General features: G+C 67.7%; 55 protein-coding genes, 1 tRNA gene and 1 pseudogene (1 of these 57 cut by a window edge). 21 read left to right on the plus strand and 36 right to left on the minus strand.

Translation table 11 applies throughout. The features are described from left to right. Both fliG and fliF read right to left on the minus strand, forming a co-directional pair. Window positions 1-493, minus strand: a pseudogene (gene fliG / locus Q0672_RS06870) (flagellar motor switch protein FliG); the annotation flags it as partial. Next, window positions 477-2,177: a flagellar basal-body MS-ring/collar protein FliF gene (gene fliF / locus Q0672_RS06875; RefSeq protein WP_298621035.1), complete on the minus strand. Its 1,701-nt coding sequence runs from the start codon at window positions 2,175-2,177 to the stop codon at window positions 477-479. The pseudogene fliG and the gene fliF, both read right to left, overlap by 17 nt. A gap of 154 nt (window positions 2,178-2,331) precedes the next feature. On the opposite strand from fliF, the gene Q0672_RS06880 reads away from it, so the two are divergent. From Q0672_RS06880 to fliE, 3 genes are all read left to right on the plus strand, one after another. Then, entirely contained in the window at window positions 2,332-3,435 is a 1,104-nt protein-coding gene (locus Q0672_RS06880) for an ATP-binding protein (RefSeq protein WP_298621037.1), read from the plus strand. Window positions 3,436-3,478: 43 nt separating this feature from the next. Then, window positions 3,479-4,879, plus strand: a complete 1,401-nt coding sequence (locus Q0672_RS06885) for a sigma-54 dependent transcriptional regulator (protein ID WP_153162438.1) — start codon at window positions 3,479-3,481, stop codon at window positions 4,877-4,879. A gap of 64 nt (window positions 4,880-4,943) precedes the next feature. After that, window positions 4,944-5,264: a flagellar hook-basal body complex protein FliE gene (fliE, locus tag Q0672_RS06890; RefSeq protein ID WP_153162437.1), complete on the plus strand. Its 321-nt coding sequence runs from the start codon at window positions 4,944-4,946 to the stop codon at window positions 5,262-5,264. A gap of 70 nt (window positions 5,265-5,334) precedes the next feature. Here the strand turns inward: fliE and Q0672_RS06895 are convergent, their stop codons facing one another. The 3 genes from Q0672_RS06895 to rpiA all read right to left on the minus strand — a co-directional run bounded on the left by Q0672_RS06895 (window position 5,335) and on the right by rpiA (window position 7,680). After that, a complete protein-coding gene (locus Q0672_RS06895) occupies window positions 5,335-6,099 on the minus strand; it encodes a flagellar brake protein (protein WP_298621040.1) in 765 nt (254 codons plus the stop codon). Window positions 6,100-6,260: 161 nt separating this feature from the next. Beyond that, window positions 6,261-6,959: a phosphate signaling complex protein PhoU gene (gene phoU, locus Q0672_RS06900; RefSeq protein ID WP_153162435.1), complete on the minus strand. Its 699-nt coding sequence runs from the start codon at window positions 6,957-6,959 to the stop codon at window positions 6,261-6,263. Window positions 6,960-7,017: 58 nt separating this feature from the next. Next, window positions 7,018-7,680 carry a ribose-5-phosphate isomerase RpiA gene (gene rpiA, locus Q0672_RS06905; RefSeq protein WP_298621042.1) on the minus strand — a complete coding sequence of 221 codons (663 nt, stop codon included), beginning with the start codon at window positions 7,678-7,680 and terminating at the stop codon, window positions 7,018-7,020. 203 nt (window positions 7,681-7,883) lie between these two features. On the opposite strand from rpiA, the gene Q0672_RS06910 reads away from it, so the two are divergent. Further along, window positions 7,884-8,312 carry a YidB family protein gene (locus Q0672_RS06910; RefSeq protein WP_298621044.1) on the plus strand — a complete coding sequence of 143 codons (429 nt, stop codon included), beginning with the start codon at window positions 7,884-7,886 and terminating at the stop codon, window positions 8,310-8,312. An 81-nt stretch (window positions 8,313-8,393) separates the two neighbouring features. Here the strand turns inward: Q0672_RS06910 and Q0672_RS06915 are convergent, their stop codons facing one another. The 11 genes from Q0672_RS06915 to Q0672_RS06965 form a co-directional block, all read right to left on the minus strand. Further along, a complete protein-coding gene (locus Q0672_RS06915; protein ID WP_298621046.1) occupies window positions 8,394-9,230 on the minus strand; it encodes a hypothetical protein in 837 nt (278 codons plus the stop codon). A gap of 74 nt (window positions 9,231-9,304) precedes the next feature. After that, a complete protein-coding gene (locus Q0672_RS06920; protein WP_298621048.1) occupies window positions 9,305-9,913 on the minus strand; it encodes a tetratricopeptide repeat protein in 609 nt (202 codons plus the stop codon). 399 nt (window positions 9,914-10,312) lie between these two features. Continuing rightward, window positions 10,313-11,131 carry a nitrogen fixation protein NifM gene (gene nifM, locus Q0672_RS06925; protein ID WP_298621050.1) on the minus strand — a complete coding sequence of 273 codons (819 nt, stop codon included), beginning with the start codon at window positions 11,129-11,131 and terminating at the stop codon, window positions 10,313-10,315. A 3-nt stretch (window positions 11,132-11,134) separates the two neighbouring features. Continuing rightward, window positions 11,135-11,611: a nitrogen fixation protein NifZ gene (locus Q0672_RS06930; RefSeq protein ID WP_298621052.1), complete on the minus strand. Its 477-nt coding sequence runs from the start codon at window positions 11,609-11,611 to the stop codon at window positions 11,135-11,137. A 24-nt stretch (window positions 11,612-11,635) separates the two neighbouring features. Beyond that, a complete protein-coding gene (nifW, locus tag Q0672_RS06935; protein ID WP_284187893.1) occupies window positions 11,636-11,977 on the minus strand; it encodes a nitrogenase-stabilizing/protective protein NifW in 342 nt (113 codons plus the stop codon). 10 nt (window positions 11,978-11,987) lie between these two features. After that, a complete protein-coding gene (locus Q0672_RS06940) occupies window positions 11,988-12,530 on the minus strand; it encodes a hypothetical protein (RefSeq protein WP_298621055.1) in 543 nt (180 codons plus the stop codon). A gap of 7 nt (window positions 12,531-12,537) precedes the next feature. Further along, window positions 12,538-13,317 (minus strand): serine O-acetyltransferase, encoded by a 780-nt coding sequence (cysE, locus tag Q0672_RS06945; protein WP_298621057.1) that lies wholly within the window; start codon window positions 13,315-13,317, stop codon window positions 12,538-12,540. Beyond that, complete coding sequence (gene nifV / locus Q0672_RS06950; protein WP_298621059.1) at window positions 13,310-14,446, minus strand: homocitrate synthase; 1,137 nt, start codon at window positions 14,444-14,446, stop codon at window positions 13,310-13,312. The genes cysE and nifV overlap by 8 nt, the downstream gene beginning before the upstream one ends. A gap of 125 nt (window positions 14,447-14,571) precedes the next feature. Continuing rightward, on the minus strand, window positions 14,572-16,602 hold the full coding sequence (locus Q0672_RS06955; protein WP_298621061.1) for an HD domain-containing phosphohydrolase: 2,031 nt from the start codon (window positions 16,600-16,602) through the stop codon (window positions 14,572-14,574). A 141-nt stretch (window positions 16,603-16,743) separates the two neighbouring features. Then, window positions 16,744-17,346, minus strand: coding sequence for a hypothetical protein (locus tag Q0672_RS06960; protein ID WP_298621063.1), 603 nt, complete (start codon window positions 17,344-17,346; stop codon window positions 16,744-16,746). A 129-nt stretch (window positions 17,347-17,475) separates the two neighbouring features. Next, window positions 17,476-17,895, minus strand: coding sequence for a CBS domain-containing protein (locus Q0672_RS06965; RefSeq protein WP_153162424.1), 420 nt, complete (start codon window positions 17,893-17,895; stop codon window positions 17,476-17,478). A gap of 270 nt (window positions 17,896-18,165) precedes the next feature. On the opposite strand from Q0672_RS06965, the gene Q0672_RS06970 reads away from it, so the two are divergent. Next, entirely contained in the window at window positions 18,166-18,528 is a 363-nt protein-coding gene (locus Q0672_RS06970; RefSeq protein ID WP_298621067.1) for a Crp/Fnr family transcriptional regulator, read from the plus strand. A gap of 9 nt (window positions 18,529-18,537) precedes the next feature. Here the strand turns inward: Q0672_RS06970 and Q0672_RS06975 are convergent, their stop codons facing one another. Continuing rightward, window positions 18,538-18,786 (minus strand): hypothetical protein, encoded by a 249-nt coding sequence (locus tag Q0672_RS06975; RefSeq protein WP_298621069.1) that lies wholly within the window; start codon window positions 18,784-18,786, stop codon window positions 18,538-18,540. Between the two features lie 180 nt (window positions 18,787-18,966). Between Q0672_RS06975 and Q0672_RS06980 the strand changes: the two genes are divergently transcribed. From Q0672_RS06980 to aroQ, 3 genes are read left to right on the plus strand one after another with little or no spacing between them, the layout of a single operon-like run. Next, window positions 18,967-19,722: a TerC family protein gene (locus Q0672_RS06980; protein WP_298621072.1), complete on the plus strand. Its 756-nt coding sequence runs from the start codon at window positions 18,967-18,969 to the stop codon at window positions 19,720-19,722. Beyond that, window positions 19,719-20,147, plus strand: a complete 429-nt coding sequence (locus tag Q0672_RS06985; protein WP_298621075.1) for a universal stress protein — start codon at window positions 19,719-19,721, stop codon at window positions 20,145-20,147. Before Q0672_RS06980 ends, Q0672_RS06985 begins: the two co-directional genes overlap by 4 nt. Before the next feature lie 46 nt (window positions 20,148-20,193). Continuing rightward, window positions 20,194-20,631: a type II 3-dehydroquinate dehydratase gene (aroQ, locus tag Q0672_RS06990; RefSeq protein WP_153162420.1), complete on the plus strand. Its 438-nt coding sequence runs from the start codon at window positions 20,194-20,196 to the stop codon at window positions 20,629-20,631. 6 nt (window positions 20,632-20,637) lie between these two features. Here aroQ and Q0672_RS06995 read toward each other — a convergent pair whose 3' ends face one another. After that, the gene (locus tag Q0672_RS06995) at window positions 20,638-21,555 is read right to left on the minus strand and encodes a LysR substrate-binding domain-containing protein (RefSeq protein WP_298621078.1); all 918 of its coding nucleotides are present in this window, start codon (window positions 21,553-21,555) and stop codon (window positions 20,638-20,640) included. A gap of 151 nt (window positions 21,556-21,706) precedes the next feature. Between Q0672_RS06995 and Q0672_RS07000 the strand changes: the two genes are divergently transcribed. Both Q0672_RS07000 and Q0672_RS07005 read left to right on the plus strand, forming a co-directional pair. After that, entirely contained in the window at window positions 21,707-22,912 is a 1,206-nt protein-coding gene (locus Q0672_RS07000) for a YbfB/YjiJ family MFS transporter (protein WP_298621081.1), read from the plus strand. 119 nt (window positions 22,913-23,031) lie between these two features. Beyond that, window positions 23,032-24,660 carry a L,D-transpeptidase family protein gene (locus Q0672_RS07005; protein WP_298621084.1) on the plus strand — a complete coding sequence of 543 codons (1,629 nt, stop codon included), beginning with the start codon at window positions 23,032-23,034 and terminating at the stop codon, window positions 24,658-24,660. A gap of 58 nt (window positions 24,661-24,718) precedes the next feature. On the opposite strand, the gene Q0672_RS07010 is transcribed toward Q0672_RS07005, so the two are convergent. From Q0672_RS07010 to Q0672_RS07035, 6 genes are all read right to left on the minus strand, one after another. Further along, the gene (locus Q0672_RS07010) at window positions 24,719-25,477 is read right to left on the minus strand and encodes a hypothetical protein (protein ID WP_298621087.1); all 759 of its coding nucleotides are present in this window, start codon (window positions 25,475-25,477) and stop codon (window positions 24,719-24,721) included. Continuing rightward, window positions 25,477-26,502 carry a hypothetical protein gene (locus tag Q0672_RS07015; protein ID WP_298621089.1) on the minus strand — a complete coding sequence of 342 codons (1,026 nt, stop codon included), beginning with the start codon at window positions 26,500-26,502 and terminating at the stop codon, window positions 25,477-25,479. Before Q0672_RS07015 ends, Q0672_RS07010 begins: the two co-directional genes overlap by 1 nt. A 107-nt stretch (window positions 26,503-26,609) precedes the next feature. Then, a complete protein-coding gene (locus Q0672_RS07020) occupies window positions 26,610-27,179 on the minus strand; it encodes a YceI family protein (protein WP_298621091.1) in 570 nt (189 codons plus the stop codon). 37 nt (window positions 27,180-27,216) lie between these two features. Next, the gene (locus Q0672_RS07025) at window positions 27,217-27,789 is read right to left on the minus strand and encodes a YceI family protein (RefSeq protein WP_298621093.1); all 573 of its coding nucleotides are present in this window, start codon (window positions 27,787-27,789) and stop codon (window positions 27,217-27,219) included. A 27-nt stretch (window positions 27,790-27,816) separates the two neighbouring features. Next, window positions 27,817-28,356: a cytochrome b gene (locus tag Q0672_RS07030; protein ID WP_298621096.1), complete on the minus strand. Its 540-nt coding sequence runs from the start codon at window positions 28,354-28,356 to the stop codon at window positions 27,817-27,819. A gap of 5 nt (window positions 28,357-28,361) precedes the next feature. Beyond that, a complete protein-coding gene (locus Q0672_RS07035; RefSeq protein WP_298621098.1) occupies window positions 28,362-29,174 on the minus strand; it encodes a class III extradiol ring-cleavage dioxygenase in 813 nt (270 codons plus the stop codon). 118 nt (window positions 29,175-29,292) lie between these two features. Between Q0672_RS07035 and Q0672_RS07040 the strand changes: the two genes are divergently transcribed. The 7 genes from Q0672_RS07040 (at window position 29,293) to Q0672_RS07070 (ending at window position 38,906) form a co-directional block, all read left to right on the plus strand. Next, the gene (locus tag Q0672_RS07040) at window positions 29,293-30,195 is read left to right on the plus strand and encodes a LysR family transcriptional regulator (protein WP_298621101.1); all 903 of its coding nucleotides are present in this window, start codon (window positions 29,293-29,295) and stop codon (window positions 30,193-30,195) included. 173 nt (window positions 30,196-30,368) lie between these two features. Continuing rightward, window positions 30,369-30,749 carry a hypothetical protein gene (locus tag Q0672_RS07045; protein ID WP_298621104.1) on the plus strand — a complete coding sequence of 127 codons (381 nt, stop codon included), beginning with the start codon at window positions 30,369-30,371 and terminating at the stop codon, window positions 30,747-30,749. Between the two features lie 15 nt (window positions 30,750-30,764). After that, window positions 30,765-32,915: a cytochrome c gene (locus Q0672_RS07050; protein WP_298621106.1), complete on the plus strand. Its 2,151-nt coding sequence runs from the start codon at window positions 30,765-30,767 to the stop codon at window positions 32,913-32,915. Between the two features lie 11 nt (window positions 32,916-32,926). Further along, on the plus strand, window positions 32,927-33,802 hold the full coding sequence (locus Q0672_RS07055; RefSeq protein WP_298621108.1) for a hypothetical protein: 876 nt from the start codon (window positions 32,927-32,929) through the stop codon (window positions 33,800-33,802). 30 nt (window positions 33,803-33,832) lie between these two features. Continuing rightward, window positions 33,833-35,872 (plus strand): hypothetical protein, encoded by a 2,040-nt coding sequence (locus Q0672_RS07060; protein ID WP_298621111.1) that lies wholly within the window; start codon window positions 33,833-33,835, stop codon window positions 35,870-35,872. Between the two features lie 18 nt (window positions 35,873-35,890). After that, window positions 35,891-37,408: a cytochrome c gene (locus Q0672_RS07065; RefSeq protein WP_298621114.1), complete on the plus strand. Its 1,518-nt coding sequence runs from the start codon at window positions 35,891-35,893 to the stop codon at window positions 37,406-37,408. Window positions 37,409-37,421: 13 nt separating this feature from the next. Further along, the gene (locus Q0672_RS07070) at window positions 37,422-38,906 is read left to right on the plus strand and encodes a c-type cytochrome (protein ID WP_298621116.1); all 1,485 of its coding nucleotides are present in this window, start codon (window positions 37,422-37,424) and stop codon (window positions 38,904-38,906) included. Window positions 38,907-38,909: 3 nt separating this feature from the next. Here Q0672_RS07070 and Q0672_RS07075 read toward each other — a convergent pair whose 3' ends face one another. Continuing rightward, window positions 38,910-39,254, minus strand: a complete 345-nt coding sequence (locus Q0672_RS07075) for a diacylglycerol kinase (RefSeq protein ID WP_298621118.1) — start codon at window positions 39,252-39,254, stop codon at window positions 38,910-38,912. A 399-nt stretch (window positions 39,255-39,653) separates the two neighbouring features. Between Q0672_RS07075 and Q0672_RS07080 the strand changes: the two genes are divergently transcribed. Continuing rightward, entirely contained in the window at window positions 39,654-40,697 is a 1,044-nt protein-coding gene (locus Q0672_RS07080; RefSeq protein WP_298621120.1) for a polysaccharide deacetylase family protein, read from the plus strand. A gap of 177 nt (window positions 40,698-40,874) precedes the next feature. Continuing rightward, entirely contained in the window at window positions 40,875-42,176 is a 1,302-nt protein-coding gene (locus tag Q0672_RS07085) for a sodium:proton antiporter (RefSeq protein WP_298621122.1), read from the plus strand. A gap of 6 nt (window positions 42,177-42,182) precedes the next feature. Here Q0672_RS07085 and mgtA read toward each other — a convergent pair whose 3' ends face one another. The 7 genes from mgtA to rpsU form a co-directional block, all read right to left on the minus strand. After that, window positions 42,183-44,948, minus strand: a complete 2,766-nt coding sequence (gene mgtA / locus Q0672_RS07090) for a magnesium-translocating P-type ATPase (protein ID WP_298621124.1) — start codon at window positions 44,946-44,948, stop codon at window positions 42,183-42,185. A gap of 80 nt (window positions 44,949-45,028) precedes the next feature. Further along, window positions 45,029-45,802 (minus strand): methylmalonyl-CoA decarboxylase, encoded by a 774-nt coding sequence (scpB, locus tag Q0672_RS07095; RefSeq protein ID WP_298621126.1) that lies wholly within the window; start codon window positions 45,800-45,802, stop codon window positions 45,029-45,031. 127 nt (window positions 45,803-45,929) lie between these two features. Further along, a tRNA-Ile gene (locus Q0672_RS07100) sits at window positions 45,930-46,006 on the minus strand. A gap of 39 nt (window positions 46,007-46,045) precedes the next feature. After that, window positions 46,046-48,004: an RNA polymerase sigma factor RpoD gene (gene rpoD / locus Q0672_RS07105; protein WP_153162400.1), complete on the minus strand. Its 1,959-nt coding sequence runs from the start codon at window positions 48,002-48,004 to the stop codon at window positions 46,046-46,048. A gap of 75 nt (window positions 48,005-48,079) precedes the next feature. Continuing rightward, a complete protein-coding gene (dnaG, locus tag Q0672_RS07110; RefSeq protein WP_298621129.1) occupies window positions 48,080-49,978 on the minus strand; it encodes a DNA primase in 1,899 nt (632 codons plus the stop codon). A gap of 53 nt (window positions 49,979-50,031) precedes the next feature. Further along, complete coding sequence (locus Q0672_RS07115; RefSeq protein WP_298621130.1) at window positions 50,032-50,478, minus strand: GatB/YqeY domain-containing protein; 447 nt, start codon at window positions 50,476-50,478, stop codon at window positions 50,032-50,034. Between the two features lie 144 nt (window positions 50,479-50,622). After that, entirely contained in the window at window positions 50,623-50,835 is a 213-nt protein-coding gene (rpsU, locus tag Q0672_RS07120; protein ID WP_079432811.1) for a 30S ribosomal protein S21, read from the minus strand. A 142-nt stretch (window positions 50,836-50,977) separates the two neighbouring features. Between rpsU and tsaD the strand changes: the two genes are divergently transcribed. Continuing rightward, entirely contained in the window at window positions 50,978-52,021 is a 1,044-nt protein-coding gene (gene tsaD / locus Q0672_RS07125; RefSeq protein WP_298621133.1) for a tRNA (adenosine(37)-N6)-threonylcarbamoyltransferase complex transferase subunit TsaD, read from the plus strand. Between the two features lie 24 nt (window positions 52,022-52,045). On the opposite strand, the gene plsY is transcribed toward tsaD, so the two are convergent. Continuing rightward, a complete protein-coding gene (gene plsY / locus Q0672_RS07130; RefSeq protein ID WP_298621135.1) occupies window positions 52,046-52,657 on the minus strand; it encodes a glycerol-3-phosphate 1-O-acyltransferase PlsY in 612 nt (203 codons plus the stop codon). Between the two features lie 64 nt (window positions 52,658-52,721). Between plsY and Q0672_RS07135 the strand changes: the two genes are divergently transcribed. Next, window positions 52,722-53,117: a dihydroneopterin aldolase gene (locus Q0672_RS07135; RefSeq protein ID WP_153162395.1), complete on the plus strand. Its 396-nt coding sequence runs from the start codon at window positions 52,722-52,724 to the stop codon at window positions 53,115-53,117. A gap of 29 nt (window positions 53,118-53,146) precedes the next feature. Here the strand turns inward: Q0672_RS07135 and Q0672_RS07140 are convergent, their stop codons facing one another. From Q0672_RS07140 to Q0672_RS07150, 3 genes are all read right to left on the minus strand, one after another. Further along, window positions 53,147-53,527: an H-NS histone family protein gene (locus Q0672_RS07140; protein WP_298621137.1), complete on the minus strand. Its 381-nt coding sequence runs from the start codon at window positions 53,525-53,527 to the stop codon at window positions 53,147-53,149. A 158-nt stretch (window positions 53,528-53,685) separates the two neighbouring features. Continuing rightward, window positions 53,686-54,177, minus strand: a complete 492-nt coding sequence (gene ybaK / locus Q0672_RS07145; RefSeq protein ID WP_298621140.1) for a Cys-tRNA(Pro) deacylase — start codon at window positions 54,175-54,177, stop codon at window positions 53,686-53,688. A 67-nt stretch (window positions 54,178-54,244) separates the two neighbouring features. After that, window positions 54,245-54,718 carry the 3' portion of a methylated-DNA--[protein]-cysteine S-methyltransferase gene (locus tag Q0672_RS07150; RefSeq protein ID WP_367179945.1) on the minus strand. 66 nt of this gene lie beyond the right edge of the window, so only the last 474 of its 540 coding nucleotides appear in the window; its start codon lies beyond the right edge, outside the window — the gene reads right to left on this strand; the stop codon is at window positions 54,245-54,247.

The following is a 54,718-nucleotide window of genomic DNA, read 5'->3' on the forward strand; positions in this document are numbered from 1 at the left end:
CGTCGAGGGTGGCGATGCGCAGCAGCACGTCGTTGCGCAGGCGGTCGGTGAAGTGCTTGAGGATCTCGCCGGCCTGGTCGAACTCAAGGTGGACCAGGATCGTCGCGATGATCTGCGGGTGTTCGTTCTTGATGAGATCGGCGGCGGTGGCGGCGTCCATCCACTTCAGGCTTTCGATGCCGGCGGTGTCGGAGCCCTGCAGTACGCGGCCGATCAGGTGGTTGGCGCGCTCGTCGCCGAGGGCCTTGGTGAGCATGGCCTTGATGTGCTCGTGGTCGGCTTCGATGGGCGAGCCCTTGTCGGAGTAGATGATCAGCTCGTCGAGGATGCCCTCGACCCGCTCCCGCGGCTGGGCCGTCATGGCGGCCATCGACGCGCCGAGCTTCTGGACTTCCTTCGGGCCGAGCAGCTTCAGCACTTCGGCGGCCTCGTCGGCGCCGAGCGTCAGCAGGAGCAGGGCGCTCTTTTCCAGCCCTTCATCGTTGCTGCTCATTGTTTCCCATCCATTCCTTGATCAGGTTGGCAACCATCCGCGGGTTGTCTTTGGCCAGGGCCAGGGCCTTGGCGAGCTTTTCCTCATAGGCGAGGCGGGCGGCGGCTTCGGGCGACAGGGCCACTTCGGCACCTTCCTCTTCACCTTCCTCGCCCTCTTCGCCTTCCTCGCCGGCGGCAGCGGCCTCGGCGGCGGCTTCTTCTTCCTTGGTTTCCGGTTGCGGCATGACCTGCTTCAGGAGCGGGCGGATCACGCCGAAGGCCACGAAAGCGATCACCCCGGCGATGACCAGATACTTGATGAGCTCCTTGAACAGCGCGACGTTGTCCGGGTCCTTCCAGATCGGCGTCTCGAGCTGATCCTTGTCCGAGACCACGAAGGGGCTGCTGGCCACGCTGATGGTGTCGCCGCGGTCCTTGCTGTAGCCCACCGCGTCGCGCACCAGATCCTCGACGCGCTTGCGCTCTTCGTCGGTGAGCGGAACCGGCTTGGCGACGCCGTTCTTGTCCTTCTCTTCCTTCTGGTTGAGGGCCACCGCCACCGACAGCCGGCGGATCTGGCCCAGCGCCTTGCGGGTGTGCTGGATGGTCTTGTCCACCTCGTAGTTGATGGTGGCGCTCTTGGTGGTGCTGAGGGGCGGCTGCTGGTTGGGGCCGGCGGCACCGCCGACCGGCGGGGTGGTGAGCGGCGCGGTGGCCGGCACCGGCGGCTGGTTGGTGAGCGCGCCCGGCACGCCCTGGGCGGCCTGCTCCCGGGTGGTGCTCTCGTTGCTCTGCTGGCTGCGGATGGCCTGCTCGGGCGACGGGTTGGGGCGGTACGTTTCCGCGGTCTGCTCGGTGACGTTGAAGTCCACGTCGGCCGACACCTGGGCGCGGAAGTTGCCCTTGCCGAACAGCGGCGTGAGGATGGCGTTGATACGCTCGATGTAGCCCTCTTCCAGCTCGCGGGTGTATTTGATCTGGGTGGCGTCGAGGTTGGTGCGCAGCGGGTCCGGCTTCTTGGTGAGGAGGGTGCCGTCCTGGTCGATCACGCTCACGTTTTCGTTGGTGAGCTGGGGCACGCTGGACGCGATGAGGTGCACGATGCCGGCGATCTGGCCCGGGTCGAGGGCGCGGCCGGTGTGCAGGTTCACCATCACCGAGGCGGTGGGCTTCTGCTCGTCACGCAGGAAGGCGGTCTGCTTGGGGATGGCCAGATGCACCCGGGCGCCGGCCACGCTGGCGATGGCCGAGATGGTGCGCGACAGCTCGCCTTCGAGGGCGCGCTGGTAATTGACCTGTTCGTGGAACTGCGACAGCCCGAGCTTCTGGTTCTCCATCAGTTCGAAGCCCACCAGCCCGCCCTTGGGGATGCCCTGGGCGGCGAGGCGCAGGCGCAGGTCGTGCACGTTGGCGGCGGGGACGAGGATCGCGTTGCCGTTGTCGGAGAACTTGTAGGGGATGTTCTGCTGCTGGAGGCTGGCCACGACGGCGCCCCCGTCCTTCTCGGCGAGATTGGAGAACAGCACGGCGTAGTCCGGCTGCCGGCTCCACAGGAGCACGCCGACGACCAGCGCAATGGCGAAGGCCAAGGCGGCGCCCGCGGCGAGCTTCTGGCGCTGCGACAGATTGCGGATGTTCTCCAGCACCTGAGTGAACGGTGAGGCGGGCGGCGGTGGAGCGACGGCGGCGTCTTCTGCTGCCATGGAAACATTCCCCTCTTACGGATGCTCGCATTCTCGGCGAGGCGCAATCCGTTCAAGGGCAGGATTAGCAGCAGTTTTTGCCGCCTATTTGCCGGCTTGTCTTGCCGCCGGCGGGCCTAAGCTGCGAACCGGTGAATTTCGCCCCGTGCCCTTCATGAACCTGCCCGCCACCGAAGACCGTCTCGACGCCCGCCAGCTGGCCGAAGCCTTTCGCCAGTTCAGCGAGGCGTCGGAGGCCCTGACCGGTGCCTACGCCGGCCTGCAGACGCAGGTCGGCCAGCTGACCGAACGTCTCAGCGTGCTGATGGGCGCGCTGCCGGCGGGCGTCGTCGTGCTCGACCGGGACGGCCGCGTGGTACAGGCCAACCGGGCCGTCGAGGCGATGTTCGAGGCGCCGCTGGCCGGCGTCGATTGGGCGGCGTTTTCTGCCGCCCGCCTGGCGCCCACCGAAACCCCGGGCGAATGGCAGCTTGGCGCCGGCACCGAAACCCGTCGCCTGACCCGCGACGACGCAGCCCTGGAATCCGGCGAGGGCCACATCGTGCTCCTCACCGACGTGACCGACGCCCACCGGATGCGTCTCGCCGCCGAACGCAACGAGCGTCTCGCCGCCATGGGCGAGATGGTCGCCGGGCTGGCCCACCAGCTGCGCACGCCGCTGTCGGCCGCGCTGCTCTACACCGCCAACCTCGTGCAGCAGGAAATGGGCCCGGCCGACCGGGAGCGCATCGGCAACCGGGCGATGGAGCGCCTGCGCCATCTCGAAAAACTCATCCGCGACATGCTGCTGTTTGCCCGTGGCGAAACCCTCGGCCGCGAGCCCTTCGGCATCTGCGATCTGGTGGCCGAACTCACCCACACCCTCGAACCCCTGGCCCGCGCCAAGGGGCTGACCCTCGAATCCGCCTGCGCCTGCGGCGACACCCAGGTGGTGGGCGACCGCAAGGCCATCGCCGGGGCCCTCACCAACCTGCTCGAGAACGCCGTCCAGGCGCTGGACGCCGGCGGCGTGATCCGCTTTCAGGCCCGGCTGGACGGCGCCATGGCCCGCTTCACGGTGGCCGACAACGGCCGCGGAATTGATCCGGCACTACAGTCGCGGCTCTTCGAGCCGTTCTTTACCACCCGGCCCGACGGAACAGGATTGGGCCTGGCGATTGCGCGGGGCGTTGCCCGGGCCCACGGGGGAGACATCGGCATCGATTCCGAACCCGGTCGTGGAACGGTTTTTTCACTGACCCTCGCCATGGGCGGCTGACGCCCGGCTCGCCCAGTTGCACCCAGTTTTAGAGAGACGTCCCATGCCTGAAGCCCTCAACATCCTGGTAGTCGAAGACGATGCGCCCCTGCGCGACGCCGTGTGCCTGACCCTCGAGGTCGCCGGCCACGCGGTGACCGGCGTGGGCGACGGCCCGGCGGCCCTGTCCGAGGTGGAAAGACAGGCGTTCAACCTGGTCCTGTCCGACCTGAAGATGCAGCCGATGGACGGCCTGCAGCTGCTGGCCGAGCTGCGCCAGCGCCTGCCCCAGCTGCCGGTGCTGCTCATGACCGCCTTTGGCGACGTCGAGAAGGCCGTCGACGCCATGCGCGGCGGCGCCTGCGACTTCCTGATGAAGCCCTTCGAGCCCAAGGTGCTGCTCGAACACGTCGAGCGCTACGCGGTCACCCGGCGCGACGACGACATGATTGCCGCCGACCCCCACACCCGCAAGCTGCTGGCCCTGGCCGACAAGGTGGCTGAGACCGACGCCACGGTGCTCCTCAACGGCGAATCCGGCACCGGCAAGGAAGTCTTTGCCCGCTACCTGCACGAACACTCCTCCCGCCGCAGCGGCCCCTTCGTGGCCATCAACTGCGCGGCGATCCCCGATAGCTTGCTCGAAGCCACGCTCTTCGGCCACGAGAAGGGCGCCTTCACCGGCGCCACCAGCAGCCAGGCCGGCAAGTTCGAACAGGCCGAAGGCGGCACGCTGCTGCTGGACGAAATCTCCGAGATGCCCCTGGGCCTGCAGGCCAAGCTGCTGCGCGTGCTGCAGGAGCGCGAGGTGGAGCGGGTGGGCGGCAAGAAGGCGATTCCGCTCGACATCCGCGTGCTGGCCACCACCAACCGCGACATGAGCAAGGAAGTGGCCGCCGGCCGTTTCCGCGAGGATCTGTTCTACCGCCTCAACGTGTTCCCGCTGGCGATCCCGTCGCTGCGCGAGCGGCCCGGCGACATCGTGCCCCTGGCCCGGCATTTCGCGCTGCTCCATGGCGTGCGTCTCAAGCGCGTGGGGCGCCTGTCGCCCGAGGCCGAGGAGGTGCTGCTCACCTATCACTGGCCGGGCAACGTGCGCGAGCTGGAAAACACCGTCCAGCGGGCGCTGATCCTCAGCAGCGGTCAGGCCGTGTCGGGCGAGACCATCCGCCTGTGCCTGCCCCACTGGAACGGCGAACCGGTGCGGATGGTGGTGCCGCCGCCGGCGACGATGCCGGCACCGTTTGCCGTGGATCCGGCAATTTCTGCCGTCGATGCCGCTGCCGAAGCCCGCGAGGCCGCCCGCCCGGCCAACATGAAGGATCTGGAGCGCGAGCACATCCTGCAGGTGCTGAAAGAGGTCGGTGGGTCGCGAAAGCGAGCCGTGGCGCAGCTTGGCATCTCCGAGCGCACCCTCCGCTACAAGCTCCAGCAGTACCGGGAAGAGGGGCTTTTCAGCGGCTGACGCGCACCTTGTGCTCTGTGGCACGTCACTTGCTCTGCTATAGTCGAGTCAAAGGAGCAGGATCATGGATACCCGCGGAATCGATCAGATGTTGTCGGAGCTTCGCGCCACCTCGCAGGTGGCGTCGGGCAAGTCCGCCCAATCGGCCCAGGCTGCCGGCGAGACCGATTTCGGTCAGGTGCTTCAAACCGCCATCGACCAGGTGAGTTCCGCCCAGATGCAGGCCCAGGAAATGTCCAAGGGCTTCTCGGCGGGCGATCCGAACGTCAATCTCCAGGACGTGATGGTCAATCTGCAAAAGGCCAACCTGTCATTCCAGCAGATGGTGCAGGTGCGCAACAAGCTCGTCACCGCCTATCAGGACATCATGAACATGTCGGTGTGACGACCTCTCAGGGTTTAAAGGACAAAAGCCGGCGAAAGCCGGCTTTTGTCCTTGTGCGTGACCGCGGGACTCAGCGGATGCGTTCGCGGGCGTTGCGTTCCCGCTCGGCCTTGAGGATGTAGCGCTGGATCGTCGAGGCCATGCTGGCGGGGAGGTCGGTGAACTCGCAGCCGGCGCGGAGCATGGTGCTGCCGTCGCGGTTGGTGATGCGGAAGATGTTGCGCACCCGCAGCGAGGTGACGATCGGGCCCGTCTCGGGGAGCATCAGGCGGCAGTCGTTCAGGATGGTTTCCGGCTCCAGGGTCGGCTCGTTGGGCGGCAGGAGGATCGCCAGCCCGCCGCTGCTGATGTCGAGCACGGTGGCCTCCATCGACACCATGCGCTTCTCGCCGCCGCTGCTCACGGGGATCAGGCAGCTGAGGCTGTGGGGGTTGCTGGCGATCAGCCGGTAGTACTCGCGGCGTTGCAGGCGCAGCAGCACCTCGGGGAGGGCGATGCGGAAGGCGGTGTGGCCTTCGTGGTTGATGCGCACGGGCCTGGTCGCAGCAAACTGGATCTTGATCTTGTCGAGCTGGGTGACGCAGATCAGCTGCTCGGTGCCATCCACGCGGTTGTTGATCACGTCGCTGCTGGCGGCGTCGAGGATCAGCGTGTCGTTGTCAGGATTGACGTCCAGGATGGCGGTGAGGAAGGAGTCGGCGCTGGCGTCGATGAAGGCGCTGATCATCGCGCGCTTCTGCACGAGGCTGCGCAGGTTGTAGAGGATGTCGGTCTTTCCGCGGAGCAGGTAGCGGGAGTGTTCGTCGGCCTGCAGGAGTTCGAACTTGAGCGGCATGATGGCAGTGGCGTTCGGAGATCGGCTGAAACACCGATTCTAACAGTCGGGTGGATGACCCCGACGGTGGAGCAAGTCGCATGCCCGATGAAATCTGCGATACAAAATGAATCGGGGGACGGAAAACCGTCCCCCGACTGACTGACCGACGGCCAGATGGATCAGCGCGTGGCTTCCCGCTCGATTTCCTCGAGGCTGGTGTGGCGCACGTCGCGGCCCTTGACCATGTACACCACGTACTCGGCGATGTTCTTGGCGTGGTCGCCGATGCGCTCGACCGACTTGGCGACGAACATCAGCTCGATGGCCTGGGAGATCGTGCGCGGGTCTTCCATCATGTAGGTGATGAGCTGGCGCATGATGCCCTTGAACTCGGCATCCACCTCCTTGTCGTGACGCACCACCTGGGCGGCAGCCACGGTGTCGAGGCGGGCGTAGGCATCCAGCGCGGTGCGCAGCATGTCCACCACCGCGTCGGCGATGTGGCCGAGGCGGATCTGCGGCATGAAGGGCGAACCGTTGCTGTGCAGCTGCTTGGCCGTCTTGGCGATCTTCTTCGCCTCGTCGCCGATCCGTTCCAGATCGGTGATGGTTTTCTGGACGGTGCTCACCATGCGCAGGTCGACTGCGGTGGGCTGGCGCTTGGCAATGACCTGATTGCAGGCTTCGTCCAGCTCGATCTCGAGCAGATTGACCCGGTTATCGTTTTCGATGACCTGATCGATCAGCAGCGGATCGCCGTCGGAAAGCCCTTCCATCGCCTTCACGATCTGCAACTCGACCATCCCGCCCATCTGGAGAACCCGGTTGCGGATTCCTTCCAGTTCGGAATCGAACTTCTTGGAGGTGTGCTCGTTCATTGAAAATCCTAAGGCTGGTAAGCGCAGCAGATTAACAGCGGTTCATGACGTTTTTGTTTCAGGTGCGTTCGTAGGTGACGACCCCGCCGGCCGTGGCGAGTAGCAGCACATCGGCGCCGCGACGGGCGAACAAGCCGTTGGTGACAACGCCCACGATACCGTCAACGGTGGTCTCGAAGGCAGCCGGATCGGCGATCTGCAGGCCATGCACGTCGATGATGATGTTGCCGTTGTCGGTGACGAAGCCTTCGCGCAGCACCGGACGGCCGCCCAGCGCCGCGAGCTGGCGGGCGACCTGGGCGCGGGCCATCGGGATCACCTCGACGGGCAGCGGAAAGCGGCCGAGGCATTCGACCTGTTTGGTGGCGTCGCAGATGCAGATGAACTTGTCGGCCACCGCCGCGACGATCTTCTCGCGGGTGAGCGCGCCGCCACCGCCCTTGATCATCGCGAGGGACGCGTCGATCTCGTCGGCGCCGTCAACGTACACCGGCATCCGGTCCACGTCGTTCAGATCGAACAGGCGGATGCCGTGCCCGGCAAGGCGCTTGGCCGAGGCTTCGGACGAGGCCACGGCGCCGACGATGCGGTCTTTCATCGTGGCCAGGCCATCGATGAAGAAGTTGGCCGTGGAGCCGGTGCCGACGCCGACGATGCTGCCTTCGACGATGTAATCGAGGGCACGCAGCGCCGCCTGTTGCTTGAGTTCGTCCTGAGTCATGGTGTGAGCTGCTTGAAAGCCAAAACCCGGATTTTACCCGTACCGGTGCGTGGTTTGCGGTTTGTCACGCTTGCATCTCCATTCCACAAAGCCTTACACCCGGGGGGCAGGGAGCGCGTAAAGTGTTACGCCGCTGCCACAATTTCCCGCTGCGGCGGATCGGCAGGGTTTCCCGAAATAACACTTAAAGAAGGAGCTTCACGATGGGTTTGCTCGATCAACTGGCAGGTCAGGTTCTGGGGTCGCTGGCTGGCGGCGGCCAGCAAGGCGGTGGTGGTCAGGCTGCCCTGCTGCAACTGGTGATGAGTCTGCTCCAGAACAACGGCCAGGGTGGCCTTGGCGGCCTGCTGGCGCGGCTCGGCCAGGCTGGCCTGGGTGAGCAGGCGGCGTCGTGGGTCGGCACTGGCCAGAATCTTCCGGTTAGCGCAGATCAGATCGGTCAGGTCTTCCGCGGCGGTGAGCTGGGCGATCTGGCGGCCCAGCTCGGCATCCCGACCGAGCAGGTGGCAGGCCACATCGCCAACGTGTTGCCCCAGGTGGTCGATCAACTGACCCCGAACGGCCAGGTGCCCGAGGGCGACGTGGACCTCGGTCAGGCGCTGTCCGGCCTGATGGCCATGCTGGGCAAGTGATCGCCTGATGGCAAGAAAGCCCTGCCGGCCTGGCAGGGCTTTCTTTACTGGAATGGCGCTCCGTCTGGTGCCGGGTTCAGGTTAATTCACCTTCAACTGACCGCCCCGGCCGAGGCCACCCTTGACGTCCTGCGCCTTGTAGTTGCGCAGGGCGACGACCATCTTGTTGTAGGCGTCGGTGAAGGCGGCGACGGTGGCCTTGCCCTCCGGGGTCTGGGAGAAACCACCCAGGCCGGCAGCGGCGCCAGGGCCGAAGCCGCCGAGGGCTGCGCCGAAGTTGGTGGCGGTGGCGTTGCCTTCGGAGATGGCCAGCTGCACGCCCGAGCGGATGTCGAAGATGGTCATGGTGACCACCGAGACCTTGCTCTCGAGGCCGGCGGCGAGGAGCGCGCCACCCGCACCCAGGCGACCGCCCAGGGCGCCGGCCATGCGGCCGGTGGAGGAGTTGTCGATGATGATCGACGGTTCCATGTAGTAGTCGGCGGCGACGCGCTGGCCCTTCTGCTGCTTGGAGCCGGCCCGGAACTCGCCCGAGTTGCGCTGCTTGTCGGTGATCGCCGACAGCTTGCTTTCGGTGCGGGCGTTGCCGATCGAGGTGATCACGAAGCAGTTGGACTGCTGCACCGCCAGGCGGATCAGCGGTTCGATGGTGGTGACCTTGGTGGCGGCGCCGAAGCTGGCAAACCATTCCTTGCCGCGGCCGTCATCCACCGCCAGCGTACCCAGCGGGGCGGGGCAGCGCTCCAGGTTGGCGTTGGCGCCGGCGCTGGTGCCGCCGCCGGCCGCACCGCTCACCGCGGTGGCATCGGACGAGCCGGTGCTGATGGAGCCTCCGGCCAGCGGGTTGTTGGCGCAGCCACCAAGGGCCAGGGATGCGGCAATGACGCCAGCAAGGGAAGTCAGTTTAGTGTTCAGCATCGGCACTCATCCTTTGGAAGTAAGTCGTGGGGTGTTTTGGCGCGATCCCAGGGGCTGACGCCCCGGCGTGCTCTTCAGTAGCGTGGCCCGTAATAAGGCCGGTACTCGTACCAGCCGCCGTTTCGCCATTGCCACTCGTATTGGTAGCGGTCCATCCAGTAGCTGTTCCAGATCGCCTTTTGCGAATCGACCCAGCGTCGATATGCCACCTCATTCTGCTTTGCCTTGGTGGCTTGAGCCAACAGGGTCTTGGCTTCCTTGTCACCGCGACCGGCGGCGATGGAGAGCCATTTTTCGGCTTCGGATGGGTCGGAACCCATTTCCTCGAGGCCCATCAGGTAGAGGCGTCCGACGGCGGTCTGGGCCTTGAGGTAACCCCGCTCGGCAGCGTCGCGCATCCATTTGAGGGCCTGGTAGCTGTCCTGGCGCACGCCGTCGCCCCGGAAGTAGCGCAGGCCCAGGTCGTAGGCGGCGCGGGGGTCTTTCTCGGCCAGCGCGATTAGCTTGGCGGCCTGCTGTTCGGCGGCGGAGTCGCCCGGGGCGTTGGGGTTGAAGGTGACGGCGTCGCGCGGGCGTTCTTCGCAGCCACGGTCGTCGCAGATACGGACGGTCGAGGACGGCGTCTGCGCCAGCACGGCGGACGACAGCAGTATCAGCAGCAGGCAGACGGCGTGTTTCTTCATCTCGGCGCTCCTACGAATCCATCGGGAAAGATCACTCCGCAATTGCTGGTGGCTCGCCGCGCCCGCCTTGATGGCTGGGCTGCGCGGCAGGCCGGGGTGACGCAGATGCCCCGATGCAGCGAGAAACCAAGCGTGCCATCCAAGGATAGACGCCAATCCGCAAAACGGCGTGATCCGCGAACGGCGATGACTGCTGGATGGCGTGGCAAGGGGGCAGAAACCTGCGTCAAGCTGACGGATTATCCCGCTGACCTTGGCCCTGTACAACCGGGTTTTGCTGTCGGGATGGAAGGATTTGGCAATGGGATTTCGATGGCGGGTGCATTTTCCCGCGCCATGCCTGCGCCGCCGGCTGGAGCCGGCGGGCAGCGTGCCCTGGCGTCGATATCGCGACGGCGCTCAGCGCGGTGCGCCGAGGCGCTTGATCCAATCCCGCTGGGCTGTCTGGCGGCGTTTGTCGGCGAGGCGTTCGATGATGCGGTCGCGGACTTCCTCGAAGGGCGGGATGCCGAAGGGCAGGACTTCCTCACACAGGATGATGTGCAGGCCGATGGGCGATTCGAGCACGGCGCTGATCTCGCCGGTCTCCAGCGCGAAGGCGGCGGGTTCGAGTTCCGGGAAGAGCTGGCCGCGCTTCACGGTGCCGAGCTTGCCGCCTTCCATCGCGGTGGGGCACTGGGAGTGGCGCAGGGCGACCTTGCCGAAGGCGTCGGCGTCTTTCACCGTGTGGCGCAGGGTTTCGAGGCGGGCGGTGGCGTCGGCCTTGTCCTTGCGGCTGTCGAAGGTGATGAGGATGTGGCGCAGGCGGCGGGCTTCGGGGCGGTCGAAGGCTTCGGGGTGCATGCGGTAGAAGATCTCGGCGTCCACCTCGGTGACGTCGGGCACGGCGGCGGCGATGCGTTCCAGCACGGCCTCGATGCGCAGGTCGCGGGAGACGGCTTCTTCGAGGCCGGCCTCGTCGAGCCCGCTGCGGGCGAGATCCTGGGCCATGGCGTCGGGGTCGCTGTAGCGCTGGCGGATTTCGCCCAGGCGGGCGGCGAGGGTGGCGGCGGGCACCACCACCTGGGCGGCTTCGTCACTTTCGAGGATGCGCTGCTCGATGCCGTACTGGCGGCTGAGCACCTCGGTCACGCGGCTCATCTGGGCATCGTCCAGCTCGCCCGGTGCGGTCTGGAAGAGTTCCCAGGCGAGCTTGAGCTGAAGGTAGGCGTCGTGCATGGTTCAGCCCTCGTCGTCCTCGGCGGTGTTGCGGCCGGCGCCCTCCAGGATGCTCTCGGGGATCTGCAGCACCCGGCCCGGCAGGTCGTCGAAGTGGATGTGGTAGGCCACGCCGCCCGGGGCGTCGCGGATGACCTTCATCACCTCGCCGATGGCGCCCACGGTGACGAGCACCTCGCCGCCCACCGCGAGCTGGCGGGTAGCCTGCACCTTGTCGCGGAACTCGAAGCGCGAGGGCGTCCAGGCCTCTTCGGCGCCGATGAGTTCTTCCTCGCGGCAGCCGACGATCTTCCCTTCGTCCAGGAAGTTCACCGAGTAGATGACCTGATCCTGCAAGAACGTGCCCACGTCCACCACGTAGCCGATGCTGCCGCGGCGCACCAGCGGGGCGCCGGGGTCGAGGCCCGGGTAGGTGCCGTCGTTGCGCACGTTGCGCGTGAGGCGCACGGCTTCGCCGTATTCCCAGCGGGCGTTCATCATGGTGCTTCCTCCCGGCGGGCTTCGTTACTGGACGAAGACCTTGTCAATGGACACGAAGGATTCCATGCCGCCGTCGGGCTTGGATACCGTCTGGAACACCGCGAAGACCTTCTCGGTGAGGGAATTGGAGACGACGAAATCCTGGTAGGCGCGCTCCAGCCACAGGCGGTAGATGCCGCGCTGCTTGTCCTCCTCGGGCGGCATGTTGGGCACCTGGCGGGCCAGGTAGTCGTGGAAGCGCTGCAGGATGTGCAGGCGGTTCACATGGACCACCGAAGCCTCGTAGGGCACCTCGAAGTAGTCGAGAAAGTCTTCGGCGGAAACCAGTTCTTCCATGGCTTCGGCGAGGGTCAGCGTGTCTTCCATGGCAGCCTCCTCAGGCTAGGGCAAGGTCATCGGTTGAGGGTGTTTCTTCGTCGGTGGCCGGCGATTCGTAGATGGCCACCACTTCCAGCAGGCGGGCGGTGCCGAGCTGGTCGCGGCTGTCGAGGGACGACAGTTTTTGCAGGCGCCGGCGCGAATCGTCGATCCGCCCCAGGCGCAGCAGCACCACACTGGCGGCCTTCAGGGCCAGCAGGTAGAAGCGCAGCAGCCCGAAGGATTTGGCCGCGGCGTGGGCCAGCCAGGCTTCGTCGAGCTTTTCCCAGTTGTCGGGCAGGTCGAGGTGATGGCCGGAGAGCTGCATCGCCCGCTCGGCCACCTGCAGGGCGTCGTCGAGCCGGTGCTGGTAGAAGTAGTAGCGATACAGGCCGACCAGCACCGTGAGGTTCTCGGGCGCCAGCAGGTGGGCGCGGAGCAGGGCGGTTTCGGCCGACGGGTCGCCGTACTCGGCGGAGGCCTGGGCGAGCAGTTGCTCGGCCGCGGCCGGCATCGGCACGTCGAAGTACAGTTCGCAGTCGGAGAAGTCGAGCAGGTCCATGGGGGCCTCAGTGGATTTCGGGGTTTTCGCAGCACAGGTCGCCGGCGGAGCAGACGGCGCACTGGCCGCTGTGGTCGGCGGGCGGGGCGTCGTGCCGGAGCGTGGCCAGTTCGCGCTCCAGCTGGTCGATGCGCTCGACGAGGCAGGAGATGGATTTGGCGACCGGATCGGGCAGCACGTTGTGATCGAGGTTGATGCCGTCCTCAAGGCGGCCACCGGCGGCGCGGGTATTGACGATGCGGCCGGGCACGCCGACCACCGTCCGGTCGGCCGGCACGTCCCGCACCACCACCGAGTTGGCACCCACGCGCACGCGCTCGCCGATGGTGATGGGGCCGAGGATCTTGGCGCCGGCGCCCACCACCACGCCGCTCGACAGCGTCGGGTGGCGCTTGCCGCGGTTCCACGAGGTGCCGCCGAGGGTGACGCCGTGATAGAGGGTCACGTCGTCGCCCACCTCGGCGGTCTCGCCGATCACCACGCAGGCGCCGTGGTCGATGAAGAAGCGCCGGCCGATGGTGGCGCCGGGGTGGATGTCCACGTTGGTGACGAGCCGCCCGATGAAGGACAGGAAGCGCGCCGGGTAGCGCCAGCCGGCCTGCCACAGGCGATTGGAGATGCGGTGGGCGAGGATGGCGTGGACGCCCGGGTAGGTGGTCAGCACCTCGATGGTGGAGCGGGCCGCCGGATCACGCTGGAACACGCAGGCGAGGTCTTCCTTCAGCAAGGTCCACAGGGCGGGCTGCGCGGCGAGGGTAGGCGGGGTCATGGTGATCGATTCAGACATGGCGGTGGCTCCGGGCCGAGGCGAGCAGGGCGTGCAGGTCGGCCGCGTCGGGCGAATGCTTGTGGGCGGCGACGAAGAGCCGGATGTGACCGAGGAGGGCGCTGGCTTCGGCGTCGCCGAGGCTGATCCCCAGCCCGGCATAGACCACCTGCACCGCCCGCGGGCCGGAGTGCTTGCCGAGCACGATGCGGTGGCTGCGGCCCACGTCCACCGGGTCGAAGCCCTGGTAGTTGTCCGGGTGCTTGAGCAGGCCGTCGATGTGGATGCCGGCCTCGTGGGTGAAGGCGCCGGGGCCGACCACGCTCTTCTGCCAGGGCACGTCGCGGCCCGAGGCGTGGGCGACGCTGCTCGACAGGGCCAGGAAGCCCTTCAGGTCGATGTCGGTGCGGATGTCGTGGAGCTTCTCGAGGCCCACCACGACTTCTTCCAGCGGGGCGTTGCCGGCCCGCTCGCCAAGGCCGTTGACGGTGGTGTTCGCGTGGGTGGCGCCGGCCTTGCACGCGGCCAGGGTGTTGGCGGTGGCGAGGCCCAGGTCGTCGTGGGCGTGCATCTCGATCTCGAGGCCGGTGCGCGCCCGCAGGTGGGCGATGCGCTCGAAGGTGCCGAAGGGTTCGAGCACGCCCAGGGTGTCGGCAAAGCGCAGGCGGCGGGCGCCGGCGCGTTCGGCGGTCTCGGCCAGCCGGGCGAGGAAATCCGGATCGGCGCGGGAGGCGTCCTCGCAGCCGATGCCCACGTCGAGCCCCAGGTCGAGGCCCATCGCCACGTAGCGGGGCAGCTCGTCCAGCAGCCACTGGCGCGGGCGGCGCAGCTTGTGGGCGAGGTGCTGGTCGGAGGCCGGCACCGAGATGTCGATGAGGTTGGCGCCCAGGTTGGCGCAGGCGTCGATGTCGGCGGCGTGCATGCGGCTCCACACCATCAGCCGGGCGTCGAGGTCGAGGTCGGCCACCGCGCGGATCGATTCGCGCTCCTCGGCGCCCATCGCCGGGATGCCCACTTCCAGCTCGGGCACGCCGATGGCGTCGAGCTGGCGGGCGATGTGCAGCTTTTCGTCGAGGGAGAACGCCACGCCCGCCGACTGCTCGCCGTCGCGCAGGGTCGTATCGTTGATGGTGACAAAGGGCTGCTTCATGGCGGTGGGCCTCCTTGCTGGGGATATAGCAAGGCCGATGCCAGGCGCTAAGTCACTGATTTATATGATGGCAGTTTTGGGGCGTCGGGTTCGTGTCGGAAAACCGACAAGGCGGATGGCGGCTGTCAGCCCAGAACGCCCGGCGGCGGAGCGTGGCGCCACACCTCGTCCTGCACGAAGCGGGCGAAGAGGTCGGCGTCGATGATCCGCTGTTCGGCCATCCGGCCCATGATCGCCAGGGCTTCGTCGACGGTGTTGGCGCTGCGATAGGGGCGGTCGGCGGCGGTGAGGGCTTCGAAGATGTCGGCGATGGCGAGGATGCGGGCGGTGACGCTCATCGCGTCGGCCCGCAGGCGGCGGGGGTAGCCCCGGCCGTCGATGGTCTCGTGGTGGCCGCAGGCCATCTCGGGCACGGCGGCCAGATCGCGGGGGAAGGGCAGCCGGGACAGCATGATGATCGTCTGGACGATGTGCTCCTTGATCTTGAAGCGCTCTTCGTCGTTGAGGGTGCCGCGGACGATCTTCAGGTTGTGCAGCTCGCCGTGGTTGTAGAGGCGCTCGGGCACGGTCATCCGGAAGCCCCACGGGTTGCCGCCGGCAAAGAGGTTGTCGTTGTGGCGGGGAATCACCTTGTCGGGCCCGTCGGCGAGGAGGGGTTCGGTTGCCGGCAGGGCGGCGGGGCTGTCGGGCAGGCGGGCGAGTTCGGCGTTGGAGAGCCCCAGCCTATGGTCGAGGGTGCGCTGCCAGGTGCGGGTGGCGATCCGGTCGAGGCGCGCCAGCTGGGCCTCGTTCATGCCTTCGCTGCCGCGGTTGCACTGGGCGATGAAGGCGAAATCGTCGTCGAGCCTGCGCCATTCGGCGTCGCGGGTGGCCTGCAGATTTGCCCGGTTGCCACCGCCCGCCACGCCTTGCCAGAAGGCGATGTCGGCGTCGCGCTTGAGCACTTCGAAGCGGGTGCGGATCTCGTGGATGCGGTTGTGGAGGGTTTCGAGCTTGGTGGCCTTGTCGATGACGTACTCGGGGGTGGTGAGCTTGCCGCAGTCGTGGAGCCAGCAGGCGATCTCCAGCGCTTCCCAGCCGGCGGCGTCGAGCCGGTAGGCCGCCAGCGGGCCGTCGCTGGCGGCCTGGGCCGAGCGGGCCAGCGCCTGGGCGATCACCGTGACGCGCCGGCAGTGGCCGCCGGTGTAGGGCGATTTGGCGTCGATGGCTTCGGCCACCATGCTGATCACGCCCCGCAGCAACGCCTTGCGGCCCCGCAGGAGGCGCTGGTTTTCGAGGGCGACGGCGGCGCTGCCGGCAAGGGCGAGGAGAAAGCTGGCAACTTCGGCGCGGGCCAGTCCGCTGCCGGGGTGGCGCCGGTCCACCAGCATCAGGGTGCCGAGGGCATCGCCGTCGGGCGTGCGCAGGGGGATGCCGAGCACGTGCTCGTCCGGGCTGTCGGGGGTGGCGGCGATGAGGCTGGCCGGGCCGTCGGCTTCGAGGATGCATCGCGCCAGTCGGTCGGCGGCGAGGGCGGGCGGCATGGCGTCGCCGGCGGCGCGGCGCAGCGGGCCTTCGGCCTCGTCGATCACTTCGACCACGCTCAGACGGGCGCCGGCCACTTCCCGGGCGCAGGCCGCCACGTCGTCGAGCACGCCGCCCACGTCCCGCGCGGCGCCCAGATCGCGGCCCATTTCGAGGAAGCGGGAGATGGCGGAGCGCATCAGGGTGATGGCCCGGGCGAGCTGATCCACCTCCAGGATCACCGAGCGGGTTTCGGGCTGGGGCTGGAACTGCAGGGCCGACAGGGCGTGGGCCACGTGGGCGAGGCGGTGGAGCGGGGTGGTCAGGAGGCGCGACAGCCCCCAGGCGAGGGGAAAGCAGAGGAGCACGGCGATCACCGTGAAACGCACCGCGTGGCGGCGCTGGCGGTCGGCTTCGGCAAAGATCGCGGCTTCAGGGGAGGCGATGACGAGGGTCCAGTGCTGTTCGCCAAAGCCAGTCAGGGGCGCGGTGGAGACCCGCCAGGCGTGCCCGCCGGCATCCTCCAGCTGCAGGCTGCCGGTGTGCCCGGTCGGGTGCGTGCGCAGGGCCGTGGTGATGACTTCGGCGCTGCCTTCTCCGTCAGCGTCGCCCGGGGTGTCGCGGCTGGCGACGGGGGCGTGGCGCTGGTCCACAAGCTGCAGGCGCGAGCCCGGCGGCGTGGCCGGGCGGGCCAGCAGTTGCGACAGGTTGTGCAGCCCGACGTTGACGGCGAAGACCTCGGCGCCACTGCGACGCGCGAAGGTGATGCCGGTCTGCCGGGTCTGGGGCAGGATTTACGGTGGAGTGACGATCAGGCTGTCGCTCGTCGCGGCAAGCCGGTACCAGCTTGACAGCCGGGGCTCGTAAAGGGCGCTCGGCTGGGTGCTGGCGTCCACCAGCCGCAGGGCGGCGTCGAAGCGCGACACGATGGCGACCGGCTCCTCGTCCACATCGCCCTCGCGGCTCACGTCCACCACCTCCCAAGGGCTGCGGTCGTCGTCCACCCGGCGCACCAGCAGGAAGTCGCCATCGCCGTAGCCGATCATCACCGAGTCGATCACCGGGTCGGCGTCGAGAAAGCCGGTGAGTTCGGGCAGGAAGCGCAGCCGCTCGGCAAAGGTGGTGGCCTCGGCCAGGGGCGAGCCGGTGAGGAGGACGAAGCTGCGCTTCACCGCCCGGTCGGCATCGCCGAGGGTGCGCTCGACCTCGGCGGTGATGCCCTGGAAGAGCTGGTCGTTGGCGGCGTCCAGGAGACGTCGGGTTTCGCTGAAGTGGTACAGGGTGATGGCCGTGCCGACGCCAAGGATCAGCAGCGAGAACAGCACCGCCACCGGGATGTGCAGCGGGAGGCGCCACGGCAGCATGGGGCGGGCATGGGGACGTGCGAGGGTTGGCACAGGCGGGTTCCGGCAGAGTGGGCGCGGCCATGCGCCGATGGGACGCGCGTCGCCCCGCGCCCGCGTGGGTGGGCGCAGGGCGGTTCGATCAACGCCGGGCGGGGTGGCCCGGGGCCGCGGAGACGGACCTCAGCAGATGCGTTCCCAGAGGTTCGTCTCACCCTCGAGCAGATCGAGCTCGAGGCCCTGGAAATCGCCACGGGACACAATGCCCACGACGCGCTGCCCATCCACGATGGGCATGTGCCGGTAGCCGCAGTCGTGCATTCGCCGCAGGGCGTCGATGGCGGTGGCGTCGGGCGCGATGGTGTCGGGGTTCGGGGTCATCGCCTGGGACAGGGGCGTGCGCTCCGGATCAAAGCCCCGGGCGAGGGCGTGGACGGCGTCGCGTCCGGTGAAGATGCCGGCCAGACGCCCGTCGTCAACGACCATCACGGCGCCGACGTGGCGATCCCACATGCACTGGCAGGCTCGCTGGACGCTCACCGCCGACCCGAGCGTCAATGGGTCCTGATTCTTGACGATGTACTGCAGGCTGCGATTCGTCATGATGTGCTCCGCACAGGACAGGAAGAGGCCGCATTTCTCTTACTTTAGTGCTTCGGCACGGGGGGCAGGTTACAAGTTGAAGACAGTTGCTGCCTGCCTGTAAACAGGTTGTCACGTGCCTGAATTAGGCTTGTCATCATGTGGATTCTTGCCTTCCTGAAGCCCGACCGTCCGGCTCCGCAGTCTGCCGGTGGCGGGCTTTTTGCGTCGGGTGAGGCGAGTCCACCTCCTCTCCAACGACCCGCAGTACCTGCCAGGGAGCGTGCCACCATGGTCTTCTTCGAACTCTTCTCCAAAGCCCCCGAAATCGTTCGTGTTCCCCGCGGGGCGGTGCTGTTCCGGGAGGGGGCGCCGGGGGCCGCGATGTATGTGCTGATCCTCGGGCAGGCGTCGGTTGCCATCGGCGGGCGCGAGCTTGAGATCCTCACGCCCGGCGCCATCGTGGGCGAGATGTCCATCGTCTCGCCGGGCCCCCGCTCGGCGACGGTCACCGCTAGTGACGATTGCGAGTTTGTGGAGATCAATGTCCGTCGCTTCAACGAGCTGGTCCGTCAGGTGCCCGAATTTGCGCTGCAGGTGATGCGCACCTTGAGCGAGCGCTTGCGCCGCGCCGACTTTGCCCTGAGTGCCTGACGGCCGGCTTCAGGTGAGCCGCACCGGGCGGGCCGCGAGGGCGGCTTCGAGAGTGGCGAAACGCCGCCGGGGATCGGTGGTGAGGCGGAAGTAGCGGCAGTTGTCTTCTTCGCGGCCACAGTAGCTCTGCACCGTGACGCGCTGGATGCCGGGGAAGCCCGGGTTGTCCTCGATGCTGCGGATGGCGCCGGTGCCGGTGTCGTAGACGCCGGGTTTCTCGCACAGCCAGTCGGGCTTGAGGGGGAAGGCGTTGTTCATGGCGGGCCTCGCTGAGAACGGTTCGCAATTGTAGAAAAGCATAGCACCGGCGCCGCCCGGCTGCGGTTGGCGCATTGCGAAAGCGCGTGGTGCGCGCTTCGCCTCTACAATTCCATCTTTGTGCCCGGCGGCCTGTCGGGCAGCGTAGCGGGCGCGTGTCCGGCCCGGGGACATGGAATCATGCAGGGAATGGTGTTCGACCACGCCTTCTGGATCGCCCTGATCCAGATCGTGGGCATTGATATCGTGCTGTCGGGCGACAACGCGGTGGTGATCGCGCTGGCGGCCCGCGGCCTCAACCCCGTCGACCGCAAGCGCGCGGTGATGTGGGGCAGCACGGCGGCGGTGGCGATGCGCGTCACCCTGACCATCGTGGCAGCCGAGCTGCTGCGACTGCCGCTGCTCAAGGCGGCCGGTGCGCTGTTGCTCCTGTGGATCGCGGTGCAGCTGCTGGTGCCCGAGGACGAGAGCGACGGCGAAGGCGGCCCGGTGGTGTCGGGCATGGCGGCGGCGATCAAGACGATCATGCTGGCCGATCTGGTGATGAGCATGGACAACGTGGTGGCGATCGCTGGGGCGTCGAAGGGCAATCTGGCGCTGCTGATCTTCGGCCTTGGCCTGTCGATTCCGCTGGTGGTGTTCTCCAGCACCTTCCTGATGAAGCTGATGGAGCGCTTCCCGATCGTGGTGACGGGCGGCGCTGCGCTGCTGGGTTTCGTGGCCGGCGAGATGCTGGTCACCGACCTGATGCTCGGCCCGTGGATCGACGCCCACGCTCCGTGGCTGCACCGGGTGCTGCCGGTGGCCGGCGCGGTGCTGGTGGTGCTGGTGGGCCGGCTGCTCGCCGCCCGGGCCACCGAAGTCGAACGCGAAACCCTCGAACTCGATCTGGGCGAGGCCGCTGCCGGCGAGCCCGCCGCGAAAGGAAAGCCATGACCCGCATCCTGCTGCCCATCGATGGCTCTCCGGTGTCGTGCCGCGTGGCCGACGCGCTGCTTGCGCGGATCGACGCGGGCCTGATGGCGCCCGAGATCCACCTCATCAACATCCAGCGGCCGGTTAGCCAGGACGTGGGGCAATTCGTGAACCACGAGGCCCTGCGCGACTTTCATCGCGATGAAGGCCTCAAGGCCCTGGCCGAGGCCCGCGCGGTGCTGGAGGCCGCCGGCCTTGCGCCGGTCCCCCACGTGGTGGTGGACGATCAGCCGGCGGCGGCCATCGTCCGCTTTGCCAGCGAGCAGGCCATCGACGAGATCGTGATGGGCAGCCACGGCCGCGGCGCGGTGGCGGCGATGCTCCTCGGTTCGGTGGCGCGGGAGGTCTCCCGGCTCGCCGGCATCCCGGTCACCCTGGTCAAATGACACGCCGGCCGGCGCCGGCAATCTCAGCGTTAAAAGGACAGTTCAAGTGAAGACCATCCTCGTGCTCAACGGCATCAACCTCAACATGTTCGGCAAGCGCGACCCGGCCCAGTACGGCACGGCCACGCTGGCCGAGATCGACGCCGCGGTGGTGGCGCTGGGCGCCGAGCTGGGCGTGCAGGTGGAGTGCTTCCAGACCAACCACGAGGGCGAGATGGTGGAGCGCATCCACCGGGCCTTCGAAGAGGGCGTGGCGGCGGTGGTCATCAACGCCGGGGCGTGGACCCACTACAGCTACGGCCTGCGCGATGCGCTGGCGATCCTCAAGGCGCCCATCGTCGAGGTGCACATGTCCAACATCCACGCCCGCGAGGCCTTCCGCCACCAGTCGGTGCTGGCCGAGATCGCCAAGGGGCAGATCTGCGGCTTCGGGCCTGATAGTTACCTGCTGGGCCTGCGGGCGGCGGTCAATCTGATCGGCTGATCCCTCTCAGCGCTGGCTGGCGAAGGCCTCGACCCGCAGCCAGTCGGACAGCAGTCGCACCTCGGGCCGCGGATCGCCCGAGGCGGCGACCAGAAAATACGCCCGCTGCGATACATGCCGGTAGCCGCAGGCCATCGGCACCAGGCGCCTGCTGGCGAGGTGCTCGGCCAGCAGCACGCTGCGCCCCAGGGCCACGCCCTGGCCAGCCACCGCGGCGGCGATCAGCTGGTCGTAGTGGTTGAAGTGCAGCACCGCCTTGGGTTGCACGTCGGCCAGATCCAGCTTCTTCAGCCAGATCGACCACTCCAGCCACGGCTCGGGGGTCGAATCATCGTAGTTGAGAAGGGTGAGCCGGGCGATGTCCTCCGCCCGGGCCGGACGCTCCGCCAGCTCGCCCAGCACCTCGGCCGTCGCCACCGGAAAGATGTCTTCCCCGAACAGCAGATGGCTGGCCGGCGGCGGCGGGTCGGCCATCACGTAGCGCAGGGCCAGGTCGATGCCTTCGCGCTGGATGTCCACCAGCCGGTTGTTGGCCGAGATGCGCACGTCGATCTCCGGGTGCTCGGCCAGGAAGCGTGACAGGCGCGGCACCAGCCACAGGGCCGCGATGCCGATGGTGGTGGACAGCGTCACCGGCCGGCGCTGCCCGACGCGGATCGACTCGACGGTGCGCGAGAGGGTGCGGAACACCTCCTGCACGCTCCCCAGCATCGCCTCGCCGGCGGGGGTGAGGGTGAGCTTGCGATGGCCGCGTACGAACAGCGGCACGCCCAGCTGTTCTTCCAAAGTCTGCACCTGACGGCTGATGGCCGACTGGGTGAGGCACAGCTCGGCGGCGGCGAGGGTGAAGCTCAGGTGGCGGGCGGTGGCCTCGAAGCCCTGCAGCGGGGCGAGGCAAGTGAGCTGTCGGATCGGGTTCTGCATGCGGATTTCGCATTCGTTGGATGAAGATTCAGCGTTTGCTTGTATGCCTTCCGCCGACAATAATCAAGCTGAAACGGTGCGTTCCCGGCGTAGGAACGCATGCACCCGGCGCATGCGCTGCCGCGCCCCCAGCCTTACCGGAGACACATTCATGAACGACGAAGACCGCCAGCGGCTGAAAGTCCTCACGGCCGGCATCCTCGGCCTCCTGTTGTTCCTGGGCATCGCCCGCTTTTCCTACACCCCGCTGCTGCCCCTGATGCGCGAGCAGGCCGGCCTGGGCGTGGCCGCTGGCGGCTGGCTGGCGGCGATCAACTATGCGGGCTATCTGTCGGGTGCGCTGCTGGCGATGACCATCAGCAGCCTTGCCCTGAAGGATCGCCTGTACCGGGCCAGCATGGTGCTGGCAGTGGCGAGCACGGTGCTGATGGGCTTATCGACCAGCGAGCTGGTGTGGGCGGTGTCGCGCTTTGCGGCGGGGCTGTCCACCGCCGGCGGCATGCTGCTGGGCTCCGGGCTCATCATGAACTGGCTCATGCGCAACCGGCATCGCAGCGAACTGGGCATCCATTTCTCGGGCATCGGCCTCGGCATCGCCGGGGTGTCGGCGGTGGTGGCGCTGTTGAGCCTGTGGCTCGACTGGCGTACCCAGTGGTTCGCCTTGGCCGCGCTGGGCGCGCTGGTGGCGGTGCCCGCCTGGCGCTGGCTGCCGCGGCCCGACGTGACCCCGCTCGCCGGCAGCGGCGCCCACATGCAGGACAAGCCGCCCGGCCGTGTCTTCCTGCTGCTGATGATGCTCGCCTACTTCTGCGCCGGCGCGGGCTTCGTGGTGAGCGCGACCTTCATGGTGGCCCAGGTGGGCAGCCTGCCGGGCATGGCCGGCAAGGGCGCGCTGGTGTTTCTGGTGGCGGGCGTGGCGGCGGCGCCAGCCTGCATCGTGTGGGATCTGATCGCCCGGCGGATCGGCCAGTTGCAGGCGCTCACCTTGGCGAGCGGCCTGCAGGCCTTCGGCATCCTGCTGCCGGTGATCGGCGACGGGCTGCTGGCGGCGCTGGCTGGCGCGGTGCTGTTCGGCGGCACCTTTGCCGGCATCGTGAGCCTGGTGATGGCGATGGCCGGGCGCTTCTACCCGACCCGCCCGGCCAAGCTGATGAGCAAGCTCACCGCCGCCTACGGCGTGGCGCAGATCGGTGCGCCGGCCATCACCGGCCTGCTGGCGGGCCAGCAGGGCAGCTACGCGGCGGGCTTCTACCTGGCCTCTGGCGTGATGGTGGTGGGCACGCTGCTGTTCGGCGTGCTGTGGCTGGTGGAGCGGGCGGGCGGCGCGGCACCGGCGGGCACCCCGCGCACGGCCTAGGTTTGTGGCGGAGCGTCGCGGTGCCGTGCATTGCGGGGGCGCTCGGGGTAACCTGTCGCGCCTCGAACACATGAAAGTTTCATCCCGCGATGTTTGTGTCTCTCTTCCGGCCTCTGCAGATGCGCCCGCTGCGCATCCGGCAGGGGCTGCTGGCCGCCCTGATGGCGGTGTCCGGCCTGGCCTGTGCCGCCAATGGCGAGGCAGGGCTGCAGTGGTTTGACGCCGGCCGGCCCCGCAACACCGCCTGGACGGCGGTCGATCTCCTCCTCAAGGCGCCCGACGACGGGCTCGATGCCGACGACTACGATGCCGGCGGCCTGCGTCAGGTGCTCACCGCGCTGGAGGGCGGCAGCAGCCTGCCCGAGGCCGATCTCGCTTCCCTCGACGGCGCGCTGACCAACGCGCTGCAGCGCTTTCTTTCCGACCTGCACTTCGGGCGCGTGCCGCCCAAGGCCGTGCGGGACAACGGCGGCTCCGCCAGCCTCGACCGCTTCGACCCGGCCGCCACCCTGCGCGCGGCGCTGGCCGTCAACCGGCTGGCTGATGTGGTGACCGACGCCGCTCCGGCCCAGCTGCCCTACACCAGCCTGCGCGATGCCCTGCGGCGCTACCGCGAACTGGCCGACGACCCGGCCCGCAGCAAGGCCTGGAAGACGCCGCTCCCCGCGCTTGCCGGCCGCAAGCTGGAGCCCGGCCAGCCGTGGCCCGGCGTGCCCCTGCTGGCCGCGCGACTGGCGGCCCTGGGCGACATGCCCGTGGCCCCGGTTGGCGCCCGCTACGATGGCCCTGTGGTGGACGGCGTGAAGGCCTTCCAGGCCCGGCATGGCCTGCTCGCCGATGGGGTGATCGGCCGCGACACCCTGGCCCAGCTGGCGGTGAGCCCGGCGGAGCGGGTGCGTCAGATCGGCGTGAACCTCGAGCGCCTGCGCTGGACGCCCCAGCAGCGGGCCGCGCGGATGATCGTCGTGAATGTGCCGGAGTTTGCCCTGCGGGCCTACGCCCAGGAGGACGGCCAGCCCAAGGCCAGGCTGCAGATGAAGGTGATCGTCGGCAAATCCCTCGACACCCGCACGCCGCTGTTCGCCGAGGACATGCGCTTCATCGAGTTCAGCCCCTACTGGAACGTGCCGCCGTCCATCGCCCAGGCCGAGCTGGTGCCCCGGCTGCGGCGTGATCCGGCGCATTTCACCGATCAGGGCTTCGAGTTTGTGGCGGGAGACGGGCGGGTGCTCACCACGCTGTCGGACGAGAACCTGGAGGCGGTGATGCGCGGCCAGATGCGCATCCGCCAACGGCCGGGGCCGAAGAACGCGCTGGGCGACATCAAGTTCGTGTTTCCCAACAACGACAACATCTATCTGCACCACACGCCGTCCACCCAGCTGTTCGCGCGGGCGCGGCGGGATCTCAGCCACGGTTGCATCCGGGTCGAGGCGCCGGTGGAGCTGGCGAAGTTCGTGCTGCAGGATCAGCCTGACTGGAGCGAGACGCGCATCCGCGAGGCGATGGAGCGGGGCAAGTCGGCGACGCTGCGGCTGAAGGAGCCGCTGCCGGTGGTGATCACCTACCGCACGGCGGTGGCGAAGGGGGGCAAGGTGTATTTCTTCCCCGACATCTACGGGCACGACGCCCAGCTGGACGAGGCGCTGCGCAAGGTGGCGGGGCCGCTGCCCCGCGCCGCGGAGAAGACGCGGGGGGTGGGTATTGCGACCAAGACCACGGGCGTGATGCGGTCGGCGCGGCGCTGAGTCGTCAGTTGCAGCGGATTGCAGGGTGTGCCGGCTGGCCGTGCGCTTCCCCGTGACTCTAACGGAACAGACGGGCTGGCCAACTGTCACGGCGGGCGGCTTCCAGTTGGGGAAGGGCTTCGTGGCTAAAGAGCCGGCCGGGAAATCGGCTTTCAAGTTGGTGCAGGCGCAAGCCTTGGCCGAGGATCTGGCCCAGCGCTCCGAAATACACAAAGAACGACACCGCGTTCATTGCAATCACCGCGATGGCGATGCGCTCGGGCAGATCGAAACGGGTCTTGAGCCAGCCGTACAGCAGCACCGATCCTACGCCGGCGGCCAGCGCGCCGGGCAGGCCGGACGATTCGCCATGCTGTGCCGACAGCGTGCGCTGGCGCAGGTTGATCCGCGTTCCCGGCCAGTCGAGATGCTTTGCTTGCGCGTCGGCGGCGGGCAGTGGGGCGAAGCGCGCATGCCACAGCGCTGCGGTGATCAGGCTGCCGGCGTGAAGCGCGAGGGTGAAGAGGTCAATGCCCGCGATCTGCGCGCCTGTCACGTCCAGGAAGGCCGGCGCCAGCGCCTGGCTGGCTGGCCACAGCATGATGGCGGAGAGCGCCCAAGGCGCCCACAGGTTATGGGCCGAGCCAAATCGCGACCACACCGCGACATATCCGAACCATGCGGCTGAAAGCAGCGCCGCCGCGCCGGCAATGCCCCACGCCCAGCCGCGTTCGTCAAAGCGCAGCGCCGCCCAGCATCCCCACAGCAGGGCCGACAGCAGCGGGCTGCTCCAAAGCGCGGCGTAAAGCTGGCCGACGCGTGACGGTGGATTCAGCATCAGTCGAGCCATCCCTTGATGAGGTTGGCGCTGGCGTCGTCGCCGCCGAAATAGCCCCACGCCGCCTGAACGACGATGCCGACGCCGAGCCCGACGAGGATCACCGGCGCGCCGGTGATGCCAATTGCGGTGACGGCTGCACCTGCGGCCAGTCCGGCGCCGAAGCCGAGGGCATTGCCGCTCTGGCTCTTGGCCGAGCGAACCGCGAAATCAGTGGCGAAGCCGGCGCCGGATGGCGCAGTGTAGCTGTCGTAAAGATCGATGGCGGCGCTCGGGCCGAAGGCCAGCACGCTGCCCTTGCCGTAGCTGGCGTAGCGCAGGACCCGGGAAGCCTGGGCACGCGCGCCGGCGACCGAGGTGGCGGCCTCCTCGATGCGCTGCATGTCGCGCGCGCCGATCCGTACCGTGGCCGTGCTGCCGCTGGGTTTGACGACGAAGGGCTGCTCCAGCTTCTGCAGGACGGTGGTTGGCAGGCCCTTGACGTGCACGACGAGCCGCGCGCCCTTGCGCAACTCGCCGCCCTTGCCGATCCGCGAGGCGGTGATGGTGATGTAGGGGCTGACACGGATGCTCGGCGCGTCGCCGGCGAGCAGCGTCTTGAAGCCGGCAGCGGCCTGCTTGCGCCACGCGGCGCGAAGGCCGGCCTCGACGCTGGCGCTGAGGTTGCCACCGATGTTGCCGCCGCCGATAAGGGTGTCCTGCAGCGATTTCAGCATTTTATCGAGCCAGCGGTCGGCGGCGGCCGGCGGGAGGGATTGCTCTGGCGGAAAGGTCGCGGCGAGCAGTACGGCGGTGCCGTCGGGGTCGGTCTGGGCGAGCTGCGGCAGCAGCGCCGCGAAAACGGGAAGGTCGAGCCCGAAATCCTGGTCGAGCGTGCTGCCGTAGGTGTCGAGATAGCCGAGCGGGGCGCTGACGCCGGGGGTGCGCTGGCCGGTGTACCCGGGCGCTGCGCAGAAATTGCGCAGGTCGTCTGTGCGAGAGAAGTTGATCTTCTCCGCGCGAGTGTGCGTCGCGTTCGATGCCATGGATACACCCTCCTTATGTCTCTGTGCTGCAGACGATTATCCACGCAGAACGCGTGTGGCGGAAGGCGGAAGGCGCCGCGCAGGAGGTCGCGCGGCGCCGGGCAGGCTTACTGCTTGATCGCTTCGATCGGCAGGGTGATGGTCACTTCGTCGCCCACGTAGGGGGCGTACTTGCCCATGTTGAAGTCGGTGCGCTTGACCTTGGCGGTGGCGGTGGCGCCACAGGCGTCCTTCTTCACCATCGGGTGCGGCATGCACTGGAAGGAGACGACGGTCAGGGTCACCGGCTTGGTGATGCCCTTGAGGGTCAGGTTGCCTTCGACGGAGGCCACCTTGTCGCCATCGAAGACGACCTTGGTGGACTTGTAGGTGGCGGTGGGGTACTTCTCGGTGGCGAGGAAGTCCTCGCCCTGGATGTGCTGGTTGAACAGCGCGTAACCGGTGCTCACCGAGGTGGTGTCGATGGTCACGTCCACCGAGCCGGTCTTGGCGGCGCGGTCGATGGTGACGCTGCCGGTGGTCTTGTCAAAGCGCGACAGCTGCTGAGAGTAGCCCATGTGGTTGTATTCGAAGCGCGGCAGGGTGTGGCTGCCGTCGATCACGTAGGTTTCCGGGGCGGCCAGGGCCGAGGTGGAGATCGCGGCGGCGGCAAGGGCCAGGGCGGTGAGCTTCTTCATGCTGTTTTCCTTTTAGGTCTTGAGTTGGGGTTGGGGCTTACTTCTTCGTCGGGGCTGCATTGGCCACGACGTGGAACTTGATGTCGATCTCGTTGGCGACGGCGGACACATCGGCCCACGGGCCTTCGCCGATGCCGAAATCCATGCGCTTGAGCACGAAGCCGCCGTCGAACACGCCGCTGGCGCCTTCCTGCTTGAAGGTGAAGGGGGCAACCACGTCGCGGGTCTGACCCTTGATGGTTATCTTGCCCAGCGCTTCGTACTTGTTGCCGCCCAGGGCGCGCACGCCGGTGGATACGAACTTCGCGGTGGGGAAGGCCTTCACGTTGAACCACTGCTTGCCGACCACCTCGTCGTTGGCGTCCTTCGAGCCGGCGTCGATGCTGGCGAGGTCGATCTCGAGGGTGGTGTGGGCCGCGGTGGGCTTGGCGGGATCGAAGCTGATCTGGCTGGTGAAGCGCTTGAACGAGCCGGGCACCGGCACACCCATCTGCTTGGAGCTGAAGGCGAGGGTGCTCTTGGCGGCGTCCACCTGGTTGAATTCGGCGGCCTGGGCGGCGCCGGTGGCGAGCAGCACGGCGACGGGCAGGGCGATGAGGCGGATGTTCATGGTGTTCTCCTGGAGATTCGAGATTCGTTATTTGCCGAAGGGCAGCATGCGGCGCAGGGTGGCGTCGCGGTCGATGACGTGGTGCTTGAGGGCGCCCGCCACGTGCAGGCCGACGAGCAGCAGCAGGCCGAAGTTGAGGGCTTCGTGGACCTCCTTCAGCAGGTCGCCGAGTTCCTCGCTCTTGGCCACCAGATCGGGCAGCGGCAGCACGCCGAAATACACCGTCTGAAAACCCTTGGCCGAGCTCATCAGCCAGCCCGACAGGGGCACCAGCACCATCAGCAGATAGAGCAGGTGATGGGTGCCTTCGGCGATCCTGTGCTGCCAGGCGGGCATCGGCAGCGCGGCGGGCGGGCGGTGGGTGATCCGCCACAGGATGCGCGGCACGAAGAGCAGCAGCACGGTGATGCCGATCCACTTGTGATACGAGTAGAGCTTGAGCTTGGTGGGCGACAGGGGCAGTTCGTGCATGTAGGCGCCGAGCGGCCAGGCAGCGAGGATCAAGAGCGCGATGATCCAGTGGGCGGCGATGGCGGGGCCGGAGTAGCGTTGGGTTGCGGTGTTCATTCGGGTCAGTGTTCCGGAGTGAAGGGGGCGGGGCTGGCGTCCTGCCAGAGATAGGCGTCCATGGCCAGACCGCCATAGGTGGTTTCGGGTTCCAGGCGCAGCGGTTTTTCGCCGGGATTGGCGGCGCCCAGGGCGGCGAACAGGGGCAGCAGGTGCTCCTCGCTGGGGTGGGCCTCGGCTCCATAGGGGGCGAGGCGGCGGTAGTCGAGCAGGGCCGGGCGGTCGTCCCGTTCGAGGGCGTCGCCCACCCAGTCGGCAAAGGCCACCGAGTTGGCCAGCGGGGCGCTGTTGGTGCCCCAGGTGAGCCAGCCGAAGTTGTGGGTGACCGCGCCGGAGGCGAGGATCAGCACGCCTTCGTCCCGCAGGGGGCGCAGCGCCGCGCCGATGCGCCGGTGCCAGTCTGGCCCGGCGAAGGGCTGGAGCGCCAACTGCACCACCGGCACGTCGGCCGCCGGGTACATGGCCTTGAGGGGAATCCACGCGCCGTGGTCGAGGCCGCGGTCGGGCACCTGGGCGTTGGGCAGGCTGGCGGCGGCGAGGAGTTCGCGCACCCGGGCGGCCAGCTGCGGCGCACCGGGGGCCGGGTAGTTCATCGCGTAGAGCGCCGGCGGAAAACCGCCGAAATCATGGATGGTGTCCGGGGTGGCGGCGGTGCTGACGGTCGGCTCCCGCGCGGCCCAGTGGGCGGATATCACCAGGATCGCCTTCGGCCGGGGCAGTTCGGCGCCGAGCTGCGCCCACGCGGCCACGGTGGCGCTGGCGTTGAGCAGCACGTCGGGTGCGCCGTGGGAAACGAAGAGAACAGGGTGTCGGCTCATCTGGGGGCTCCTGACGGCAGTTCATCGACTGCCTGCATTGATGCAGACGAACTTTAGGCTTTTGATTCGTTCAAAAATAGCCTTTAATCGAGACATCTTTGTTGCTGAATTTGAAACAATGGACCGACTGAACGCAATGGACGTCTTCGTCCGGGTGGCCGAGACGGGCAGCTTTACCGCGGTGGCCGAGCATCTGGGCCTCGCGCGGTCGATGGTGACGCGCCAGATCACCGGGCTCGAGGCCCATCTGGGCGTCAAGCTGATCGCCCGCAGCACCCGCAGCCTCAAGCTCACCGCCGAGGGCGAGGTGTACCTGGAGCGCTGCCGCGAGATCCTTGGCCTTGTTGGCGCCGCCGAGGGCGATCTGTCGGGGGGCGGACGGGCGCCTCGGGGGCCGATCCGGATCAGCGTGCCGGTGAGCTTCGGGGTGCGGCATCTGGCGCCGCTGGTGGCGGATTTCGTCGATCTGTACCCCGACGTGACGCTGGACGTGGATTACAACGACCGCCAGGTGAATCTCATCGAGAGCGGCATCGACATGGCGGTACGCATCACCGGCCAGCTCGACCAGACCCTGGTGGCGCGGCGCCTCAGCTCGTCGCGGATGCTCACCCTGGCCTCGCCGGATTACCTCGCCCGCCATGGCCTGCCGGTGCGCCCCGAAGACCTGGGCCGGCATCACTGCCTGGGTTACACCGGTACGCCCCGGTCGAGCTGGCCCTTCCGGGTGGGCGACGAGACGGTGTGGGTGCCGGTGAAGAGCCGCCTCCAGTCCAACAACGGTGAGGCCTTGCTGGATGCCTGCGAGCGGGGGCTGGGCGTGTGCCGTCAGCCGAGCTTCATCGCCGCGCCGGCGGTGAAGGCGGGCCGGCTGCAGGTGATCCTGCACAACTACCCGGGCCCCGAGGTGGGCATCAACGCGGTGTTCCCGAGCAACCGCTACCTGCCCACCCGGGTGCGGGCGCTGGCCGACTACCTGGCCGAACGCCTCGGCCCGGTGCCGGCGTGGGATCAACTGTGAAATTCATCGGGCGGGTTGACCTTAGGGCATGTTGCGTTGCGACGGTCATGATCTTTGCTATAACACCATCATGACCGGCCCCGACAGAGAGCCCCGCGACCGACCGACGGAACCTTGATTCCCAGGCGGCGGGGATAGGTGCCGGGCTGCAATCTTCGGAAGGGGATGCAACCATGAAACGCACCTATCTGGCGGCGCTGGCCCAGAACACGCCCGCGGTGCAGCCCGCGCCGCCCCACGCCCAGGTGCCCGAAACCGGCGTGCAGGACCAGAATCAGCCCTACTTTGAAGCCTGCGCGCGGGAAGGGCTCAACGAATCCGAATGCGTGGGCCGGCTGATCTGGTTCAAGGCCACCGGCGGCAACGAGCGCTTCCACACCTACACCTTCCAGCAGCGCGTGGGCGTGCTGGTGGATTGGTACCGGGTGCTCCGCACCGACCAGCGCGACGATCGCTTCTGGGCCTGGGGCATCATCAACGATCCGTCCTGCTGCAAGCCCGGCGACGCCAACTGCCCGGCCAAAACGCCCGACGAAACCTTCGGCCTCGACTAGTGCCCCGGCGACGACGTGCTCCTCAAATACGTGGGCAAGCCGGGTTACATCGACCCAGCCTGTGGCCTGAAGGACGCTGCCCTCGACCCGGACGACCCCCACAGCCAGGGCGGCAAGCTCGACCAGCGCCACTCGGCGTGCGACCTGCGCTTCGGCACCTCCACCGGCGCGCTGGGCATCCGCAAGTTTCCCAACCCGCGCTTCGACCCCGAAAAGTGGAAGGCCCTCAACGGCGGCACCGCCAGCTGGGCCGGCTTCGACAGCAAGCTGGATGCGCGCACCGGCGTCGAATCCGACAGCCGGGTGAGCAAGCTGGCCGACGGCTCCATCGAGCCGCCCTTCCTCATCGGCACCAGCTGCGGCTCGTGCCACATCGCCTTCGACCCCCTCAACCCGCCGGCCGACCCGGCCCACCCCAAGTGGGAGAACATCAAGGGCCTGGTGGGCAACCAGTACACCCGGATGTCGGAGCTGCTGGGTTCCGGCATGCCCAAGTCGGCGCTGGAATGGCAGATGTTCGCCCACGCCCGCCCTGGCGTGACCGACACCTCGGCGATCTCCCACGACCAGGTGAACAACCCCGGCACCATCAACGCGCTCATCAACGTGGCCCAGCGCCCGGTGTTCAAGGGCGAATCGGTGAGCAAGTGGCGCAAGGTGGCCGACTGCGGCGCCGAGAAGGACGAGGCCAGGTGCTGGTGCGAGCCGAACCGCCAGGGCAAGTGCTGGCAGTTCTCGACCCGTAGCGACGACGTGACGCCGGTTCTGCTGGGCGGCACCAAGGTCAATCTGCCGGGCATCCACCACATCCTGAAAGGCGGCGAGGATTCCACCGGCGCCCACGAGGCGATCCAGCGGGTGTATTTCAACATCGGCTCGTGCTCCGAGCAGTGCTGGGTCAATCACTTCACCGACATGCGCCAGGTGGACCCGGAGCAGCGCGGCTTCGGCCAGACGCCGTTCAACGTCGGCCAGTGCCGCCGCGACTGCCCGAATTTCCGGGCGGTGGAGGATCGCCTGCAGAACCTCCTCGACTTCTTCGCCTCCGCCGAATCCGATGAGACTGACCTGTACGTCGCCCGCGCCAACGCCCGCAAGGCCAAGGGCGCTGCCGGCAGCTACGGGCGCGCCGAGCTGATCGCCGATCTGGACAAGGAATTCGGCAAGGGCGCGGTGGCCCGCGGTCAGGAAGTGTTTGCCGAGAACTGCGCGCGCTGCCATTCGAGCATCTCCGAAGCCGAAGGCGGCCCCTTCAAGAGCCGTGACTTTGCCGCGCCCAACGATGCCCACCCGCGCAAGGTGAGGGCGGATTTCCTCGGCAACGACCAGGCCACGCCGGTCACCGAGGTGGGCACCTTCCGCTGCCGCGCGCTGCACTCCAACCACATGGCCGGCCACCTCTACATGGAATACGGCAACGAGACCCTGCGCGCCCGCCCGGTGGTGGCCGACATCCCCGAGGCGGACGCCATGAAGAACGGCGGCCGCGGCTACTACCGCAACGTGTCGCTGGTGAACGTGTGGGCCACCGCGCCCTTCATGCACAACAACGCCATCGGCCCCGAGGTGTGCGGCAAGCCGGCCAACAAGGAGAACGACTTCCACCGCGCCCGCTATGCCGGCGAGAACAACGCCCTGCTGGCCAGCCAGCCGGATTGCGTGCGTTACGACCCGAGCGTCGAAGGCCGCTTCGAGCTCTACAAGCGCTCGATGGCCGAACTCCTTCACCCCACGTCCCGCGGCCGCAAGATCACTTTGACCAACGCCGACCTGCTCATCGACATGGGCATCCGTCCGCTGGAGGGCAAGGTCGAGAAGCCGCTGCATGGCTTCGGGCAGGTGAAGATCCCGATGGGCACCAGCGCCGGTTATCTCAACGGCCTGCAGCACAAGCAGCTGGTCGGCGATCTGTTCCTCGCCAAGCGCGACCCGGCCCGGCTCGAAGCCGCCGGCAAGAAGGCTCTGGTGCCGACCCTGCAGGCGATTGCCGACGAGGTGCTGAAGAACCCCTCGCGCTTTGTCGACGTTCTGCGCCAGCACCACGACTTCATCGCTGCCAACTACCAGAGCTGCGACCAGCTGGTGGAAAACGAGGGTCACCGCTTCGGCGAGGATCTGTCCGAGGCCGACAAGAAGGCCGTCACCGCCTTCCTCGCCACTCTGTAGGGAGAGCCGCCATGAAAGCACTCCAAGCCGTCGTCGCACTGTGTGCCGCGGCAGGCCTCGCCGCCTGCGGGCCCGAGAAGACCGCCCAGCCCAACATCCCCTTCGCGCCCTACGACAAGAGCTACGCCTCCAAGCCCGACCTGGCCCAGGTGGATCACGCCTTCCCGATCCCCACCGCCGAGATCGCCAGGATCACCCCGGATTACCTGGCAACCCTCGATCAGGAGCAGCTCGACCAGATCTACGCCCGCCTCACCGCCGGGCCGATCCCCGATGGCGCCTTCGACGGCCGCATCCTGCTGCCCAAGGGCGGCAGCGGCAAGCTGAGGCTGGCCGAGCTCGTCGGTGGCTTTGCCGGCACCGCGCTGCAGCTCAAGGGTCTGGTGCTGGAGGAAGTGGGCGAGACCCTGTGGCGGGGCAAGGTCTTCTACCGGGACGCGCGGGTGCTGCGCAACCGCATCGAGGATCTGTCCGTCCTCAAGAAGCTCGAACTGGTGAGGGGCGAGCCCCAGAAGATGAACTTCAATGGCAAGGAAACCTGGCTGCTCTTCCCGGCCAAGCTCTACTGCGGGCAGAGCCTGCTCGACGCCCGGCGCGAGTCGATCATCATCGACTACTTCTTCACCGACGAGATCTCCGGCTACCAGGAATACCCCGATTTCCTCGCCGGGCGCCGTGGCCTGCGGGTGCGCGACGAGATCCGGATGATCCGCCCGGGCCTCTACCTGGGCCGCGCCTATCTCGACAAGGGCTTCGCCCTCAACTTCACGCTCTACAACAAGGCGATGGACGAGCAGGGGCGGGAAGCCTTCATCAAGACCGGCCAGGCCCAGGAGGACTGCTGGCCCGGCACCCAGCAACGCAAGCTGCTGGCCTCGGCAGGCTGACCCCGGCCGGCGCAACCGGGGTGGCGCGCCGTGACGATCCGCCGGGCCTTGCAGTCGATGCTGCTGGCCGCGTTCGTCATCGTCCGGGCGCCGCTGACGGTGGCGGCTGAGCCCGCACCGATGCGCGCCTGGGTCGTCGATCCGGCCGCGCCGGGGTCACATCTGCCGCCGGTGGGCGTGTCGCTGTTCGACCAACTTTTTGCCGACGGCCGTGGTGGCCACATGGTGCCCTTTCCCTTCGACACGCTCCTCGCCCGACTCGACCCGCTGCTGGCCCGCGACGGGGCGAGCACGCTGCCGCCGGTCAAGCCGGTGCTGATCCCCCTCGGCCGCTCGCTCCAGCGCACCGCAGCGGCGCCGGACTACTTCCGTTTTCCCCGCGTCGTGCTGGCCGTTGATGCGCCCCCGGCCCCGGGCGCGCCGCTCCTCAAGGACCGGCTCTACATCGGCTACGCCGAGAAATCGGCAGTGCTGGAAGTCATCAGCTACAACGAGGCCGCCGGCCGCTTCGAGTTCCAGCTGGTCAAGGATTACCGGGCCGGCGGCCAGCCGAGGGTCTTCTACGCCAACCGCAACATCTGCTTCGCCTGTCACCAGAACGGCGCGCCGATCTTCTCCCGCGCCCTGTGGGACGAGACCAACGCCAACCCGGCCATCGCCGCGCGGCTCGACGCCGTGGGGCGGCGCTTCTACGGCATTCCGACCGGGCGCGGCGTCGATCTGCCCTACGCCATCGACAAGGGCGTGCGGCGCGCCAACCTGTTCGCCCTCTCCCAGCGCCTGTGGCGCGAGGGCTGCGGGCCGGGCGACCCTGGCGCGGCCTGCCGGGCCGGGCTGTTTGCCGCCGCGATCCGCATGCGCCTGGCGGGTGGCCGGGCAGGGCGCCCGGACGCCGCCTTCGACGAAGCCGCCGCCCGCCCCCTGCGCAGCCGGGCAGGCCGGCTGTGGCCGGACGGGCTGGCCATCGGGCGCTCCGACCTGCCCAACCGCAATCCGCTCCAGGGCGTCACCCGCTGGCCCGACGCGCTGCCGGCGCAGCTGGCGCTGTCCCATGTGCCGGCCCGCTTCGAGCCCCTCGCGCCGCGCCCGCCGGACGCGTGGTGGCGGGCCAATGCGCCGGAAGCGCTGGCCGAGGCCGTGGCCGGCGTTGCCGAGTTCGTCGCCGATGGCCAGTGGCTGCGCGTCGAGGCTGCGCTTGCGCGTCGGGCTGCCAGCCTGCCGCGCGGGGTGATGGCGCTGGACTGCGTGCCGCAGCCGGCCTCCCGGGCCTCCCGTTGCCGTGGGCCGGGCGGCACCACGCTGGATCTGGCGGACGGGCGGATAAGTCGCCTGTCCCTCGCCGGCGAGCCGCCCCAGCCGGCCTTCGCCCTCGGCGAGGCCGTGCGCCTGGCCGGGGGCGACTGGCTGGAGCACGTCGACGCCAGCGCGCTGAAGGCCGGCGCCGGGCCGCTGCAGCTGCGCCTGCGCACCGATAGCAGGGCACTCGCCAGCGCGATGGAGGCCCTCGCTGCCAGCCCGGAGGGCGCCGCCCTGCTGGCGGACAGGCCGATCCCCGGCGCGGCGTTGGTCACGGCCTTGCTCAAGATGCTGGGTGAGGCCCCGGCCAAACCACCGCAAGGCGTGCCGCCCACGCCCCGCCTCGAAACCCCCGACACGCCGCCCCGGGATGCGCCGATGGGCACGCCGCTGCCCAGGCCGCTGGCGGCCTTCCACGCCTGGTGCGCCGCCTGCCACCTGAGCGCCGAGCAGTTTCCGCCCAACTTCCTGCAAGGCCCGCGGGACGAACTGGAGGCGCGCCTACGCCAGTGCGCGCCACGCATCCTGGTGCGGCTGACGATGGCCCGGCGCCTGCCCGCCGCGCGGGAGAAGACGCCGATGCCGCCCGAATCCATGCTGCCCGCCTTCGGCATCCATCCGGCCGCCTGGGCGACAAGCCCCGAGCGGGCGGAGATGGAGGCCGTGGTCGCCACCATGCTGCGGCTCGAGACCGGCCGCGAGCCCGACCCCGACGCCCTGCTGGCGGGCGGTTACGAATACCTGCGCCCCTGCCTGGCCACCGGGGCGCACTGAGAGAGAACGGAGGCCATCATGCCCCACCGCGCCGTGCCGCCCACCCACCGCTGGAAACGCCGTTTCCTCATCCTCTTTGCGCTCACCGTGGTGCTGCCGGCCACCGTCGTCCTGTGGCTCGTCGGGCGCTTCGGCGGCGATTCGCCGGTGGATTACGCCGACCCGGTGGAGCACTTCAAGTACGGCTCCACCGGCGGCGAGCACGAGATGGGTTTTCCGTACTGGATCTGGCGGGCGCTGCCCGAAGTGTGCGGTCACCTGCTGCCCGGCAAGGGCTACGCGTCGCTGGGGATGCTCTACGAGACGAACCCCGACGGCAGCCTGAAGGATCTGCCGGTGGGCACCTCGAAGCGTCGCTACCAGGGCGTGGACCGGGTCTTCGTGAACTGCGCGGTGTGCCACACCAGCACCGTGCGTACCGCGCCCGACCAGCCGCCGCTGCTGGTGGCGGGCATGCCGGCGGCGCTGTTCAACATGCAGGGCTTCGAGACCTTCTTCTTCAACTGCGCGGCCGACCCGAAGTTCTCGAAGGAATACTTGATCCCCGAGATCCAGCGCCAGGGGGCTGATCTCGACCTGCTCGACCGCTACGTGGTGTATCCGCTCGCCATCGGCATCATGCGCGACCGGGTGCTGGCCCTGAAGGGGCGTTTCGACTGGGTGTATCGCCAGCAGCCCTGGGGGCCGGGGCGGGTCGATACCTTCAACTCGGCCAAGGTGATCTTCAACTTTCCGATGGATCATCTGCCGCCCGAGGAATTCGACGCCCCGGCTGATTTTCCGTCGATCTGGCTGCAGCGCCCGCGCCGCGAACCCCGGCCGATGGAGCTGCACTGGGACGGCAACAACACCGACATGACCGAGCGCAACAAGAGCGCCGCCTTCGGCACCGGCACCACACCGCCGACCCTCGACGTGCATCGCATCCGGCGGGTGGAAGAGTGGATCCTCGAGACCGAGCCGCCGCCCTTCACGCGCTTGTTTCCGGTCGACGCGGCGCTGGCCGCGCGCGGCGCGCCGATCTACAAGGAATACTGCGCCGACTGCCACGGCGCCTCCGGGCGGGATTTCAGCGGCGATCAGGTGGGGCGGGTCACGCCGCTGGCGCAGATTGGCACCGACCGCCGTCGGCTGGATTCCTACACCTACACCCTGGCGGTCAATCAGGCCACGCTCTACGCCGACTACCCGTGGCGCTTCACCCAGTTCCGCAAGACCCACGGCTACGCCAACATGCCGCTCGACGGCATCTGGCTGCGTGCGCCCTACCTGCACAACGGCTCGGTGCCCAGCCTGCGCGATCTGCTGGAGCCCGCGGCCCGGCGCCCGGCGGTGTTCTGGCGCGGCAACGATGTGTTCGACCCGGTGAAGGTGGGCTTCGTGTCGAACCTGCCCGAGGCCGGCGGCAAGCCCTTCTTCCGCTTCGACACCACCCAGCCGGGCAACGGCAACGGCGGCCACGAGGGCCGGGCCTACGGCACCGAACTCCCGGCCGACGACAAGGCCGCCCTCGTCGAATTCCTCAAAACCTTCTGAGCGGGAGCACACCATGAATTCCCGATCCCTGGAAATCCGCCGCGCCGCCCTGAGTGCCGGGCTGCTGGCCCTGGTCTTGCTGGTGGTCGCGGGCATCTACCTGGGCTGGAGCCGGGGCTTCCGCGAGGAGCCGCAGCCCGCCTGGGTGTTTGAATCCGCCGAGAGCCGCTTCAAGTACGGGTCGATCGGCGCCGAGCACGACGCCGGCGTGCCCTACTGGATCTTCTACGTGCTGCCCCGGGTATTCCCCGAGAAGTTCCGTCAGGACGGCAAGGTCGCCCCCGGCGGCTACGCGGCCCTGGGCGTGGCCTGGGAGCAGGGCCAGGAGCTGCCCGTGGGCTTCACCCGCAAGACCATCGGCTTTGCCCGCGTCGCCAACAACTGCGCGGCCTGCCACACCACCAGCTACCGCACCAGCCCGGATTCCAACCCCGTTTTTGTGGTGGGCGGGCCGGGCCATACGGTGAATATCGAAAACTTCTTCCGCCTGCTGATCGACTGCGCCCGCGACCCGCGCTTCAACGCCGACATCCTGATGGCCGAGATCGACCGGGTGACCGACCTGGACATCATCGACCGGCTGCTCTACCGCTTCGTGATCATCCCGATCACCAAGAAGCGGCTGCTGGAGCGCGAGGCCCAGTTCGCGTGGATCTACCGCAGCGATTTTCCGGACTGGGGGCGCGGCCGGGACGACGGGATGAACCTCACCCGCTACTTCATGATCCGTGCGCCCATGGACGACGCCTTTGGTCCGGCGGACATCCCGGCGGTGTGGAACCTCGGCAAGTACCACGCCGAGACCGGCCAACTCCCCAACTACGCCGGCGACACCCACGACGTGCACTCGGTGATGGTCGATTCGGCCCTCGGCGTGCTCGGCGCGGCGCCGGCCAACAAGGCGGATTTCCTGGCCCAGGTGAAGTGGCTGCAGGACTACCTCTCGAACCTGCCGCCGCCGAAGTATCCCTTCCCCATCGACGCCGCCCGGGCCGCCGCCGGCAAGCCGGTGTTCGACGCCCACTGCGCCGCCTGCCACGCCAGCCCGCGCACCGGCACGCGGCTGCCGCTGGCCGAGGTGGGCACCGACAAGGGGCGTCTCGATACCTGGAACAAGGACGCCGCCATCAAGGCGAATCGCATCGTCGCCGCCATGGGCATCGACCGGCGCGGGTTGGTGGAGGAAGACCTGCCCGGCTACAAGATCCCCTTCCTCGACGGCATCTGGCTGCGCGGCCCCTATCTGCACAACGGCTCGGTGCCGACCCTGCGCGATCTGCTGGAGCCGGCCGCCGACCGCCCCAAGGCCTTCTGGCGGGGCTACGACGTGTTTGATCCGGTGAAGGTGGGCTTCGTGACCGAAGGCGAAGGGGCGAAGCAGGTCGGCACGCGGATGGACACCACCCAGCGGGGCAGCGGCAACCAGGGCCATGAGTTCGGCACAACCCTTGGCCGCGCCGACAAGGAGGCGCTGGTGGAATACCTGAAGACGCTCTAGCGCCTAGCGCAGCAGATAGGCCACGCCGACCACGATCGCCACGATGGTGGCCACCAGCACCGCGCCGGCGGCCACATCCTTGACCACGCCGATCTCCGGATGCTGGCCGGGGTGAAGGCGGTCGGCCAGGGTTTCGATGGCGGTGTTGGCCATCTCGGCCACCAGCACCAGCCCGACGGCCAGCCCGATCAGCGCCCACCACACGGCCGGGGCGCCGGTGAGGGTGAGGAAGATGACCACCGCCACCACGGCCACGCCGTGAGTGCGCATGCTGCGCTCGCGCCGGAAGGCCACGGCGATGCCGCTGCGGGCATAGCCGAAGCGGCGCAGGAATCCTTGTCCTTTCATTCTTCCAACTCTACGCCAAGGCTCGTCGGGCTGCCAGCCTGCGGGGAGCGCCGGGCTGGTTGATCATGACACGAAAATTTTTATTTCAGACAGCTAAAGAAATCGGATTTATCCGTCGTTAAGGCAATGACTCCTCCATACCCGTATCGGGTTTGCGCTGACCGCCGGGGAGGCCTCCAGGCAGCATCCCTCTTCCGGCGGTCGCACTTTTCTTCCTCCCCGCTCCGTTCCCGTCCTGGCCCATGCCGGGCAGTGCCATTCGGCCGATCGAACGCCGGATGTTCACCTTTTCACAGCTGATCTGCATGGCGGCGTGCCCTTGCGCACCCGGCCGTCGGCGAGACTCTGCTACAGTGCGCAGTCGCTGGCGCAGGCCGGCGTGATGGTCAATCGATCCGCATGAAAAAGACGCTCAAACTCTCTGTTCTGTGGCTCGCGCGTGCGCTGGGCCTGTTCGGTCTCTCCCGTCGCCTCACCCGCTCGAAGCTGCGCATCCTGTGCTACCACGGGGGCAACATCGGTGACGAGCGCCAGTTCAACCCGCTGCTGTTCTGCTCGGCCGAACACCTGGACGCCCGCGTGCGCTGGCTGAAGGAGAAGGGCTTCACCGTGGTGCCGCTGGATGCGGCGGTGGATGGCCTTGCCACGCCCCAGGCCCGCCCGGCGCTGCCGGTGGTGCTGACCTTCGACGACGGCTGGTATTCCACCTACGCGGCGCTGCTGCCGGTGCTCGCCCGCCACGGCGTGCCCTCCACCCTTTACCTGTGCACCCAGTATTTCGAGCGGGGCAATCCGATCCCGCCGGTGGTACTCAACTACATCCTCTGGAAATCCGGCAAGTCCGAGATCGACCTGTCCGGCTTCGGGCCCGGCATCGATGGCCATCACGTGCTAGCCGATCGGCCGGCCACCCGCCGGCTGGTGGAGGCGCTGGTCGAGCAGCTCGAAGCCATCGCCGATCCCGTCGCCAACCGGGCATTCGTCGAACGCTTTGCCGCGGCGGTGGGCGTGAGCGACGCCGAGCTGGATCTGGCCTCGCGCCGCTTCGACTACGTGACCCCCGACGAGCTCGCCCGGATCCCGGGCCTCGGCTGCGCCATCGAGCTCCACGGCCACGTCCATCTTTACCCGGTGGGCGTGCCCCAGCGCCTGAAGGACGACCTCGCCGCCTGCGCGAGCGTGATCCGCGGCCAGGGCCTGCCGGAGCCGCGCCACTACTGCTACCCCAGCGGCGATTACGACCACAACGCCCACGCTGCGCTGCAGGAGATTGGCGACAGATCCGCCACCACCTGCCTTCCGGGCCTGATCGACACCGCGACGGGGCGCGATGTCTCCTACCTGCCGCGCTTCCTGGACGGCGAGCGCATCCACGCGCTGGAGTTCGAGGCCGAGATGAGCGGCTTTTCGGATTTCCTCAAGCGGCTCGCCGGACGCGGCTGAACATCCGCATCGCCCCATCGAACGAAGCCAGGCCCCGCCTGGCTTTTTTTGCGCCTCGTTTCGGCCGGCCGGGCGACGCAAGGGCGCACGGTGCAGCCCGCTTGGGCGCATGATGGTCGACCACGCTTGCGCGAGACTCTGCGTGAGACACGCGCGCGTGTTCCGTGGTGTCTTCTCATGACTGTCTACCACTGGTCGCTGCTGCTCGGCGTCCTCCTCATCAGCATGGTGCTGGCGGGCACGCTGCTCCAGCGGCTGCCCCTCAGCAGCGCGATGATCTATCTGGGCATGGGTTACCTGCTCGGGCCCGGCGGCCTGGGGCTGGTCGAGCCCGACCCCACCCGCTACGCCGACGCGCTGGGCCTGATGGCCGAGATCGCGGTGCTGATTTCCCTGTTTGCCGTTGGCCTCAAGCTGGGTGTGCCGATGTTCGACCGGCGCTGGGTGCTGCCCTGCGTGCTGGCGTTTCCGGCGATGGCGCTCACCGTTGCGCTGATTGCAGTGGTGGGCGTGTGGGGGCTGGGCCTGTCGCCGGGCGAGGCGGTGCTGCTGGGTGGCATTCTGGCGCCGACCGACCCGGTGCTGGCCTCGGGTGTGCAGTCGGAGCCGGGCTCGCGGCCCGACCGGGTGCGCTTCAGCCTGGCCGGGGAGGGCGCGCTCAACGATGGGGCGGCCTTTCCCTTCGTGCTGCTGGGCCTCGGGCTGATGAACCGGCACGAGCTGGGCGAAGGGGGCTGGCGCTGGTTGCTGGTCGATCTGCTGTGGACGACGGCTGGCGGGCTGCTGATCGGGGCGATCCTCGGGGCGCTGATCGGCAAGCTGGTGATCTACCTGCGCACCCGCCACCACAGCGCCGTGGGGCTCGACGAGTTCTTGTGCCTCGGGCTGATCGCCATCTCCTACGGGGTCGCCCAGCTGTGCCTGGCGTCGGGTTTTCTGGTGGTGTTCTCGGCCGGGCTGGCCCTGCATCGGGTGCGGGAGGATCCGCTGCCGGGGTCGGTGTCGCTGGACGCGGCGCCCCAGGCCGCCGCGCACGAGGAGCGGGAGACCCATTCCCACCACGCCAGCGCCGCCATGAGCCACGCGGTGGAGGTCTTCAACCAGCAGCTCGAGAAGCTCGCCGAGCTGGCCATCGTGCTGATCATCGGGGCGATGCTGCCCTACGCGGGGTTCCGCCTGTCGCAGGCGTGGTTCATCCCGCTGCTGTTTGTTGTGCTGCGCCCGTTGGCGGTGCTGGTGGTGACGTTTCGGCGCCGCCTGCCGGGGCACCAGCGGGCCATGCTCGGCTGGTTCGGCATCCGCGGCATCGGCTCGGTGTTCTATCTGATGTTTGCGCTGCGCAGCGGGGTTTCCGGCCCGCTGGCGGATGAGCTGATCTCGATGACGCTGCTCACCGTGGCGGCGTCCATCCTGGTCCACGGCATCTCGGTGCAGCCCATCATGCGGTGGTACGCCCGGCGCAAGGCCCGGGCGGCCTGAGCGGGCTCACCAGCCGAAGCGCCGGCCATACCAGGCCTTCATGGCCTGGATCAGCCCCGCGTAGCCCAGCAGGATCGCCGCCAGCCAGCCAAAGTAGGCGCCGGGCAGGGGCGCGAGCTTGAAGTAGGGCGCCAGCGGCCCCATCACGATGGCGATGCCGGTGAGCACCGTGAACGCCGTCATCGCCGCCAGGGGCAGGGCGGGGCGGCTCTCCACAAAGGGTAGCTTGCGGGTGCGGATCATATGCACCACCAGCGTCTGGGAGAGCAGGCCCTCGACGAACCAGCCGGACTGGAACAGCGTCTGGGCCGCCGGGGTGGTGGCGTGGAAGACGAACCACATCAGCCCGAAGGTGAGCAGATCGAAGATCGAGCTGATCGGCCCGAAGCACAGCATGAAGCGCCCCAGCCCTTCCACGTTCCAGTGCTGGGGCGTGCACAGGGATTCCTCATCCACGTTGTCGAAGGGGATGCCGGTCTGGGAGATGTCGTAGAGCAGGTTCTGCAGCAGAAGGTGCATGGGCAGCATCGGCAGGAAGGGCAGGAAGACGCTCGCCACCAGCACCGAGAACACGTTGCCGAAGTTGGAGCTGGCCGTCATCCGGATGTACTTGAGCATGTTGGCGAAGGTCTTGCGGCCTTCGCGCACGCCGTCGGCCAGCACCATCAGGCTCTTCTCGAGCAGGATGATGTCGGCGGTCTCCTTGGCGATGTCGGCGGCGCTGTCGACCGAGATGCCGATGTCCGCCGCGTGGAGGGCCGGGGCGTCGTTGATGCCGTCGCCCAGAAAGCCCACCACGTGCCCGTTGGCCCGCAGCGCGCGCACCACGCGCTCCTTGTCGAGGGGCGACAGCTTGGCGAAGACGGTGGTCGCTTCCACCGCCTGGGCCAGCGCGGCGTCGTCCATTTCGGCCACCTGGCTGCCCTGCAGGGTGCCGGCAACATCGAGCCCGACCTCCCGGCACACCCGCGCGGTGACGAGCGCGTTGTCGCCGGTGAGCACCTTGGCGGTGATGCCGTTGGCGCGCAGGCTGGCCAGCGCGGGTGCGGCGCTGTCCTTGGGCGGGTCGAGGAAGGCGACGTAGCCGGCGAGGGTGAGGCCGGCCTCGTCGGCCACGCTGCAGCGATCCTGGCCCGGCGGCAGGGGCTTGGTTGCCACGCCCACCACGCGCAGGCCGTCGGCGTTGAGGGTGTCGGTCTGCGTGCGGATGTGGGCGAGCAGTTCGGGCGTCAGGGGCTCGGTGGCATCGCCGCGGCGCACCGCGCTGCAGGCCGCCAGCATCTCCTCGATGGCGCCCTTGCAGATCAGCAGGTGCTGCGGGTCGCCGCCATCCTGCCGGGCCACCACCACCGACATGCGACGGCGCTGGAAGTCGAAGGGGATCTCATCCACCTTGCGGAAATCCCGCGCCGGATCGAGCTTGCCCAGTTCGTCGCTCCCGGCCAGCACGGCCACGTCGAGGAGGTTCTTCAGGCCGGTCTGGTAGTGGCTGTTGAGCCAGGCGTATTGCAGCACCTCGACGGATTTCCGGCCGTCGATGTCGGTGTGGCGCTGCAGGACAATGTGGTCCTGGGTGAGGGTGCCGGTCTTGTCGGTGCACAGCACGTCCATCGCCCCGAAGTTCTGGATCGCATCGAGCCGCTTGACGATCACCTTGCGCCGCGAAAGCAGCACCGCGCCCTTGGCGAGGGTGGAGGTGACCACCATCGGCAGCATCTCCGGCGTGAGACCGATGGCCACCGACATGGCAAACAGTCCTGCCTCCAGCCAGTCGCCCTTGGTGAGGCCGTTGGTGACGAAGACGATGGGCGTCATCACCGCCATGAAGCGGATCAGCAGCCAGCTCACCTTGTTCACGCCGGCCTGGAAGGCGGTGGGGGTCTGCTCGACGGCGGCGACCCGGTCGGCCAGGGTGCCGAAATAAGTCTGGGCGCCGGTGGCGAGCACCACCCCGGTGGCCGAGCCGCTGAGCACGGTGGTGCCCATGAAGGCGAGGCTGTCCATCTCCAGCGGGCTGGTGGCGGTGGCGCGGCGCTGGGTGTCGAACTTCTCGACTGGCAGGGCCTCGCCGGTCATCGCGCCCTGGCCCACGAAGAGATCCCGGGCCGACAGCAGGCGCAGGTCGGCAGGCACCAGATCCCCCGCCGACAGCACCACGATGTCGCCGGGCACCAGCTCGCGGGGGGCGATCTCGACGCAGCGCACGTTGCGCCCTTCCACCTCCACGTGGCGCGTCTCGACCGGGGCGGCGGGGTCATCGGTCTGCCGTCGCAGCACCGTGGCCGTGCTGCTCACCATCGCCTTCAGGGCGTCGGCGGCGCGGCTGGAGCGGCGCTCCTGGACGAAGCGGATCAGCGTGGACAGCATCACCATGCAGCCGATCACTGTGGTCGCCTTCAGATCGCCCGAATACCACGACGCGGCGGCGAGCACCGACAGCAGCAGGTTGAAGGGATCGACGTAGCAATGCCACAGGTGCAGCCAGGCGGGCAGCGGCCTCTCGTGGAGGACCACGTTTTCGCCGGTACGTCGGCGGATGCGGGCTGCCTGCTGGGCGTCCAGCCCGTCCGGGTGGCTGTGCAGGCGGGCGAGCAGCTGATCCGGCGCTTCGGTGGCGGCGGCGGTGAGGGTGCGCGCCAGATCCGGCGGCACCGTCTTGCTGACCGGCGCGTGGCGGAACAGCTCGAAGCTGAAATGGCGCAGGAAGTGCCGGGCGGCGCGGCGCCGCTGCAGGTGCGAGACGAAATGGGCACGCAGGCGCGATGGCTTCATCGGAAGAGCCCTGGTCAAGCCTTGACTCTACGCCGATCAGGCCCGCGCCGCCGTACGCTTGCGCACGTAGCGGGCGGGGGCTATTCGCCCCTGAACACCGGCTTGCGCTTCTCTCGGAAGGCCTGCACGCCCTCGGCGTAATCGCGGCTGTTGTACACCACCCGACGCAGGCCCTGGATGCGCTCGAAGTCCTCCGGCGACATGGTGTGGGCGCCGGCCAGGATGCGCAGCTGCTCCTTCATCACCGCGATGGACAGCGGCGCGTTGGCGGCGATGCGGTGCGCCATGGCGAAGGTGACGGCCTCGAGCTCGGCCTTGTCCACCACCTTGTTGATCACGCCCAGGCTGCACAGGCGCTCCACCGACAGCGGATCGGCCGTGAACAGCATCTCCTTGGCGATGTTGAGCGGCGCGGCGTTGAGGAAGGTGAGCAGGCCGCCCACGTTGTAGGGCACGTTGAGACGGGCCGGCGTGGCGGCGAAGGTGGCGTCGCTGGCCGCCACAATCAGGTCGCAGGCGAACACGGTTTCGCAGGCGCCGCCCCACACGCTGCCTTCGATCATCGCGATCACCGGCGCCGGAAACAGCTCGATCTCGCGGATCAGCTTGCGCATCGGATCACGCCAGGCCAGCGGGTCGAGCCCGGCGGCCGGCAGCTCGTCGATGTCGTGCCCCGCCGACCACACCGTGCTGCCCGGCTTCGCCCGCAGCACCACGCAACGCACCCCCGCCGAGCGGAAGGATTCCAGCGCCGCGGTGAATCCATGGACCATCTCTTCGCAGAAGGCGTTGCGCCTGTGGTCGCGGTCGAGGGTGATGGTGCCGATGTTGTCGGCAATGGCGAGCAGCAGCATGGCAGGGCCTCGTGGTCGAAACGCAGATGATAACCAGCGCGGCCCCGCTTGGCCGGCGTGGCGGTGCAGAGACCGCCAAAAGCAAAAGGCCAGCCCTCATGAGGCTGGCCTAAGTGCTTGATGCGATTGGTGGGCCCAACAGGACTTGAACCTGTGACCAAGCGATTATGAGTCGCCTGCTCTAACCAACTGAGCTATGGGCCCGACGAAACGGGGTGCGGACCGCCGGGGCGGCCCGACGGGTCAGGCTTCGTTGTCGAGGAAGCTGCGCAGGCGCTCCGAGCGGCTCGGGTGACGCAGCTTGCGCAGGGCCTTGGCTTCGATCTGGCGGATGCGTTCGCGGGTCACGTCGAACTGCTTGCCGACTTCTTCCAGGGTGTGGTCGGTGTTCATCTCGATGCCGAAGCGCATGCGCAGCACCTTGGCTTCCCTCGGGGTGAGGGAGTCCAGCACTTCCTTGGTGGCGTCGCGCAGGCTGGAGTACAGCGCCGCTTCGGCCGGGGCCAGGGTGGCGTTGTCTTCGATGAAATCGCCCAGGTGGGAGTCGTCGTCGTCGCCGATGGGGGTTTCCATCGAGATGGGCTCCTTGGAGATCTTGAGGATCTTGCGGATCTTCTCCTCGGGCATTTCCATCTTCTCGGCCAGGGTCTGCGGATCGGGCTCGTTGCCGGTTTCCTGCAGGATCTGGCGGGAGATGCGGTTCATCTTGTTGATCGTCTCGATCATGTGCACCGGGATGCGGATGGTGCGCGCCTGGTCGGCGATCGAGCGGGTGATGGCCTGACGGATCCACCACGTGGCGTACGTGGAGAACTTGTAGCCGCGACGGTATTCGAACTTGTCCACGGCCTTCATCAGGCCGATGTTGCCTTCCTGGATCAGGTCGAGGAACTGCAGGCCACGGTTGGTGTACTTCTTGGCGATGGAAATCACCAGACGCAGGTTGGCCTCGGTCATCTCGCGCTTGGCGCGGCGGGCCTTGGCTTCGCCGGTGGACATCTGCTTGTTGATGTCCTTGAGTTCCTTCAGCGGAATGCCGATGCGGTCTTGGAGGTCGATGAGCTTCTGTTGCTCTTCAAGCACGGCCGGCTGCATGCGCATCAGCACCGGCGCGTTGTTCGGGCCGGCGGCGATCTCGGCCTTCAGCCAGTCGAGGTTGGTCTCGTTGCCCGGGAAGCTCTTGATGAAGTGCGGACGCGGCATGCTGGCCTTGTCGACGCACAGGTGCAGGATTTTGCGCTCATGGGCACGGGCCTGGTCGACCATGTGACGCACGGCGTCGCACAGGCGCTCGGTGGTGCGGGCGGTGAAGCGGATGTTCATCAGCTCGGTGGAGACCTGCTCCTGGAGCTTCAGGTAGTTCTTGTCCTGGTAGCCCTTCTTCTGGAGGGCTGCGGCCATCTTTTCGTAGAGGCTGCGCAGGTTGGCGAAGCGCTCGAGGGCCTCGGCCTTCATCTTGATGAGGGACGCGGACTGGGCACCGCTGGCACCGTCGCCGTCTTCCTCTTCGTCGTCCTCGGCGTCGTCGACCTCGAGATCCTCGGTTTCGGCGAGGGCTTCGATGTCCTCGACGGCGTTCGGATCGATCAGGCCGTCGATGAGCTCGTCGATGCGCATCTCGTCGCGGGAGATCTTGTCGGCGGACTCGAGGATGTCGGCGATGGTGGTCGGGCAGGCGGAGATCGCCTGGATCATGTGCTTGAGGCCTTCCTCGATCCGCTTGGCGATCTCGATTTCGCCTTCGCGGGTGAGGAGCTCCACGGTGCCCATCTCGCGCATGTACATGCGGACGGGGTCGGTGGTGCGGCCGAATTCGGAATCCACGGCGGACAGGGTCTGCTCGGCTTCGGCTTCGGCCTGCTCGTCATCAACGACCGTGGGCGCGACTTCGGACATCAGCAGGTCTTCGGCGGCCGGGGCCACGTCGAACACCTGGATGCCCATGTCGTTGAAGGTGCTGATGATCGACTCGATCTGCTCGGCGTCGACGAGGTCGTCCGGCAGGTGGTCGTTGATCTCGGCGTAGGTCAGGTAGCCCCGTTCCTTGCCGAGGGCGATCAGGGTCTTGAGCCGCGTGCGGCGGACTTCAGCCTCTTCTGCCGAGGGAGCCTCGGCGATCATCGGGGCGAGTTTGTCCTTGACCTTCGCGGCGCGCGGCTTGGCCGGGGCCTTGCGAGGTTGTTTGGGCTTGTCCGTGGTCATGGCGGTCCTCGATTTGTCGTCCGATTGATGGACGGTTGTCTCGGCGGCGCGTTTTGCGCGAAACCGAAAATTATATTACGAATCCGATGCTTTAGGGCGAGGCTTAAGTCTCTGTTTGGCGGAAATCAGTTCCTTGAGGCGCTGTTTTTCGGCTGTGTTCAGGGGGGACTCCCGATCTTTGGCGTTGAGAACGACGATTTCCTTCTCGATCAGATCCGCTTCAAGCTTGTAGAGCGTGTCATTGAAAACGCGTTCAATGGCCGTTTCGTCGATTGTGTTGTCGTCCAGCTGTGCTGCCGCGCGGGACACGGCTGCCGCGTGGGGTGTGTCGCGGTAGTGCTCGGTGAGCGCGGCGACGCCGTGGGTGGGCAGGTCGCCGACGCTCATCGCGTCGACGATGGCGATCAGGGCGAGGCCTTCCGGGGTGTCGCCGGGCAGCAGGTCGATGGGCAGGCGGGCGGCCCACACGGGGTGCTGGACGACCAGCTTGAGGAGCGTCTCGATGGCCGACTGCGGCGCCTGGCGCGGCGGGAGGCGAGGCAGGCCCTGGCGGCGCTTGCCGCGGAATCCGCCGTTTCCCCAGGAGCCATTGTTGCCACCAAAATCGCCCCGGTTGCCGAAGCCGCCACGATCGAAGCCGCCCCGTCCGAAGTCGTCGAAGGGGGGCGGCTCGTCGTTGCGGCGCGGCATGGCCGAGGCGTTCTTGAGGCCGAAGGACTGCTCGATCTCGGCCTGGGTGAAGCCGGCGGTCTCGGCCAGCATCTTGATGACCTGCAGGCGCAGCAGCGGGGCACCGATCCGGGTGACCAGCGGCTTGGCTTCGTGGACGAGCCTGGCGCAGCCTTCGGCGGTGGCGAGATCCACGTCCTTCTTCAGCTCGGCGAGGAGGAATTCGGCCAGGGGCTGGGCGCGGTTCATGGCGGCGCGGAAGGCGTCCGGGCCTTCGGCGCGGACGAAGCTGTCCGGGTCGTGCTCTTCGGGCAGGAACAGGAAGGTGAGGGTCTTGTTGTCGGCCAGGTGTTCGAGACTGACTTCGAGCGCCCGGCCGGCGGCACGGCGGCCGGCGGCGTCGCCGTCGAAGCAGAACACGACGCGGTCGGTGAGGCGCAGGAGCTTCTGGATGTGGTGCGGCGTGGCGGCGGTGCCGAGGGTGGCGACCGCATTGCCTACGCCGAACTGGGCGAGGCCGACCACGTCCATGTAGCCTTCGACGACCAGCACGCATTCCTGGTCGCGGATCGCCTGGCGGGCCTGGACGAGGCCGTAGAGCTCGCGGCCTTTCTCGAAGATCGGGGTCTCGGGCGAGTTGAGATACTTGGGCTCGCCCTTGCCGAGGACGCGGCCGCCGAAGCCGATCACGTTGCCGTGCTGGTCCTGGATCGGGAACATGATGCGGTCGCGGAAGCGGTCGTAGCGGCGGCCTTGCTCATTCTCGAGCACCAGCCCGCATTCGAGCAGGCTGGCGGCGGAATAGTCGGGGAAGGCGGCCTGCAGCGCCTGCCAGCCTTCGGGCGCGTAGCCCAGGCCGTAGCGGGCGGCGATCTCGCCGGTCAGTCCGCGGCCCTTGAGGTAGTCGATGGCGATCGGGCTACGCTTGAGCTGCTCTTTATAGAAGCGCGCGGCCTGGGCCATGAGTTCGGTGAGGGATTGTTCGCGGACGCGGTCGCGGTTGGGCGTGAAGTCATCCTGGGGGACTTCCATCCCGACGTTACTGGCGAGCTCCTTCACCGCGTCGATGAAGCCGAGGCCGCTGTACTCCATCAGGAAGCTGATGGCGCTGCCGTGGGCGCCGCAGCCGAAGCAGTGATAGAACTGCTTGGTGGGGCTTACCGAAAACGACGCGGATTTCTCGCCGTGGAACGGGCAGCAGGCGAAATAGTTCGCACCGCCCTTCTTGAGCGGCAGATAGCGTTCGATCACCTCGACGATGTCGACGCGGGCGAGCAGATCCTGGATGAAGGATTGCGGAATCATGATGGCCAGCCGGCGCCGGCGGCCTGGCCGCTACGGCGCCATCTTCATGAATCCTAGTTGGTGAGGCGGGATTTCACCAGTTTGGAAACCTCGGCCATGTCGGCCTTGCCGGCGAGCTTCGGCTTGAGGACGGCCATCAGCTTGCCCATGTCGGCGGCGCTGGCGGCGCCGGTCGAGGCGATGGCGGCATCCACCTCGGCGGCGATCTGCTCGACGGTGAGGCCGGCGGGCTTGTAGGTGGTGAGCACGTCAATCTCGAAGCGCTCGGCGCTCGCCAGATCAAAGCGCTGGGCGGCCTCGTACTGGGTGACGGAGTCACGACGCTGCTTGAGCATCTTGTCCACCACCGTGATGACCGCGGCGTCATCCAGTTCGATGCGTTCGTCCACTTCCTTTTGCTTGATGGCGGCCAGCAGCAGGCGCAGCGCCGACAGGCGGGCGGTTTCCTTGGCACGCATGGCGGCCTTCATGTCTTCGTTGATCTGGGCTTTGAGGGACACGAAAGAGATTCCTGGCGAAAGGGTGGGCGACGCAGGCCCGACAAGGCAAGGCTGCGGGCTGGCGAACCAAAAGGCAAACGCCACGCGCTCGCGCTGAAGCGCGTATCGCGTGGCGAAGCGGGAAGCGTGTACTCGGGGTGTTGCTTAGTACATCTTCGGGGGCAGGGTCTGGCTGCGCAGGCGCTTGTGGTGGCGCTTGACGGCGGCGGCCAGCTTGCGCTTGCGTTCGGCGGTCGGCTTTTCGTAGAACTCGCGGGAGCGGAGTTCGGGCAGGAGGCCCACTTTTTCAATGGTGCGCTTGAAGCGACGGATGGCTACTTCGAACGGCTCGTTTTCTTTGACGCGAATACCCGGCATTGCGTGCTTCCTCGAAAATTCTTTGGACGGAAAAACGAAGAGTATAACCAAGTCGTTCGGGTCCACCAAGCCCAATTTTCAGTTTTGGGTGTGGCCCAGGGGTCTGGAAGGGTAAAATCGCGTTTTTTCTTCGGGCTGATCCATGCGCGTTCTGGGCATCGAAACCTCCTGCGACGAGACTGGCGTGGCCATCTACGAGACTGGCCGGGGCCTGCTGGGCCATCGTCTCCACTCCCAGATCGACCTGCACGCTGCCTACGGCGGGGTGGTGCCGGAGCTGGCCTCCCGAGACCACATCCGCCGTCTGCCGCTGCTGCTGCGCGAGACGCTGGAAGTCACCGGGCTCACGATGGCTGACATCGACGCGGTGGCCTACACGGCCGGGCCGGGGCTGGCGGGTGCGCTGCTGGTGGGCGCCAGCGTGGCAGAATCCCTCGGCGTGGCGCTGGATGTGCCGGTGCTGCCGGTGCATCACCTGGAGGGGCATCTGCTGTCGCCGCTGCTGTCGGCCACGCCGCCGAGCTTTCCGTTCGTGGCGCTGCTTGTGTCGGGTGGCCATACGCAGCTGATGCGGGTGGCGGGCGTTGGCGATTACACCCTGCTCGGCGAGACGGTGGATGACGCCGCCGGCGAAGCCTTCGACAAGACTGCCAAGCTGATCGGTCTGGGTTATCCGGGTGGCCCGGCGCTGGCAAAGCTGGCCCGGGAGGGCAAGCCGGGGCGCTTCAAGCTGCCGCGGCCGATGCTGCACAGCAAGGATTTCGACTTCAGTTTCAGCGGCCTGAAGACGGCGGTGCTCACCGCTGCGTCGGCGCCGGATTTCGTGCCGGAGGATCGGGCCGATCTGGCGGCGGAATTTCAGGCAGCGGTGGTCGAGGTGCTGGTAGCCAAGTCGATGGCGGCGCTCAAGCACACGGGGCTCAAGCAGCTGGTGGTGGCGGGGGGCGTTGGGGCGAATCTCGCGCTACGGGCCCAGCTCGATGCGGCGGCAGCGAAGCGCAAGGCGCGGGTGTTCTATCCGGAGCTGGAGCTGTGCACCGATAACGGCGCGATGATCGCCTTTGCAGGCGCGCTGCGTTTTGCGGCCGGTGAAACGGTTGAGCCCGCCGCGGGGCGGTTTGCGGTACGGCCGCGCTGGAGTCTGCAGGACATCCGCCCGCCCGTGGTGGTCGGGCAGGCGGATTGAGTGGTGTGGTGGTGGGCCGGCGTTTTAGCCGGCCTTTTTCTTGCTGCCGATGCGGCTTTCCTGGCCGGCAACGAGGCGTTTAATGTTGTCCTTGTGGCGCCACACGAGCAGCGCCGACATCACGGCGATGGCGATGATCCAGTTGGGGCCCAGGTCGAACAGGTAGGCCAGCGCCGGAGCGGCCAGCGCGGCGCACAGGGCTGCGAGGGACGAGTAGCGCAGGGTGAAGGCCACGCCAAGCCATACGCCCAGCACCGCCAGCCCCAGCAGGCCCTTGGCGCCGATCAGCACGCCGGCAGCGGTGGCCACGCCCTTGCCGCCCTTGAAGCCGAGAAACACCGGAAAGAGGTGGCCGAAGAAGGCAGCAAGGCCCGCTGCCGGCGCGGCGATGGCGCCGATCCCGAAGCCCGGCGCAAAGCTGTCGGCCAGCCACACGGCCAGCCAGCCCTTGAAGGCGTCGCCCACCAGGGTGAGGGCGGCGGCGAGCTTGTTGCCGCTGCGCAGGACGTTGGTGGCGCCTGGGTTGCCGGAACCGTAGGAGCGGGGGTCGGCCATGCCGAAAAGCCGGCTGACGACAACCGCGAACGGAATGGAGCCGATCAGGTAGGCCGCGAGGAGCAAAAGGGCGAAATGCATTTTGGCGTGAGTGCTTTTGGAGGCGTACGGGCTAGAATGTGCGCGATTTTAGCTGGGACACACGATGGATTTCATTTTTATCGAAGCGCTGCGGGTCAAGTCGCGGGTGGGCATCTATCCGCGGGAGCAGGTTGCCGATCAGCCGCTCGAACTCAACCTGACTTTTGGCGTGCCGGATGCGGCAGCCGAGCATGACGACATTGCGGACACGATCGATTACGCCAAGGTGATCGAGCGGATTCGCGCCGAACTGGCGGTGCGTCAATTCAATCTGATCGAGACACTGGGGGAATTCATCGTCAAATTGTTATTCGACGAATTTGGCGCCCCGTGGGTGAAGCTGGCGATTGCCAAGATTGGCGTGATGAAGGATGTGCGGCGGGTTGGCGTATTCATCGAACGCGGCCGCAATGGCGCCGAACCTCCGGCTCACGCTCCCACGGCCGGCCTGCCGGGCTGAGCCCGGCAGGGGCGTGGCAATGCGCTGAATCAGGCTTCGGCGCTGGTGGCGCGCAGGTCGTCGAGGGCCTTGCCCTGGGCGAGCCAGTCGATCACCCACTGGGGCTTGCGGCCGTGGCCGGTCCAGCCGATGGCGGCGTTTTCCGGGTGACGGAACTTGATCACCGAGGCGGGCTTGGCGGCCTTCTTGGCGGCGGGCTTGGCTGCAGCCTTCTTGGGCGCGGGGGCGGCCTTTTCGATGGCTTCCTGGCCGCCGATCACGTCGGTGAGGCTCATGCCGTGTTCGGCGGCGAGCTTCTGCATCCGCTTCAGCAGATCCTTCTTGGCCGTGTCGGAACGGCGCCGGATTTCGGTCTCGACTTTGGTCTGGAGACGGCGCAATTCGGCAAGGGAAAGGGTGGAGATATCCATGGCGGTGTTGTCCTTCGGTGTGGCGTTTTGAGTGCGATCAGCGTTTGAGATGAATGTGGCGGCTGGACGACCAATCGCCACGGCAGGCATTTCAATGCCTTTATTCAGGCGCTTATTCTGCCACTTTTATTTGACGATCGGGCAAGTCTTTTTGTTATTCATTCAATCGCCACGGTGACGATGGTTGGCTTGAGTATACGGAGAATGTCGTGGGGATGGACGCCGACGAGAAAGCCTCTTTTGCCGCCATTGATGTAAATCAGCGGCAGGTCGAGGATGCTGCGCTCCATGAATAGAGGCATGGCCTTGCGGGTGCCGAAGGGCGAGGTGCCGCCGACCATGTAGCCCGTGTGGCGCTGGGCGACGGCCGGGTCGCAGGGGCTGATCTGCTTGTGCCCCGCCTGGCGGGCGAGTTCCTTGGTGGAGACCTTGCGGTCGCCGTGCATCAGGATGATCAGCGGCTGGCGGCTTTCGTTTTCCATCACCAGGGTTTTGACGACCGCGTGTTCGGCGACATTCAATTCCCGGGACGAGACTTTCGTTCCGCCGTGATTCTCATACGCATAGAGGTGGGTGGAGAAGGGAATCTGGTGCTGCCGCAGGAAGCGGGTGGCCGGCGTTTCCGGCGCGTGCTGGTCGGGACGGGACATGATGGCGATTGGTTGAATGTGAATTTCTGATGAAACGGCGGGCGATGATCCGGCGTATTGCCGGAATTCAGATCGCGCCTTCGTGGCGCAATAACCAGCGTTTTGTGTCTATTAGGTGGCCATGATTCTCGTGGGCGAATCCGCCCACGCCGGCGGCCGCGACGACCCGGTGACACGGAATGACGAGCGGAAAGGGATTGTCGCCACAGGCCTGGCCGACGGCCCGGGCGATGCTGCCGGCGTCGCGGGCGAGTTCGCCGTAGCTGCGGGTGGCGCCCCGGGGAATCGCGGCGATGGCGGCCCAGATGCGGCGCCGGAAAGGCGTTCCACGGCCGGCCAGCGGGAGATCAAAGGGGAAATCCGGGTCCGACAGATAATTGGCCAGCTGCCCGATGGCCTTTTCGGCGAGCCGATTGGCCGGGGAAATCTCCGGCTGGCCTGGCGGCAGGAATTCGATTGTCTGGATCAATTGATCGTCGCTGAGGACGCCGACCGCGCCGAATGGCGCTGACATCACCGCGGAAAAAGCCGGAATGGCGGA

The organism is uncultured Zoogloea sp. (genome assembly GCF_937894855.1).
GTDB classification, from domain to species: Bacteria; Pseudomonadota; Gammaproteobacteria; order Burkholderiales; family Rhodocyclaceae; genus Zoogloea; species Zoogloea oryzae.

Excerpts from the sequence above, each read along its gene's own strand:
- fliF (WP_298621035.1), bottom strand. The coding sequence starts at position 2,177 with ATGGCAGCAGAAGACGCCGCCGTCGCTCCACCGCCGCCCGCCTCACCG.
- Q0672_RS06880 (WP_298621037.1), top strand. The coding sequence starts at position 2,332 with ATGAACCTGCCCGCCACCGAAGACCGTCTCGACGCCCGCCAGCTGGCC.
- Q0672_RS06885 (WP_153162438.1), top strand. The coding sequence starts at position 3,479 with ATGCCTGAAGCCCTCAACATCCTGGTAGTCGAAGACGATGCGCCCCTG.
- fliE (WP_153162437.1), top strand. The coding sequence starts at position 4,944 with ATGGATACCCGCGGAATCGATCAGATGTTGTCGGAGCTTCGCGCCACC.
- Q0672_RS06895 (WP_298621040.1), bottom strand. The coding sequence starts at position 6,099 with ATGCCGCTCAAGTTCGAACTCCTGCAGGCCGACGAACACTCCCGCTAC.
- phoU (WP_153162435.1), bottom strand. The coding sequence starts at position 6,959 with ATGAACGAGCACACCTCCAAGAAGTTCGATTCCGAACTGGAAGGAATC.
- rpiA (WP_298621042.1), bottom strand. The coding sequence starts at position 7,680 with ATGACTCAGGACGAACTCAAGCAACAGGCGGCGCTGCGTGCCCTCGAT.
- Q0672_RS06910 (WP_298621044.1), top strand. The coding sequence starts at position 7,884 with ATGGGTTTGCTCGATCAACTGGCAGGTCAGGTTCTGGGGTCGCTGGCT.
- Q0672_RS06915 (WP_298621046.1), bottom strand. The coding sequence starts at position 9,230 with ATGCTGAACACTAAACTGACTTCCCTTGCTGGCGTCATTGCCGCATCC.
- Q0672_RS06920 (WP_298621048.1), bottom strand. The coding sequence starts at position 9,913 with ATGAAGAAACACGCCGTCTGCCTGCTGCTGATACTGCTGTCGTCCGCC.
- nifM (WP_298621050.1), bottom strand. The coding sequence starts at position 11,131 with ATGCACGACGCCTACCTTCAGCTCAAGCTCGCCTGGGAACTCTTCCAG.
- Q0672_RS06930 (WP_298621052.1), bottom strand. The coding sequence starts at position 11,611 with ATGATGAACGCCCGCTGGGAATACGGCGAAGCCGTGCGCCTCACGCGC.
- nifW (WP_284187893.1), bottom strand. The coding sequence starts at position 11,977 with ATGGAAGACACGCTGACCCTCGCCGAAGCCATGGAAGAACTGGTTTCC.
- Q0672_RS06940 (WP_298621055.1), bottom strand. The coding sequence starts at position 12,530 with ATGGACCTGCTCGACTTCTCCGACTGCGAACTGTACTTCGACGTGCCG.
- cysE (WP_298621057.1), bottom strand. The coding sequence starts at position 13,317 with ATGTCTGAATCGATCACCATGACCCCGCCTACCCTCGCCGCGCAGCCC.
- nifV (WP_298621059.1), bottom strand. The coding sequence starts at position 14,446 with ATGAAGCAGCCCTTTGTCACCATCAACGATACGACCCTGCGCGACGGC.
- Q0672_RS06965 (WP_153162424.1), bottom strand. The coding sequence starts at position 17,895 with ATGACGAATCGCAGCCTGCAGTACATCGTCAAGAATCAGGACCCATTG.
- Q0672_RS06970 (WP_298621067.1), top strand. The coding sequence starts at position 18,166 with ATGGTCTTCTTCGAACTCTTCTCCAAAGCCCCCGAAATCGTTCGTGTT.
- Q0672_RS06975 (WP_298621069.1), bottom strand. The coding sequence starts at position 18,786 with ATGAACAACGCCTTCCCCCTCAAGCCCGACTGGCTGTGCGAGAAACCC.
- Q0672_RS06980 (WP_298621072.1), top strand. The coding sequence starts at position 18,967 with ATGCAGGGAATGGTGTTCGACCACGCCTTCTGGATCGCCCTGATCCAG.
- Q0672_RS06985 (WP_298621075.1), top strand. The coding sequence starts at position 19,719 with ATGACCCGCATCCTGCTGCCCATCGATGGCTCTCCGGTGTCGTGCCGC.
- Q0672_RS06995 (WP_298621078.1), bottom strand. The coding sequence starts at position 21,555 with ATGCAGAACCCGATCCGACAGCTCACTTGCCTCGCCCCGCTGCAGGGC.
- Q0672_RS07000 (WP_298621081.1), top strand. The coding sequence starts at position 21,707 with ATGAACGACGAAGACCGCCAGCGGCTGAAAGTCCTCACGGCCGGCATC.
- Q0672_RS07005 (WP_298621084.1), top strand. The coding sequence starts at position 23,032 with ATGCGCCCGCTGCGCATCCGGCAGGGGCTGCTGGCCGCCCTGATGGCG.
- Q0672_RS07010 (WP_298621087.1), bottom strand. The coding sequence starts at position 25,477 with ATGCTGAATCCACCGTCACGCGTCGGCCAGCTTTACGCCGCGCTTTGG.
- Q0672_RS07015 (WP_298621089.1), bottom strand. The coding sequence starts at position 26,502 with ATGGCATCGAACGCGACGCACACTCGCGCGGAGAAGATCAACTTCTCT.
- Q0672_RS07020 (WP_298621091.1), bottom strand. The coding sequence starts at position 27,179 with ATGAAGAAGCTCACCGCCCTGGCCCTTGCCGCCGCCGCGATCTCCACC.
- Q0672_RS07025 (WP_298621093.1), bottom strand. The coding sequence starts at position 27,789 with ATGAACATCCGCCTCATCGCCCTGCCCGTCGCCGTGCTGCTCGCCACC.
- Q0672_RS07030 (WP_298621096.1), bottom strand. The coding sequence starts at position 28,356 with ATGAACACCGCAACCCAACGCTACTCCGGCCCCGCCATCGCCGCCCAC.
- Q0672_RS07035 (WP_298621098.1), bottom strand. The coding sequence starts at position 29,174 with ATGAGCCGACACCCTGTTCTCTTCGTTTCCCACGGCGCACCCGACGTG.
- Q0672_RS07040 (WP_298621101.1), top strand. The coding sequence starts at position 29,293 with ATGGACCGACTGAACGCAATGGACGTCTTCGTCCGGGTGGCCGAGACG.
- Q0672_RS07045 (WP_298621104.1), top strand. The coding sequence starts at position 30,369 with ATGAAACGCACCTATCTGGCGGCGCTGGCCCAGAACACGCCCGCGGTG.
- Q0672_RS07055 (WP_298621108.1), top strand. The coding sequence starts at position 32,927 with ATGAAAGCACTCCAAGCCGTCGTCGCACTGTGTGCCGCGGCAGGCCTC.
- Q0672_RS07065 (WP_298621114.1), top strand. The coding sequence starts at position 35,891 with ATGCCCCACCGCGCCGTGCCGCCCACCCACCGCTGGAAACGCCGTTTC.
- Q0672_RS07070 (WP_298621116.1), top strand. The coding sequence starts at position 37,422 with ATGAATTCCCGATCCCTGGAAATCCGCCGCGCCGCCCTGAGTGCCGGG.
- Q0672_RS07075 (WP_298621118.1), bottom strand. The coding sequence starts at position 39,254 with ATGAAAGGACAAGGATTCCTGCGCCGCTTCGGCTATGCCCGCAGCGGC.
- Q0672_RS07080 (WP_298621120.1), top strand. The coding sequence starts at position 39,654 with ATGAAAAAGACGCTCAAACTCTCTGTTCTGTGGCTCGCGCGTGCGCTG.
- Q0672_RS07085 (WP_298621122.1), top strand. The coding sequence starts at position 40,875 with ATGACTGTCTACCACTGGTCGCTGCTGCTCGGCGTCCTCCTCATCAGC.
- mgtA (WP_298621124.1), bottom strand. The coding sequence starts at position 44,948 with ATGAAGCCATCGCGCCTGCGTGCCCATTTCGTCTCGCACCTGCAGCGG.
- scpB (WP_298621126.1), bottom strand. The coding sequence starts at position 45,802 with ATGCTGCTGCTCGCCATTGCCGACAACATCGGCACCATCACCCTCGAC.
- rpoD (WP_153162400.1), bottom strand. The coding sequence starts at position 48,004 with ATGACCACGGACAAGCCCAAACAACCTCGCAAGGCCCCGGCCAAGCCG.
- dnaG (WP_298621129.1), bottom strand. The coding sequence starts at position 49,978 with ATGATTCCGCAATCCTTCATCCAGGATCTGCTCGCCCGCGTCGACATC.
- rpsU (WP_079432811.1), bottom strand. The coding sequence starts at position 50,835 with ATGCCGGGTATTCGCGTCAAAGAAAACGAGCCGTTCGAAGTAGCCATC.
- tsaD (WP_298621133.1), top strand. The coding sequence starts at position 50,978 with ATGCGCGTTCTGGGCATCGAAACCTCCTGCGACGAGACTGGCGTGGCC.
- plsY (WP_298621135.1), bottom strand. The coding sequence starts at position 52,657 with ATGCATTTCGCCCTTTTGCTCCTCGCGGCCTACCTGATCGGCTCCATT.
- Q0672_RS07135 (WP_153162395.1), top strand. The coding sequence starts at position 52,722 with ATGGATTTCATTTTTATCGAAGCGCTGCGGGTCAAGTCGCGGGTGGGC.
- Q0672_RS07140 (WP_298621137.1), bottom strand. The coding sequence starts at position 53,527 with ATGGATATCTCCACCCTTTCCCTTGCCGAATTGCGCCGTCTCCAGACC.
- ybaK (WP_298621140.1), bottom strand. The coding sequence starts at position 54,177 with ATGTCCCGTCCCGACCAGCACGCGCCGGAAACGCCGGCCACCCGCTTC.